This window comes from Salicola sp. AFF1, assembly GCF_056783195.1.
This window is the reverse complement of the sequence record NZ_JBXAYL010000002.1, coordinates 172,061-228,776: the sequence shown is the minus strand read 5'-3', so window position 1 is coordinate 228,776 and position 56,716 is coordinate 172,061. Positions and strand designations below refer to the sequence as shown.

The following is a 56,716-nucleotide window of genomic DNA, read 5'->3' as shown; positions in this document are numbered from 1 at the left end:
CGATGCCCTTCTTGCGGAAGATTTCCAGGTGCGGACTGGCCTTGGCCGCCTGATGGGAATCCGCGGTCAGGAAGTAGATCTTCTCCTGGCCTTCCTTCATGCGCGCCACATAGTCATCCAACGAGACATTCTGGGTGGCCTCGCCGGTATGCGTGGACGCAAAGCGCAGCAACGGCAGAATCTTCTCGCGATTCCCGAAGTCTTCCGCAGGACCTTCCTTCAGAACCTGACCGAACTGGTCCCAGAACTGCTGGTATTTCTCGGGATCGTTGTTGGCCAGCTTCTTGAGCATGTCCAGAACCCGCTTGGTCAACGCGGTACGGATGCTCTCAACGGTGCTGTCGTTCTGCAGGATCTCGCGCGAGACGTTGAGCGAGAGGTCATTGCTGTCGATCACGCCCCGCACGTACCGCAGGTACAGCGGCAGGAACTGCTCCGCGTCGTCCATGATGAATACACGCTGGACGTACAGCTTAAGCCCACGGGAAGCGTCCCGGTTGTACAGGTCAAAGGGCGCCCGGCCCGGGATGTAGAGCAGGCTGGTGTAATCCAGCGAACCTTCCACCCGGTTATGGGACCAGGTCAGCGGGTCCTCAAAGTCATGGGCGATGTGCTTGTAGAACGCCTTGTACTCGTCCTCGCTGATCTCATTGCGAGGCCGTGTCCACAGCGCTGTCGCCTCGTTGACGGTTTCCTCGGCTGGCTGATCCTCCTGATTTTCCTCTTCTTCGCCGGTCGGTTCCGGTGGCATACGAACCGGGAAGGAAATGTGGTCGGAGTACTTCTTGACCAGATGGCGCAGACGGTGGCCGTCCGCAAAATCCTTCGCATCCTCTCTAAGGTGCAGCGTCACCGTGGTCCCGCGCGGTGCATCCGGCACCTGTTCGATCGTGAACTGGCCATCGCCACTGGAGACCCAGTGAACGCCTTCCGACGGGTCCGCATCCGCCTTGCGGGTTACAACGTCCACCTGGTCCGCCACGATGAAGGAGGAGTAGAAGCCCACCCCGAACTGGCCGATCAGCTTGGCGTCCTTCTGCTGGTCACCGGTGAGCTGGTTGAGGAAGTCAGAGGTTCCGGACTTGGCGATGGTGCCCAGGTTCTCGATCACCTCGTCACGGCTCATGCCAATGCCGTTATCCCGGATGGTGATGGTTCCGGCTTCCTGGTCATAGCTGAGGTGGATGGCCAGGTCCGGATCCTCTTCCAGAAGCTCCGGCTTGGACAGCGACTCGAACCGCAGCTTGTCCTCGGCGTCCGAGGCGTTGGAGATCAGTTCGCGCAGAAAGACCTCCCGGTTCGAGTAGAGCGAATTGATAACGATGTTGAGAAGCTGCTTGACCTCGGTCTGGAAACCAAGCGTTTCTTTCTGTGCTTCGGCAGTCATGACGCGCCGCACTCCTTCATGGTTGATGCCTGCTTGAATCGGTTGGTAGCGCCCAATCTTGGGGCAGCGCGACAGATTTCAAGGGCCACCCTGTCGCATCAGTCCATGATGAAATGCGCCCGGGCCGTGGCGATGGGCTTACGCCGTGACTGCTGCCAGGCGGTGACAATCACGTTCGCCACCCGATTGCCCTGGCGGGTCAGGTGGCATTCACAGAACGTGTCCCTGTCCAGCCCGGCACGCAGATAATCCAGGGAGAAATCCACGATCCGGGGCAGTCGTGGCGTCTCCTGGGACATCATCAGCGAGATCATGGCGGCCATCTCCAGGAAGCCGCCAATCACGCCTCCGTGGATGGCGGGCAGTATGGGGTTACCCAGGTTGTCATCGCTACGCGGCAGCCGGAAGACCACTTCGTCGCCGAAGGTCTCGCATTCCATTCCCAAAGTGCACGCATAGGGGACGGCCTGGATCAGGGCCTGGTAATCCCCTTGCTGAAGCGCTTCCCGCATCTCATCGGACAGACTCATTCGTCCGACCCTCCCGTGATCAGGTCGCGATAGGCCTTGGGCGTCGCGTCCGGGCCAATCCGCATGAAGGTGCCCACACAGTGGGCAATGGTCTGTTCGGGATCGGCCTGGTAGGTCTCGCAGCGGGTGAACACGATGTTGTTGGTCACCCGATAGGCCCTCGCACGTGCGTAAACCGGGTGTCCGGGCTCGGCGGCCCGCATATAATCGACCCGCAGATCGAGCGTGGGGCACAGCTCAAACTCGGGCAGCGCGCAGATCACCACTGTTCCGGACGCGGTGTCCATCAGAGTGGTTATCGCTCCCCCATGAATCACGCCGGTTTCAGGGTTGCCCACAATGGCCTGGGAATAGGGCAGCTCCACAACAAGCTCGTTGTCCGTAGCCGACAGGGGCCGGATGCCCAGATGCTGGCAGTGACGCAGTGTCCCGATGAAGCGCGAGACCCTGCCAAAAAGGGTTTCATCATTCATGGCATTTTTGCAATCTGCACGGAATCCAGCGCACTATAACGAAAACACGACCCCATTCACAGACGAGGTACCCCGACCATGCGGCGTCTTACCCACGCCCCCATCCTTCTGGCCCTGATGCTTTCCGTGCTTGCCACCACCGGCTGTGGCGTCAACCCGGTCACAGGTGAGCGCGAACTGCGCCTGGTGTCGGAATCCGATGAACTCAAGATAGGCCGACAGCAGTACCAGCCCACGGTCCAGACCCAGGGCGGGCGCTACTACCGCGACAAGGAACTCAACAATTACGTCGCGCAAGTGGGCCAGTCACTGGCGGAAGTCAGTGACCGCCCCGACCTCCCCTATGAGTTCACCGTCATCAACAGCGGCGTCCCCAATGCCTGGGCCCTGCCCGGGGGCAAGATCGCAATCAACCGGGGACTGCTCACCGAGCTCGAGAACGAGGCGCAGCTGGCGGCGGTCATGGGGCATGAGATCGTGCACGCGGCCGCCCGCCACAGCGCCCAGCGCATGCAGCGTGGCACCCTGATCAATCTAGGCGTGGCCGGCATCGGGATCGGCCTGGGCCTGAGCGACAACGAATACGCCGGTCTGGTGATGGGGGGCGCCGCCCTGGGGTCCCAGCTGATCATGGCGCAATACAGTCGCAGCCACGAACTGGAGTCCGACCGCTACGGCATGCAGTACATGGCCGAGGCCGGCTACAACCCGGAAGCCGCCGTCCAGCTCCAGCAGGTCTTCGTAAAGCTCTCGGAGAAGGAACAGAGCAACTTTGTTACCGGGCTTTTCCGCTCCCATCCACCCTCCCAGAAGCGGGTGGAAGCCAACCGTCGGATCGCGGATAAACTGGGCCGCCAGGGCCGCTTTGGGGAAGAGCGCTACCAGCACATGACCGCCGGTTTGCGGGAAAGCGCTGATGCCTACGAAGCCTACAGGCGGGCGCGCAAGGCGGCCGGCGAGGGTGATTCGGAACAGGCCCTGGCGCTACTGGAGCAGGCGATCAAGCAGGTCCCCGATGAAGCCGCCTTCCATAATCTGCGCGCGGACATCCGCAGACAGCAGGACAAGCCCGAAGCCGCACTGACATCCTACAACCAGGCGGTAGAGCTGTACCCGGCAATGTTCAGCTACCGCATCGGCCGTGGGCTGACCCACCAGGAGCTTCAGGATTTCGAGGCTGCGGAGCGTGACCTTAAGGCCTCACTGGAAGTGGTTCCAACCAGTATCGCCTACCTGGGGCTGGGTGACGCCGTCGCCGCCCAGGGCCAGACCAGCGACGCCCGCCGGTACTACAAGAAGGCCGCGCAGGACGAAGGGAAAATCGGAGAACGTGCCCGCCAGCGCCTGGAGTCACTGAACGGGGGCTAACGCCGCCCGTACCCGTTCAACGGCGGTTTCCGGGGTCTGCTGCATAAAGCAATGCCCCCCCGGCAGTGACTCCGCACTTACATGCGGGTTGAAGCTCACCCACCGTGCCACGGACTCACGCACAAAATCGTAGGTGCTGTCACCGTGGATGACATGGGTGGGCGTACGCAGCTTCTTCATGGCCCGCCACAACCCAGCTGGATAACCGGCAAAGATGGCTGCTTCCAGTTCCGGCGGGCACCGCAGCGCCACCTCGCCACTGCGCTCCTCCAGAGCGTGATCCACATAGGCCCGAAGCGCCTCCGGTGTCCAGCCCTTGAACATACCCCGCCCCTCCAGGCTTTCAAGGGCGGCGGCGCGGTTCGGCCATACGCGTCGGCGCTGCCGCGTCCGCCTGGAAAAGCCATTGTTCTGCCAGAGTCCCAGCCAGGTGCCAATGCGCATCACCCACAGCATCCGCCGCGTAAAGATGATTGGATCCAGAAGCACTGCCTGGTCAAACAGGGCCGGGTCGCGATCCATCATCAACAGGCTCATGATGCCGCCAAAGCTGTGGCCCATGGCGTAATGGCGCTGGCCACTCCAGAGGTGAGCGAACGCCCGCCAGGTTTCTTCGCACAGCTCCGAGGTCCGGTTCCACCCCAGAAAATCCCCATTGGCCTCGCTGGCTCCATGGCCCTGGATATCGCTCAGGAAGAGGTCATAATCCCTGGCAAGGCGCTCCAGAAGCGGCAGATAGACCAGGCCGTTGTAACCATTGCCGTGGATGAAATGCACCACCGGCCGGTTACTGGGCTGCGAATGCCAGCCTGTCACCAGGTGCCCCGCGCTGGTGCGGCGCTCCCAATACTGCAACCCGGAAATCGGGGCTGATGCCGTTTCTGCCAATGGCTTCTCCTCCCGTTCTGGATACCCTGTCATCAACTCAGGCGCTGTGATACAACAGGCGTCGAACAATTCTTCAGGTGGGCCCGCGCACGGTGGCGTAGCCTACCACGTTCAAACCGCAACCGCTCTATGACTCAGGGAATCGATCACAATGGTTCGAGAACGTTTGAGACCCCTGGCTTCACAGGCCAAGCGCGCCTATGTCCAGCTGATGCTGGACGTCGTCGGTCGCGCCCTGGAAGCCATCAGTGAGGTAGACGACCGGGTGCGCAATGAAGTGGCCGCGCTCCCCAACGGTTTTCTTTTCTCCATGCAGGTGATGCCGAAAGGTCCCGCCCTCTACATGCGCAGACAGGGCGACGGCAGCCTCCAGTATCTCGGCGGGAACATCGCCCAGCGCCCGGACCTGAGCATCCAGTTCAAACACCTGCATCACGCCTTCCTGGTGCTGTCGTTCCAGGAAAAAACCGCCCAGTCCTTCGCCAACGATCGCATGGTCGTGGACGGTGACCTGGGGTACGCCGTGCGCATGACGCGCGTTCTCAACCGCCTTGAGACCTTTATCCTGCCGCGGCTGGTGGCGTCACGCGCGGTGAAGGAATACCCGGATGATCTGGGGCTGCCCGAGAAAGTCTTCAGCGCGGCCCGGATCTATCTGAAAGTGGCAATGAATTTTGTGGACACCGTGAGGTCATCATGAGCTATTACGAATTCTTCTGTCCGGTCAAGGTCATCGCCGGCCAGGCGGCACTGGAGCACCTGCCCTACGAGTTCAGTTCGCGCGCGGTGGAGCGGCCCATGGTCGTCACCGACAAGGGCGTGCGTAACGCGGGCCTTCTGGACAAGGTCCTGGCGGCGTGCGAGGAAGGTGGCATGGACATCACCGTCGTCTATGACGACGTCCCCTCCGATTCCTCCAAACAGACCGTCACCGCCATCGCCCAGGAATACCGCAAGCAGCAATGCGACGGCATCCTGGCCATCGGCGGGGGCTCGCCGATCGACACCGCCAAGGCCGTGAACATCCTGGTTTCCGAGGGTGGCGACGACATCGCCCAATACGCCGGTTCCGGCGTCCTCAAACGGCCCCTCAAGCCGTTCATCGTCATTCCGACCACGGCGGGCACCGGCTCCGAGGTTACCAACGTAGCCGTGATCGCGGACACCGAGAAGGAAGTCAAGCTGCCTTTTGCCTCTGGTTTCATGCTGCCGGATGCCGCAGTGATCGATCCGCGCATGACGCTCACCCTGCCGCCACAGGTAACCGCGGCCACCGCCATGGACGCCATGACCCATTCCGTGGAGGCCTTTACCTGTCTGGCCAAGAACCCACTCAGCGACGCCTATGCAGCGGCAGCGATCAAGAAGATCAGCAACAACCTGCTGAAGGTGATGGACAAACCAGACGATGCCGAGCGTCGCCTGGAGCTGGCCCAGGCCTCGACCATGGCCGGCATCGCCTTCTCCAACTCCATGGTGGGGCTGGTTCACGCATTGGGGCACTCACTGGGCGCCGCCTGCCACCTGCCTCACGGCCTGTGTATGAGCCTGTTCCTGCCCTATGTGCTGGAATACAACCTGGAAGCAATCCGTGAACCATTAAGCGAGCTGCTGCTGCACCTGGCGGGCCCCGAAATCTACGCCATGACGCCGAAGAGCCAGCGCGCCGAGGAATCCATCGCGACCATCCGGAAACTGCGCGACGACCTCCACCGTCACTGCCAGCTGCCGCGCACGCTTCAGGAAACCGGCAAGGTGGAAAAGGGCCAGCTGGACCGGATCGCACAGATGGCCATCGACGATGGCTCCATCATGTTCAACCCCAAGGAGGCATCACTCGAGGATGCCCGCGCGGTCCTGGAGAAGGCCTGGGCCTAGAGCGCCTCGGCCAGTTCTTCAAGCCCCTGGCCACGACTGATATCGGTCGTGGCCAGGGGCAGCTGAACCATCTTCAGGCGAGGAAAGGCATTGCGGGTTGCGGCAATGTGCTCCGCTTCCGAGGCACGCCGCTGGCGGGCAAAGTCACCGTCCGCGCTCTCGGGCAGAATGCGGTTGAGGATCAGGGTGTCCACCCGGACGTTCACCTCACCCAGGGTGGCCACCATGCGCCGGGTTTCTTCCCGCGACAGGCGATCCGGGTTCAGGACCGGGATGAACCGGGTCCGGTTGGGATCCCGGAGCCGGTCCCGCATGGCCGTATAGCGGTCCCGCCGCGCAGCCAGTATCCGCGCGGCCCGGTCCTCCGGACGCCCTTCCTCCCCCTGGAGGGCACTGCTGGTGTCCACGGCCTCACGGCGTTTTGCCAACAGGGCGTCCGTCCAGCTCCGCATCACTTCCGGAAGCTGGAGTAACTGGAGCGTGTGACCAGTGGGCGCCGTATCGAACACGATCCGGTCATACTCGTGTTCATTGTCCAGGGTCACGCGCACCAGTTCATCCAGCAACGCGGCCTCTTCGGCCCCTGGGGCCCCGGCAGCCAGCGAGGCCTGGTGTTCCGCCGCCTCGCGCACTTCCGGGCTGGCCAGATCCCTCAGGTTCTCACGGACCTGGTTGATGTAACGCTCCAGGGCCTGGGCCGGATCCAGTTCCAGTGCCTGCACGCCCCTGGCCACCGGTCGGGGTCCATCCCCCAGCGAGACGAGCCACAGGTCGCCCAGGGAATGGGCCGGGTCGGTGGAAATGACCAGCACCTGTTCCCCTTCGCGGGCCCTGGCGAGCGCGTAGGCCGAGGCACAGGTGGTCTTACCGACCCCGCCCTTGCCGCCCAGGAACACCAGGGAGGCGCCCTCCCCGGTAGCCACCGGCTCGGATCGTTTCCGGAACAAACGCCCTAGCAGCAACGGATGCCCTCCAGCGGGGAGTGTTCCATTCCCATGCGCTGGTGCCAGTCATGGAAGTCCTCCAGCATGAAAGGCACCAGCTCAAGCGTGTAGAACGCGGCGGGATTGGGGACCCCGAGCGACTCGGACAGGACCATGAGACGGAACAGATCGTCCTTGCGGCGCTGGGCACGGCGCTCAATCCGGCGATAGGGCGCCTGGTACATCTCGTCATAGAACGCGAGCAGGCGCCGGATCCCTTCCCTAATCATCATTGGAATCCACCAGCTGGGCCGGCTCACGCTTCTGGCGTACCGCGTTGACCCCCTCCAGAACCAACCAGATGTTGAGTACAAAGATGAGGCCGCCGATCACCACCAGCAGCATGTTGCCATCCCGCAGGAAATTGCCGATATTGATGATCATGCTCCAGGCGGTCATGACGCCCACAAACAGGAAAGGCACCAGGCTGTAGATGATGGGTCGCCCCAGGTGCCACAGAATCAGCGTCAATACCAGCAGCGAGAGCCCGGCCGTCAGCTGGTTGGTGGTCCCGAAAAGCGGCCACAGTACCATGCCGCCAGCCCCCGGATTGGAGGGGTCCGCAAAGAACGCCAGGGCGGCACAGCTCAGAAATACCAGCACAGTCGCAAAGTTGATGTTGCCCAGCGCCGGCAAACGGTACTGGCGGCCGATCTCACCCAGGATGAAGCGCTGCAGCCGCATGCTGGTGTCCAGGGTAGTGGCGGCAAAGGCCACCACCATCATCGACATGAAGGTGGTGGCCACCTCTACCGGAATGCCGAGGTTGTTCACGTGGTTACCAGCGCCCTCAACGAAAGCCGCAATGCCCTGACTGCTGGCCTCGGCCCAGGAACCGTAATGGCTGTTCCATTCCGCAACGCTGCCAAAGCCCGCCGCTGTGGCGAGTATGGCCGCAACTGCCAGCAGCCCCTCGCCGGTAGAGCCCAGGTATCCCACGAAACGGGCATCCGTCTCATGGCGCAGCTGCTTGGCGGAGGTCCCGGAACTGACCAGCCCATGGAATCCGGAAATCGCACCGCAGGCAATGGTGACGAACAACAGCGGCAGAATGGGCGGTGCATCCTCGGGTACGGCAGTGTTGTACATGGGCGCCACAATCTCAGGCCGCCCCACAAAAACGCCCAGATAAACCAGGGCAAGGCAGATGAACAGAAGATGGGAATTGATGAAATCCCTTGGCTGAAGGAGCAGCCAGACCGGCAGGCGTGATGCGATGGCGCCATAGCCCAGCATGATCAGGACCCACCAGGCCGTGCTGGAATAGCCGCCCATTTCTTTCGGCAGCTCAAGGGGGGCCAGTGTGCCCGCATAGACCAGGAACAACAGCACAACCAGCCCCACCAGCGACGGCACCACTATATGCCAGTGACGACGATAGACCAGGAACCCAATGGTGATGGCGATCGGAATCTGAAGCCAGTATGGCAGCACGCTCTCCGGAAAGGAGGAAAAGAGGGTTCCGATGGCCACGGCAAAGACCGCGTTCACCATCAGCAGAAGGAAGAAGATGATCAGCAGGAACAGCATCAGCGCACGCGGGCTGATGACATTGCGGGCAATCACACCCACCGACTGGCCGCGGTTGCGGACCGAAGCCCAGAGCGTTCCGAAGTCATGGATCCCGGCCATGAAGACAGTGCCGATCAACACCCATGCCAGGGCCGGTCCCCAGCCCCAGATCATGGCAATAGCCGGCCCAATGATCGGGGCAGCCCCCGCCACGGAAGTGAAGTGATGGCCCCAGAGGATGAACTTATTGGTGGGCACGAAGTCCACTCCATCCTCATAACGCCGCGCCGGTGTCCGGTAATCCGGACTCAGCTGGAACAGACGTTCAGCAAGGAAACGGGAATAATAACGGTAACCCAGAAAAAAGACGGCAAATGCCATCAGTGCCATCAGCCAGCTTGTCACGCGATCCTCCTGTGATGCCCTGTGAATGGGTATACAAGACGGCCTGGAACCTTAACCGGTGGAGCCGCCGGGTGTACAGGCCGCCCCTTGAAACAGCGGTCTACGCTCTGCACATCTAAGGATAGAAGATGATGACGAATTACGTAGAGGAGGTGATGCTGATGGACCTGAAAAAAATGTCCCCCTGGAACTGGTTCAGAAAGGAACAGGAGCAGGCCCGCGAACAGCAGCAGATGAATACCATGCCGGCCAACCGGGAGGGAAATACCCAACCCGTTTCAAGTGGCGACCCGGTCATGAGCCTGCATAACCGGATGGACCGGCTCTTTGACGATTTCTATCGCCAATTCGGACTTTCTCCCTGGCCACTGAGCGGCGGGAACCTTGATGAAGGATTCTTCCGGCCATCGGTGGACATTAAGGAGAACCAGGACCACTACACCCTTCACATTGACATGCCTGGTGTCGAAAAGGACGACGTGAAGGTGGAAGTGGATGGCGATGCGCTGGTCATCCGGGGCGAGAAACAACAGGAACGGGACGACAGCGACGACAACTACCACTTCGTGGAACGCCGTTATGGCGCTTTCCAACGGATCCTTGATCTACCGGCGGACGCCAAGCCGGACGATCTCAAGGCCAAGTTCCGCAACGGCGTTCTGACCGTTACCATTGGCCGCGATCCGGAACACACCGGAGGCGCCCGGCAGATCGAAGTGGAGTAACGCCGGAGGCAGGATCCACAACGACCAAGGGGCTCCCGCAGGAGCCCCTTTTTTTCAGGTATCGACCGGAAAGCGCGTCAGCCGTGAACTTCGGCCAGCGCCTCCTCGATCATGCCAAGGCCCTCCTCAAGTACGTCGTTCTCAATGGTCACCGGCATCAGGAAGCGCAGCGTGTTGCCGTACATGCCGCAACTGAGCAGGATCAGACCCTTTTCCTTGACCTTGCCCACGATGGCCGCCGCCATATCAGCGTCCGGCTCATGGGTATCCCGGCTCTTAACCAGCTCAAAGGCCGCCATCGCGCCCAGGCGACGCACGTTGTCCACGTGCGGGAAGCGCCGGTGCCAGTCGTTGAAGCGCTCCTCAAGCCGCGCGCCCAGGGCACGGCTCTTGCCAAGAATGTCCTCTTCCTCGAACACATCAATGGCCGCCATGGCCGCGGCACAGGCCAGCGGGTTACCGGTGTAGGTTCCGCCCAGGGAGTTACCTCCCGAGCTGTCCATGACGGAATCAGTGCCAACCACGGCCGAAATGGGCATACCATCGGCCATACTCTTGGCCATGGTCATCATGTCCGGCTCAACATCACTGTGCTCAATGGCGAACATCTTGCCGGTACGGCCGAAACCGGACTGGACTTCATCCACGATCATACAGATACCGTGCTCATCACAGATGGAGCGGATCTTCTGAAGGAATTCCGGTGACGCCGCGTAGAAGCCGCCCTCGCCCAGGACCGGCTCAATCACGATAGCCGCGGTATGCTTGGGGGCTGAATCCGCTTTGAACGTGGCTTCAAGGCCACGCAGCGCTTCTTCCTCGCTCACGCCGTGATAGGGCACCGGGTAGGGGGCCCGGAAAACACCGCCCGGCATGGGACCGAAATCGGTCTGATAGGGGTGAACCTTGCCGTTCATCGCCATGGTCATGAAAGTCCGACCGTGGTAGCCGCCGGTAAAGCAGATGACATTGCTCCGCCCGGTGCTGGCCCGCGCGATCTTGACGGCGTTTTCCAGAGCCTCGGCGCCGGAATTGGCCAGGAAAACCTTGCCATGACCACGTACCGGCGTAATGTGGCTCAGCTTTTCAGACAGCTGTACATAGGGGGCGTAGGGCATCACGGTCTGGCAGGTGTGCATCAGGTTATCGAGCTGGCCCTTGACCGCTTCCACTACCCGGGGATGACGATGGCCCAGGTTGAGAACGCCGATACCGCCTGCAAAGTCGATCATGCGCTTGCCATCCGCGTCCCAGACCTGCGCGTTCTCCGCGTGGTGCGCGAACTGCTTGTTGGGGCTCGCGCCACCGGCGGCAACGTATTGTTCCTTCAGAGCCTGAAGCTGCTCATTGTTCATCGAATCTCTCCCTCCAGGAATTTGGGGAATAACGCCTTACAGTATGACGACTTGGTCGCACTTTTTCCACGGGGCTACCCCTCAAGCCGGCGCAACAGCAGCATGGGCGAGACGTTCAGCACCGGTGACAGCTGCCATCGCCCCAACAGGGACAGGACAAGGGCACTGATGCCAGGCAGGACCAGCCAGAGTTCCAGGTGCAGGCGGAAGCTGCCTTCAAAAAGCCGGTACTGCAGGGCCCAGACAACCAACTCCGCCGCCAGAACCCCGAGAAAACCGGCGATCAGCCCCATGAGTGCGAATTCCAGCATACCGCTGCCCACCAGCAGCCCCCTGCGCGCCCCGAGGGTGCGCAACAGGGCGCCCTCGCGCTGTCGGGCGCCCAGGGTGGCACTGACCACAGCGGCCATCACCAGCAGCGCTGATACCAGAATCATGCCGAGCAGAGCCTCCATGGCATGCGTCACCTGGGCGATGATCCCCCGTATACGATCGATGAAATGATCCACCTCAAGAATGGACACCGCCGGGAACCGCCGCCCCAGGTCATTAAGCAGATCCTTGCGCCCCTCTTCCAGGTGGAAGCTGGTCAGCCAGGTAGCGGAGAAACCATCCAGCTTGCCGGGCGCGAACACCATGAAGAAGTTCGGCCGCATACTCTCCCACTGAACACGGCGCACACTGCGCACTGCGGCCGTCACCTCCCGGGCACCGATCCGAAAGGTCAGCTCATCCCCGATCGACAGCCCCATTTCCGCAAACAGCTCGGCCTCAACCGACACGCCCTCACCGCCGGTACCATCCCACCATTGCCCCTTTTCGAGCCGGTTGTCAGAAGGCAGTTCCGCCATCCAGGTGAGGTTGAGGTCGCGGTTCAGGGCGCCGATCTCTTCGTGCTTCGATACCGCCTGCTTCACCGGCTCGTCATTGATCCGCACCAGGCGACCCCGGACCATGGGATACAGGGCCTCAAATCGCATGCCGTGCTCTTTCAGGAAGGACCCAACGCTGTCCACTTTCTCCGGGGCGATATTGATCAGGAAATGGTTGGGGGCGTCCTCGGGCAGCTGGCGATGCCAATCCTCGAGCAGCGCGGAGCGGGTCAGGAAGAGCGTCGCCGCCAGCGTCAGGACCATGGCAAAGACCGACATCTGCGCCAATCCAGAACGCCGGTGACGGTACAGCGCCACCAGTGCCAGCCGCCAGGCGCTACTGCCACCACGAATGCGCCCCAGCACACTCACCAGGGCGGCGGAAAGCAACGCCAGTACCGCCAACAGCGCCGCCAGCCCACCCAGAAGCGCCAGCACCAGCCAGACCTCGCCACTGTAGAACCATAACAGCCCGAAGATGGCCACCACCGCGACCACAAGATCCAACAGGACCCAACGGCCCTGCTCACCCGGGGCGCTGCGCAGAACCTGCATGGCGGTAACACGCCGCAGGCGCTGGATCGGGGGCCAGGCGAACGCAAACAGGGCGACGAAGGCCGTGACCAGCGCCGGCAGCAACGCCGCCGGGTTGAACTGCCAGGCCACCGGGGTCTCCAGAAAACGGTTCGCGACCTGGGCCAGTACCACGAAAAGGGGCAGTGCCAGCAGCAGGCCAAGGCCGGTACCGACCACGCCCCAGAGGCCCAGGCGCAACAGGTAGAGCCGGCTTATGGTGCGGCCGTCCAGCCCCAGGGTCTTGAGCAGTGCAACTGTGTCGCGCTGGCCCAGCGCGTACTGGCGGCTTGCAACAGCGACCGCGACCGCCGCCAGTAACACCGCCAGGCTGCCGCCCAGCATCAGGAAGCGTTCCGCCCGCTCCAGCGCCTGCGACACCCCGGCCTGGCCGTCCTCCACACTGCGCCAGCGCTGCCCCTCACTGAGCTTCGGCGCAAGCCACTCGTGAAAATCATTGAGAGCCGGCTCCGCACCCGCATACAGATGCCGGTAGGTCACGCGACTGCCCGGCTGAACCACACCGGCTGCCTCCACATCCCCCTGATGCATCATGACCCTTGGCGCCAGCGCCGCCAGATCAAAACCCGCATCCGGTGACCGCACCAACACGCCGGCAATACGCAGCCGCACGTCGCCTATTCCAACCCGGTCCCCCGGCTCGACATCGAGCAATCTCAGCAGCCGCGCGTTCACCCACACCTCCCCTTCTCCCGGGCCATGGGCAACCGTTCGTCTTGGCGCGCCAGGGGTCGCCTGGATTTCCACCTCGCCGCGCAACGGATAATCCCCGTCCACAGCCCGGACGCGCACCAGCTCCATGGATTCTTCGCCCTGGAGCATGGTCGCAAACGAGATTTGGCGCGCTGTGGCAAGATCACGATTGGCCGCTTCCCGCAGAAACCGCTCCGGCAGGGGATGTGAGGCCTCGAGCTGACGATCCGCCGCCAGGAACTCGGTTGCCGAGTTGGTAAGGGTGCGTTGCAGGTGCTCTGCGAACAGGCCGATGGTCGCCACAATAGCGACCGCGACCATAAGCGATGCCAGCACCACGCGCACGTCGCGCTGGCGCCAATCCCGCCGCGAAAGCCAGCTGAGCCGGTGAAAACCGCTCATGAAACCGCCCCTGCTGATGTCTCCAGCAACTGGCCAGCATCCATGCGCAACCGCCGGCTACAGCGCCCTGCCAGTTCCTCGTCATGCGTCACCAGTACCAGCGTGGTCCCTTGCTCGGCATTGAGCGCCATCAACAGGTCCGCAATCTGCTGCCCCGTGGTCGTATCCAGGTTGCCCGTGGGTTCATCCGCGAACAATACAGCCGGATCAGCAGCGAAAGCCCGGGCGATGGCCACCCGCTGCTGCTCGCCACCGGACAGCTGTCGGGGGGTATGCCCCAGGCGATCCCCCAGCCCGACACGCTCCAGCAGCTCCTTCGCCCTCCCTGAAGCGCCCTGGACATCCCCGAGTTCCAGCGGCAGCAGCACATTCTCGAGAGCGCTCAGGCTCGGCAGCAACTGGAATGACTGGAACACAAACCCCACCCGGTTGGCCCGAAGCCGGGCGCGACTGTCTTCATCCATGGCACTGATGCGCTCACCAGCCAGGTCCACAATCCCACCGGTGGGGAGGTCAAGACCCGCCAGGAGCCCAAGCAGTGTGGTCTTGCCCGATCCGGAACGGCCCAGGAGTGCTACCGACTCACCTTCGCGCACTGTAAGGTCAATATCACTCAACAGCGTGAGCCGCCCACTCCCGAGCCCAACCTGGTGACTCAGTCCCTTTGCCCTTATGATTACGTCAGTCGCGTCACTCACCCATGATCTCCGGTTGTTCAATGACAGTGATGGATCCTAGTGACCACGCCCAGCGTGGTACACCATTCAACAATACGCTCCGCAACGGTTGCGGTTCATTCCCCGCCGCCGTGGTTCTGGCCCTGATGGTGGCCCTCATGCCCGGGCTGGCGCTGGCGAAGACGCTGGTGGTCTATGGCGACAGCCTGAGCGCCGCCCACGGCATTGCCGAAGAAGATGGCTGGGTCAGCCTGCTGGAGCAACGCATGGCCAAGCAGACGCCGGAATGGGAAGTCGTCAATGCCAGTATCAGCGGTGAGACCACTGACGGCGGCCTGCGCCGGATCGACCGGATGCTGGAGAGCCAGTCTCCGGAGCTGGTTATTCTGGAACTCGGAGGTAACGATGGCCTTCGCGGCAAGGATCCGGCCACCATTCACGCCAACCTCGCAACCATGGTAGAACGCATCCGCGCTGACGGCGCCCGGGTGCTGCTGGTGGGCATCGAGATTCCCCCCAATTACGGACGCCCCTATACCAAGGCCTTCCGCCAACAATACCAAAAGCTGGCACAAGAGAAGGCACTGACGTTTATCCCCTTTCTCCTTGAGGGTATCCATAACCGCAAGGGCATGATGCAGAAGGATGGCATCCACCCCACTGCCAGGGCTCAGCCGCTGATCCGGGACCGTGTCTGGAAGGCCCTGCGCCCGCTACTGCAACAAGCGGACTAATCCAGTGACTCGAGGAACCGCATCGCCCGCCATTCAGACCAGTAGTGGCCGTTGCGCTCGTCACCGACAAACCCCACATGGCCGCCATGACGCGGCACTTCCAGCCTCAGCCAGCGATTGGCCCGCACGGCGTCGTGGGGGTAACTGTCAGCGCTCAGGAACGGATCATCCGCGGCATTGACGATCAGGGCCGGCACCCGGATCCCATCGAGGAAACGGGTGCTGGAACAGCGGTACCAGTAATCCTCGGCACTTTGGAACCCATGCAGCGGCGCGGTGTACTGTTCGTCGTATTCCGCAAAGGTCCTGATCCGGTCCAGGCCATCCAGCGGCACCCGATCCGGGAAGAGCTCATGCTTGGCGCGGATCTTGACCCTTAGATCCTCCATGAACCGGTTCATATAGAACCGGTTGGCGGGTTTCGCCAGCTCACGGGCACTGCCCGCCAGGTCACAGGGGACCGACAGAACCGCCGCGCCCCGGATACGGGCATCCAGTGATGCCCCCCGCTCCCCCAGATACACGAGCGAGACGTTCCCGCCCATACTGAAACCACCCAGCACAACGCTGTCGTAGGCCGGCAGGACAGACAGCGCATGATCAACCACCAGCGACAGGTCATCGCTCGAACCACTGTGGTAGAAGCAGGGCTGACGATTGATCTCACCACTGCAGGAACGGAAGTTCCAGGCCAGCACATCCCAGCCACTGGCCAGTGCCGCCTGTGCCATACCCAACATGTAAGGACGACGGCTGTAGCCCTCCAGCCCGTGGCTGAGCACCAGAAGGCGCCCATTACCGCGCTGGTACCAGTCCAGATCGAGAAAGTCATCATCCGGCGTCGCCAACCTCTCGGTGGCGTCCGGGACCAGGCTGACCCGGCGGAATAGTGAGGGCCACACCGTCTGCAGGTGGGGATTACGGAGCCACAGGGGTGGCCGGAAAGCAAAGTCACTACGGTTTTTCTGCGTCATGGGAAGCGAGTGTATCGGCTGCCCCCTCCCTCCCGGAAGGGCTTTTGGTCCGCCTCTACTCTGTGAACTCTGTCACCAGATTACATAACATCCAGCTTGCTGGCCCCTCAGCCCGCCTCAATCGCGCTGCAGCCAATACCGCTCATCGCCTTCCTCTGCTTGTATGAATTTTGGACAAAGCGTGCAAAAACCAATGCCCCTTTCGTCCCCAAAACGGTTATTCGACCAACAACAAAAGGAAACCGATATGACCTTCTGGAAGCAGACCGCAACCGTGTTCACTGGCACCGCCTTCGCCCTCACCCTGGGCGCTCAGGATGCAAACGCCAGCTGGCTGCACGACCTCTTCAACTGGGACAACGGGGAACCGGGTTACACCGAGACCCAGCATCCGATCGTCCTGGTCCACGGGCTCTCCGGCTTTGATAACCTCTTCGGCATTGTCGACTACTTCAACGGTATTCCGGGCGCGCTGGCCGAGGATGGCGCCGAGGTCTATGTCCCCCAGGTCTCCGCCGCCAATTCCACCACAGTGCGAGGCGAACAGCTTCTGGACCAGGTCCAGACCATCGTTGCCACCACGGACGCCGATAAGGTGAACCTCATCGGCCACAGCCACGGTGGTCCGACCGTGCGTTATGTCGCCGGTGTAGCCCCGGATCTGGTTGCCTCCGCCACCAGCGTGAGTGGCGTCAACTGGGGCACGCCGGTCGCGGATGCCGCGGCCAGCGGTGAGCTGGACGCGCTGGGCGATATCGTCTTCAGCATCGTGGACAGCGCCTCCGGCGGCGATCTGCCCCAGGACACCGGAGCCGCCATTGAATCGTTGAGCACTGCCGGCAGTGTCGCCTTCAACCAGGATTTCCCTGCTGGGGTTCCCTCGGAGTACTGCGGCAACGACGGCGCCTCACAGGTGAACGGCGTCCACTACTACTCCTGGGGTGGGGACGTCATCAAGACCAACCTGCTGGATGCCAGTGATTCCCTGCTTGCCGCCACCGGCACCTTGATCGACGAGCCCAACGACGGCCTGGTTCCGGCGTGCAGTATGAAGCTGGGTGAGGTTATCGGTCTTGGTTATGACCTCAACCATCTCGACACGGTGAATCACCTGTTCGGCATCACTTCCGTCCACGCGGCGGACCCTGTCCAGCTCTACCGCCAACAGGCTAACCGGCTCCAGCAAGCCGGGCTCTGATCGGCCATTCCGGACCACATTCCGGCCCTTCACGGGCCGGAATCACAGGAGGTCTCTGTCATGAGCATCAAGCGAGGCATCTGGGCCGCAACCATTGCCGGCATCGCCGCACTGGGACTCACCCTTTTCGGCCTGCCCTCACCGGAAACGCCCGAGGCTCCCCATCGGGAAGGCTCGGTAACGACCCTCAAGCGCGGGGCCGACAAGGAGCAGCCCACCCCCAACACGACACCCGCCCCAAGCGGCGCCCCACAACTCCCACTGGATGACACGGTCAAAGGCATTGCCATTGACGGCGCCATCCGGGTGGACATGAACGGCAACCTGATCCACAACCGGGATCTGCGCCGTTTCATGGACTTTTTCATTGGACTGACCCGTTCTCCTGACGATGAGGCCGCCATGCGTCAGCGCATGCGGAATGCCATGAGCGACAAAGGCGTGCCTCCGGCGATACAGGACGAGGTGATGACGGCCCTGGACGACTACCTGGATTATCGCGAGGCTGCCGCTCACCTTGAAACACGGATGGGCAAGGTCAAGGCGGACGAGGCACGCCAGGTGCTCAAACGACTGGCGCAACTGCGGCGCAATCACCTGGGGGAAGCCATGGCCGAAGGCTTTTTTGGCAAGGAAGAACGGCGGATCAAGAACCAGCTGGCCCGACAGCGGATCCGGGAGGACCCCAATCTCAGTACCACCGAGAAGCAACAACGCCTGCAGGCGCTTGAAGCCAACCTGCCGGACCATGTCCAGAAAGTGCGGGACCGCTCGCGCACCTACGCCAACCTACGCGAGACAACCCGCCGCATGCGCCGGGAGGGTGCCAGCAAGGCGGAAATTCAGGCCCTGCGCCAGAAGGCACTGGGTGCCGAAGCGGCGGAGCGTCTGGCCCAGCTGGATCACCAGCGCGCACAATGGCAACGCAAGCTGGCGCGTTACCAGCAACGTAAGCAGCGCATTGAAGCGAATGATAACCTGACCAAGGCGGACCGGCAGAAGGCACTGGAGCAGCTGCGCTCGGAGCATTTTGACTCCCAGGCCCAACGCCGGCGCGCCCAAGCGCTGTCGCGGATTGACGCCCCGGAGCAGGATGGGTAGCATACGCTTTCTCCTGCAGCTCCCCGATAGCTCAGTTGGTAGAGCACCTGACTGTTAATCAGGTTGTCGCTGGTTCGAGCCCAGCTCGGGGAGCCATTTCCCTTCTTTTCTCTTCAGTCCCACAGACTGTCCAGATCAAAATAACGACGCAGCACGCGGTAAAGCGCATGAGCGTCACGGGTACCGGCCATCTCCCGGATCGAGTGCATCGCAAGCTGGGGAACACCCACATCCAGGGTGCTCACACCAATCCCGGCGGCGGTCAGCGGCCCAATGGTGCTGCCACAGCCCATATCAGAACGCACCACAAAGGTCTGGCAGGGAACCCCGATTTCACCACTCAGGTGCCGATAAAGGCCACTGGTACGCGTACTGCTGGCATAACGCTGATTACGGTTGATCTTGATGACCGGGCCCTCATTCATCACTGGTCCATGGGCCTCATCGTAGTAATCCGGGTAACTGGGGTGGATGGCGTGGGCGTTATCCACGGACATCATCATGGAGCGCGCGAGCGCGCGGTGACGATCCTCGCCCTCGACCCAGCGCTGCAGAACGGACTCTAGCAAGGGGCCCTGCGCGCCCTCGGCGGTCATGCTGCCCACCTCCTCATGGTCGTTGAACACCGCCAATGCCGGCTGTGAGCCATCCGACGATACCAGCGCCTGAACCCCGAGCCAGCAGCTCAGCAGGTTGTCCAGTCGCGCGGAGGTAATGAACTCGCCAACCATGCCCACCTGTGCCGGCATCTGGGTATCGTAGAGACAGATCTCGTGCTCCAGGATCCGGCGCAGACGGATCTCCGGTTGATCCGCCCGCAGCTGTTGCGCCAGAAGCTGCTCGAAATCCGTATCCGGGTGCTCCGCCGTCAGCAGGGTCACCGGAGGCAGATGCTGCTGGCTGTTGATGCTGCGGTTGCTGTTGGCTTCCCGGTCCAGGTGGATCGCGAGCGACGGAATCACGGCCACGGGCCGGCGGAAGTCCACCAGGGTGTCCTGTCTCCGACCCTGATCGTCCTCATAGGTAACACGACCGGCCATGGAAAGATCCCGGTCAAACCAGGGGTTAAGCAGGGCCCCGCCGTAAACTTCAACGCCCAGCTGGAGGCAACCATTACGCCGGATTTCCGGGTTGGGTTTGATGCGCAGGCAGGGGCTGTCGGTATGCGCCCCCATCATACGCCAGCCAGCCTCCGCCGGCGGGCGCTGGCCGGTGTGGAAGGCCACCAGCGCCGAGCCATTGCGCACCACGTAATAGCCCTGGCCTGGTTCCAGCGACCACGGCTCGCCCTCGTTCAGCTGCTGGAAACCGGCGGCATCCAGAACGCCCGTCAGATTGCTCACGGCATGCCAGGGTGTTGGGGACCGCCCGAGGAATTCGAGCAGGCCCTGGTTGAAAGTGTTCAGTTCCATTCGGACTCCCGTCTGCGTCTCGCCTCAGAAAGTGTGCGGGTTTACCATTGGGCCTCAACAGCATAGCGCAGGATGAGGCCAACCATGCGGATTCCCCAGTTTCTCAAATTCGAATACGACGACAACGGCCCCCAGCTGTTTCCGACGGCCGTTGCGTGGTCACTCAGCGACGGCCGAATCAAGTACGTCATCATCCGCCCCGAGGACGACTGGCTCTCGGACGACCTGGATGAACGCATGCTGGACGATGAGTTCTTCCGGGACCAGGGCGTGGCACCCGTGGATGTGCTGCGTGAAATGCACGAGGATCTGGGCGAGACCACGGTCTTTTCGGACGGCCTGGACCCGGACGACCAGCTGCTGGATTTCCTGTGCGAGGCCATGGGCATCCAGGCGGCCTTCGAGCTGGCCCCCATGACCGCCCTGCTGCACCACGAGAGTTTTGAAGGGCTCAATGACCGCTACCAGGACATCATACTGCGCGAAACCCTGGACGCCACCGTGGCGGAAAACGCGGTCTATGCCCAGCTGCTGCTGGCCCGGGAAGAAGGACTGACCGATCCGGATTCCTCCGGCTGAACACGGACTTTGTGACCCGTTTCGACGACAGCGCGTTCCAGGTGGGCGACAATCCGTGGCAATTCAGAACCACGGATAAGCCAGCCTATGCGCCGCGTTCCCGCTCTTGTGACCTGTACTGCGCTCCTGGTTGCCACCAGCCTGCCGACCATGGCCCAGCAGAAACCCAGGCGGCCCCAGCAGCAGGAAGCCGAAAGCATGGCCGGTGAGTACTACCTCGGGGTAACCGGCTCCCATTTCCGGCACAAGAACCTTGGTGATGGCAATGGCAAGGCCACCGTCACCACCGGCGGCGCTGTCTTTGGCAAGTACCTGAACGACTACATCAAGGTCGAGGTACGGGGCGGCGCAGCGCCCTCCCCCGAGACAGAAGCCGACGACCTGGAGCTGGACATTGACTATTACGCCAGCGCCTACATGGGCGCCTACTACCACTGGACCCTATTCTCCCGTGCCTACGCCCAGTTCGGCGTAAGCCACGTGGAAACCACGGCCACGCGCACCAGCGAAGATGACGACGGCAACGTGACCGTCACCAGGGAACCCTACCTTGACCACAGCTTCAGCCGGAGCTGGTTGGTGGGAACCGACGTGGATTTCATCGGCAATTCCAGCCTGTTCGTGGAATACGGCCAGCTGCATCAGGACAACACCACCCACATCCGGATCCGGCAGTGGAACCTGGGTCTGCGGATGGATTTCTGAACGGGGTCAGGGTCTCAGCGCCCACCCCGCTTGCACGTTACCGCACCAGCATCGATGCCCAGCACCTCGGGCGCCACCGCCAGCACTTCCGCAAGCCGCTGGCGGGCAGCTTTCTCCGGCACTGACACCGGTGGTGCGTACTCATAAATGGCCAGATGCTCCCCGGTCTGGGTAATGCGGACCGCGTATTCCGGCATATCCGCATCGTAGAGACAATGGGCCTGCTCCGGCTCACGATTGAGCCGGCGCCGGAGATGGCGCCGGTTCTTGCGCAGGCGATTGGCAAGCATCGATGCCCGCTCCTCGTTATGGATAGCAGGCTCCGGGATGCCGGTACGCAGCTCCTCCAATGATTGCTGAGGTTGGCGGAACTCGCTCTGCTGGACGTCGAAAAGCAGCAGCGTGGTTTCCAGCGACCCATTGAAGAACCGGTACTGACGCCGTGACCGCATGCCCAGCTGATGGCCCAGCTCCGGCTCCGCCAGCAACAGCCCCAGGCGCCATCCAGGCGCCTCACTGCGCAGCCGCTCCCCAAAGATCCGGAACAGCTCCGCAGCCCGCTCCCGGGTCTCCAACCGGTTGCCGTAAGGGGGATTGGTTACGATCACACCCGTAGCCGCCTTCTCCGGGATTCGCCACTCGGCCACATCACACTTCTCCACATGGATGCGGTCACTGAAGCCCGCGCGCTCGATATTGCGCCAGGCAAGGGCAACCACCTGTCTATCCGCATCCGTCCCCCGGAAGCGGACGCGACTGGCTTCCAGACCTTCCCTGCGGCGCTCATGAGCGGCTTCTCTCTGCGCCTGCCACCCTGTGGTGGCGGCTTCCGGCCAGCGCTCAAAAGCAAAGCTGCGGAAAAGGCCAGGAGCTGTATTCGTCGCCATCATGGCGGCCTCGATGAGAATCGTCCCGGAACCACAGAACGGATCAGCAAGGTCGCCGCCCGCCTTCGCCACCTCCGGCCAACCAGCCCGGTACAGCAGCGCAGCGGCCAGGGTTTCGCGCAACGGTGCCTGACCAGCCTCGGTCCGATAGCCACGCTGATGCAGGCCTTCACCGGCCATATCCAACCCCAGCTCCAGCTGCCCATGGCGGAGTCGCGCCTGTATCGGCAGATCCGGATCGGCAGGCGTCATCACCGGCTCTGCCACGCCCTTATCACGAACCCGCTCCATCAGGCCATCCTTGACGCACTGGGCCCCAAAACGCGGACTGAGGATCTCCCCATGCGTGCCCTGGAAACGTACGCGGAATGTCATTCCAGGAGCCAGCCACTGCTCCCAGGGCACGGCCGCGGCCGCCTCGCGCAGGGTGGCCGCATTATCCGCCTCCGCGCGCACGAGGTGCAGGACGACCCGGCTTGCCAGCCTTGACCACAGACAGATGCTGCGGGCCCCCGCCATATCGGTGCGGACCCAGAGCCCGGCAGAGGCCCGCCCGGTCACCTCAAGACCAAGGTCAGCCAGCTCGTCCGCCAGCAGCTCAATCAGGCCCCAGGAGGCGGTTACATAAAAATCATTCGTCTTCAATCCAATGTTTCCTCGGGTTGATGCCCGCCACAGAGGGGTTATTGGCCGAGCCAATCATAACCCCGGGCATGATTGGTTTTTCGTGGGTATACACTACCCGGATTTTGCGCTTTACTGAATATGACGCGTCAATGACACCGCCTGTGGAAAGCAGGCGGGAAGGGCCCTGACTGGATCGATCCATCCGCCAACGCCCCTGAGCGGATCACCGTCGGATTCACGCTGCCGACGGACTGTGAAGGGTGGTGGAGCCGTGCGCACGCTCATGACCGACGGATCAACATGAGGTACAGAGCATGAAAAAACACAAGCGAGACATGTCAGTTCGCGCCTACAAACGCGGTTACATGGCAGGGTTATCCGGCAAGTCCAAAGAAATCTGTCCGCTGGATAAACCCGAAACCCGACAGGAATGGATGAACGGGTGGCGAGAAGGTCGGGAAGACCACTGGAGTGGACTGACACAGGGTGTCTCCTCAATACACAGGATGCCGTATCTAACAGCGTGAAGTGACCGCCGCGAGGCGGCCAGCCCTGAAAAAAACCGGAAAGCACTGAATGCCATCACCTGGTGGCTACAGCTCAAGGGGGCCACCCGCCCCCTGCCCCACATAGCAGCGTTCCATCTCTGGAAAGACCAGAAGGGGACCACCCGTCCCCACGGGCCCGCACGACGGGCCCTTTCCCCTTACTCCCTGGATAGCCCCGCAATGGACTCAAGGCACTCCGCCACAAGCTGAGGCCCCTGATAAATGAGCCCGGAATAAAGCTGCACCGCCGAGGCTCCGGCCCGGATCTTTGCCTGTGCCGCCGCGCCACTGACAATACCGCCGACCCCAATGATGGGAAAATCCGCTCCCAACTCAGCCCGCAGCTGGCGAATCACTTGCGTGGAGGGTTCCGCCAGGGGGCGACCACTCAGGCCGCCGGTTTCCTCACCAAGGGGGTCGCGCAGTACGGCGGAGTGATCCACGGTCGTGTTGGTGGCGATGACACCGTCCATTCCAACCTCCCGCAATGCCGCCGCCATGAAACCGATGGCAGCCTCGTCCATGTCCGGCGCCACCTTGACCGCGATGGGCACGTAATGACCCCTGGACTCGGTCAACGCAAGCTGCTTTTCCCGGACCCTGGCCAGCAGCGAGCGCAACGCGTCGCCATGCTGAAGATCTCTGAGACCCGGCGTATTGGGCGAGGAGACGTTGATGGTCAGGTAGTCCGCCAGAGACCACATCCGCTCAATCCCCTCCAGGTAGTCATCCACCGCCGAGGCCGCCGGGGTATCCTTGTTCCGGCCCACATTCACGCCCAGAATACCACTGTAGCGGCTGGCCCGGATGTTGGTGGCCATTACCTCCAGCCCTGGATTGTTGAACCCCATACGGTTGATGATGGCCTCATGATCCGGAAGCCGGAAAAGGCGTGGCCGGGGATTACCAGGCTGAGACCTTGGCGTCACGGTGCCGATTTCCAGAAAACCAAAACCGAGTGCGCCCAGGGCGTCCATGTAACACCCCTCTTTGTCCAGGCCCGCTGCAAGCCCTACCGGGTTGGGCAGCGTCAGCCCCATCACATTAACCGGTTCTGTAGCCGGGACCGGCCACAGACGCTCAAGCAACCCGGTTCCAGCCACCAGCCGCGCCGTTTCCAGCGCAAGCGAATGGGCCGTTTCGGGAGGAAGCTGGAAGAAGAGGGGGCGCAGCGCCTGGTACATGAAATGATCACCGGGAAAGTCTATTGCCGTGGAGCCAACAGTGTACAGGAAGGGAGGCCCTGGCCGCGAAACCCGTTCTATGGCACTGCGGTGACGTTTTCATGACCTTTTCCACGAAATCTGTGGAAAACTCTGTGAACTTTTTTGTGGCAAACCGCCAGACCGCCTGCCAATGGCGGAGATCTGCAAATTGTACATTTTTTAACCAATTATTTTTCTTTTATTTTTCAGGTGCTTACAAAGATCAATACGCTAAGTCCGGCATTTGACGGCATTTTACCGAAAAAGCAGCTCATCATCGCTTCTGTGCATAAAATCAGCTCACTCCTTACCATTGAAGGATGAAAAGGTTGGCTGTAGCGTTTACACTGCGCCCTGTCCGGGTTACCCTTTGCGCGCCCGATAGAAGCAGTGCGGTTTATGAATGCATCCGAAGACACAACGCTTAACCGTCCACCGGAAAGCGAACTCCAATCCGCGCGCCGGGTAACCCTGGCAGGGCTGGTACTGGATGCCCTGCTGGGAATACTGAAAGTCATTGTTGGCTTTCTCTACAATTCCTATGCACTGATCGCCGATGGCATTCACTCCTTCTCGGACGTCGCCTCGGACATCATGGTGCTGGTGCTGTTCCGCATCTCCCGGGAAGAACCGGACGAAGACCACCCTTACGGCCATGAACGCTTTGAGACCCTGGGCGCGGTCATCCTCGGCTGCGCGCTCATCGCCCTAGCCGGTGCACTGGCGTGGGAGGCGGCCCAGCGGGTGATGAGCCCCGGGCTGGGCGTCCCCGGCTGGCCAGTACTGGTGGTGGCAGGCGCCGCGGTATTGGGCAAGGAGTGGATCTATCACTACACACTGCGGGTTGGGCGGGCCATCCGATCAGACCTGCTGGTTGCCAATGCCTGGCACAGCCGCACCGACGCTTTCTCATCCATTGTCGTCATGATCGGCGCCTCGGGGGCCATGCTTGGCTACCCCTGGCTTGACGCCCTCGCCGCCTGTGGTATTGCCGTCATCGTTGCCCGCGTTGGGTGGCATCTGGCCTGGGACAACGTCAAGGAACTGGTGGACACGGCCATGCCGGTGGAGAAACAGCGCCACCTGCGTGAGATCGCTGAGGCCACCGAAGGCGTGCGGGCCGTCAATGCCATCAAGAGCCGCCGCATGGGCTCCGATTTCCTGCTCGACATCCACCTCCAGGTGGACCCGGAAGTGAGCGTCTCAGAAGGCCACGAGATCGGCGTGCGCGCCGAACACCGCCTGCTCGAGGCGGTCCCTGAGGTGCGGGAAGTCACTTTCCACATTGACGCCGAGGACGAAGCGGTCCAGCAGAACGTCCATGCCGCCATCCTGCCCTCACGGAGCGCGGTGGCCAACGACCTGGAGCAGCGCTGGGGCGACCTGATCAACTTCCGCAACACCTGCCCACCCCGGCTCCATTACCTGTCGGATGAAGTCTCGGTGGAACTCTACCTGGAAAGCCGCACGGCCGTGAACGAAGACGCCCGCGACCAGCAGTGCCTCACCTGCCAGTTGAAGTCCCGCACCAAGGACCTCCCCTGGATCGGCGACATCCGCATCTGGTACGCCGACGAATTCCGGACCGGGCCGAACCAGAACTGAACCTCCACTCGCTCCAGAGAGCGGCGTCCCGAGACACGCAATGAAAACAAACTCGGTGTTCAGGGGAGCAGGGGATGCTCGGAGGGAAGCTCTGGAGCCATGGATGGCGGAAGAGCAGCGTACAGGGATGTATTTACAGCGTTTCCCGGAGAGCATCCCCTGCTCCCCTGAACGCCAGGCAACCCGTTAACCGTCTTGAGACGACTCAACCGTATCGGAAAGCCGCCTCCTTCAACTTGTTCGCCTCATCCCTGAGCCGAGCCGCCTTCTCAAACTCCAGATTGGAGGCCGCCTTATACATCTCGTCTTCAAGTCGGTCGATTTCCTTCATCATCTGATCCGCATCCTTGCCGTGCACATCCACGGAGTAATCCGCCGAAGACTCCGCCACCTCCGGGCTGCCCTCGCCGCGCTTACGCTGCACGTGGACCCCTTCCATGATGTCCGCCACCTTCTTGTCCAGCCCCTTGGGCGTGATGCCGTGCGCCTCATTGTAGGCCATCTGTTTCTCGCGCCGGCGCTCCGTCTCATCAATGGCCCGGCGCATTGAACCCGTCTCACGATCCGCGTACAGGATCGCCTTGCCATGGACGTTCCGGGCCGCGCGCCCCATGGTCTGGATCAGGGACCGGTCCGAGCGCAGGAAACCCTCCTTGTCCGCATCGAGGATGGCCACCAGCGATACCTCCGGCATATCAAGCCCCTCACGCAGCAGGTTGATGCCCACAAGCACATCAAATTCGCCCCGGCGCAGGTCCCGCACAATCTCCACGCGTTCCACCGTATCCACGTCCGAGTGCAGATACCGCACCCGCACATCATGCTCCACGAGGAAATCAGTGAGATCCTCCGCCATGCGCTTGGTGAGGGTGGTGACCAGTACCCGCTCGTCGGCCGCCACGCAACGCCGCACTTCCGACAGCAGATCATCCACCTGGGTCGAAGCCGGGCGCACCTCGATCTCCGGATCCACCAGCCCGGTTGGCCGCACCACCTGCTCAACAACCTGGCCAGCATGCTCCTCCTCGTACTTGGCGGGCGTCGCGGAGACAAACACCATCTGCGGCGCCATACGTTCCCACTCATCAAAGCGCATGGGCCGGTTATCCAGTGCCGATGGCAGCCGGAAACCATACTCCACCAGGGTCTCCTTGCGCGACCGGTCACCCTTGTACATCCCCCCGATCTGGGGAATCGTCACGTGGGACTCATCAATCATCAGCAGCGCATTGGGCGGCAGGTAATCGAAGAGTGTGGGCGGCGCCTCGCCGGGCTGGCGCCCCGACAGATAGCGGGAATAGTTCTCGATGCCGTTGCAGTAGCCCAGCTCCAGCATCATCTCCATGTCGTACCGCGTGCGCTCCTCCAAGCGCTGGGCTTCCAGCAGCTTGTTGTTGTCGCGCAGCTGTTTCAGGCGCTCCTCCAGCTCCTCCTTGATCGAATCCACGGCATTCAGGATTTTCTCGCGCGGCGTCACATAGTGAGTCTTCGGATAAACAGTCACACGCGGCACACGCTGGATGATCTCCCCCGTCAGGGGGTCAAACCAGGCAATGTTCTCCACCTCGTCATCAAACAGTTCAATCCGGACCGCCTGGTCCTCGGACTCGGCCGGGAAGACGTCAATCACCTCACCACGCACCCGGTAGTTGCCCCGCTGCAGCTCGGTGTCATTACGGGTGTACTGGAGCTCCGCCAGCCGACGCACAATGTCGCGCTGGTCCACCTGCTCACCACGGGTCACGTGCAGGATCATGCGCAGGTAGGACTCCGGATCGCCCAGACCATAGATGGACGACACCGTCGAAACGATGATGGCATCCGGTCGCTCCAGCAACGCCTTGGTCGCCGACAACCGCATCTGCTCAATGTGTTCGTTGACCGAGGCATCCTTCTCGATGAAGGTGTCCGAGGCCGGCACATAGGCTTCAGGCTGGTAATAATCGTAATAGGAGACGAAGTACTCCACCGCGTTGTCCGGGAAGAAGTCGCGGAACTCCCCGTAGAGCTGGGCCGCCAGGGTCTTGTTGTGGGCCATGATGATGGTCGGGCGCTGTACCTGCTCAATCACCTTCGCCATGGTGAAGGTCTTGCCCGAGCCGGTAACCCCCAGCAGCGTCTGGTGCATCAGGCCGTCATGGATACCCTCAACAAGGGCATCAATCGCCTGGGGCTGGTCCCCCGAAGGCTCAAAATCCGAGGCCACACGGAACGTCAGGTCGTCTTTCGACATAGGATTGCCGTCTCTCTGGGATCCCGGGGATCGCACATGGAAGGAATCGTCATGCTATCATGCCCATACCATTGTTCCGGCACACCGACTTTTCAACAGGAGCACCAGTTTGAGCGCGCAACTGTCCAACCGCGTCCAGCAGATCAAGCCCTCGCCCACTCTCGCCATCACCAGCAAGGCAGCCGAGCTGCGTGCGGCTGGCGAAGACGTTATTGGCCTGGGCGCCGGCGAGCCCGACTTTGATACCCCTGAGCACATCAAACAGGCCGCAGTGGATGCACTCAACGCCGGCAAGACCAAATACACTCCGGTGGACGGCACGCCAGAACTCAAGGACGCCATCATTGAGAAGTTCCGCCGGGACAACGACCTGACTTACGAGCGCAACCAGGTCCTGGTTTCCTGCGGCGGCAAGCAGAGCTTTTTCAACCTGGCGCTGGCACTGCTCAACCCCGGTGACGAAGTGATCATCCCGGCGCCCTACTGGGTCTCCTACCCGGACATGGTCAAGATCGCCGAAGGCACGCCCGTTATCCTGGAAAGCAGTGCCGAGACCGCTTTCAAGATCACGGCCGAGCAGGTCCGCAACGCGCTGACCGAACGCACGAAGCTGATCGTTCTCAACAGCCCGTCCAACCCCAGCGGCAAGGCCTACAATCAGGAAGAACTCGCCGCCATCGGCCAGGTCCTGGAGGCGCGCCCGGATGTCATGATCGCCACTGACGACATGTACGAGCACATCCTGTGGAGCGGTGACTTCGTCAATATCGTCAATGCCACACCCTCGCTGAAGGACCGTACCTTCGTCCTCAACGGCGTCTCCAAGGCCTACTCCATGACCGGCTGGCGTATCGGTTACGCTGCGGGGCCGGCTGACGTCATCGGCGCCATGAAAAAAATCCAGTCCCAGAGCACGTCCAACCCGGCCTCCATCTCCCAGGCAGCCGCCACGGCCGCCCTGAACGGGCCACAGGAGTGCGTGACGGAGATGCTGCAAGCGTTCCGGGAACGCCACGATTATGTGGTCAGCGCCCTGAATGAACTGCCGGGGGTGGAGTGCCTCCAGAGTGACGGCACCTTCTATGCCTTCCCCGGCTTCCACGGCGCCATCGACGCAATACCCGGCATCAGCAACGACCAGGCGCTCGCCGAGCACTTACTACAGGAGGCCAACGTGGCCCTGGTCCCGGGTTCCGCCTTCGGCACCCCAGGGCATATGCGCTTGAGCTTCGCTACCAGCATGGACAACCTGAAAAACGCCATTGAAAGGCTCAAAAACGTGCTCAGGGCTTGACGAAGGGGCCAAGTGCCCCTAATATACGCCTCGCTTATCCCCGATAGCTCAGTTGGTAGAGCACCTGACTGTTAATCAGGTTGTCGCTGGTTCGAGCCCAGCTCGGGGAGCCAGACATTGCAAAAAGCCGCTCCACGGAGCGGCTTTTTCTGTTTCAGGGGCACCTATGGCGCGTATCTACCTGGCTGGGCCGGATGTTTTCTTCCCGGAAGCCATCCGCAACCGCATTGAGACCACCAAAAAAGCCATCCTTGCCGAAAACGGCCTGCAAGCGCTCTCCCCCTGTGACAACGACCTGGACCTCGACAACACGGAGACCCCGGCCAAGAATATCTACAATGCCAACCAGGCCCTGATGGACCAGGCTGACGGCCTTATCGCCAACCTTACCCCCTTCCGCGGCCCCAGCGCCGACGCTGGCACCATCTTCGAACTCGGCACCATGACCGCTCAGGGCAAACCCGTTGCCGCCTACACCACCTGCGCCAGCGCCTACAACCAACGCGTCTCAGGCGGCTCAGAAACCGACACCAACGGCATGCTGGTTGAAGCATTCGGCCTGTGCGATAACCTGATGCTGGATTGTGCTATTGAATCCAGTGGTGGGGCATTTGTTTCAGGGCCACTCGAGTGGCGGAGTGATGGATTCACACCGGGGGAATCCTTCGATGAAAGGATTTTCAGGGAAGTGACAAAAGCAATCGCGCGCATGCTTGGTACTCTGAGCGAATAGCAGCGCAGTATAAGTATCAGGGTGTGGGCGTACTAAGCGGGAAGATCTGGAGCCATGGATGGCGGAAGAGCAGCCTACAGGGACGTACTCGTGGCGATTCCCGATTAGTACGCCCACATCCTGATACCCGCAGCCAATAACCAGTCTGGAGATGACCCTAATGGGCAGGAACAAAGAAGGCGGCCTCGTCTACTCCACCGAAGCAGGCGGCAAAACCTGCCCCGACTGCCGCCACCCCCTGGAGCAGTGCCAGTGCAACAACGACCCCCGCTCAACCACGAGTGACGGCACCGTCCGCATCCAGCGCGAAACCAAGGGCCGGAAGGGCAAGGGCGTCACCCTGATAACGGGGCTGAATCTCCCCGAGAAAGAACTCAAAGCCCTCGCCAAGACCCTCAAGGCCAAATGCGGTACCGGCGGCACCATCCGTGAGGGCGTTATCGAGATTCAGGGCGACCACCGGGATACCCTGCTCGCCGAACTCGAAAAACAGGGCTGGAAAGCCAAAAAGGCTGGCGGCTAGACGCCCCCCGCTCCCGCCAGTTCCCGCTCAATGGCAGTCAGCGCCGCCATCGGATCCTCGGCGCGGGTAATGGGCCGCCCGATCACAAGATCATCGCTGCCCGCGGCCACCGCCTTCGCTGGTGTCATTACCCGCTGTTGATCCCCCTGGGCCGCGGACACCGGCCGGATCCCGGGGGTTACCAGCCGGAAGTCCGCCCCCATCGAATGGCGTAATGACGGCGCCTCGCTTGCGGAACACACCACGCCGTCCAGACCGCATTCACGCGTCATGGCCGAGAGCCGCTGGGCAACCGTACCGGCATCCCCCGACCAGCCAATCTCGTGCAGCTCAGCGTCCGACAGGCTCGTCAGTACCGTCACCCCAATCAACAGCGGCCGATCCGCGCCAAATGCCTCCAGTTCCCGCACACAGGCTTCCATCATCCGGCGCCCCCCGGAGGCATGGACATTCACCATCCAAACGCCCAGCTCTGCGGCCGAGGCGACGGCCGCCGCCGCCGTATTGGGAATATCGTGAAACTTCAGGTCCAGAAAAACCTCAAAGCCCCGCCCCTGCAACGCCTGAACAAAGCCCGGGCCGAAACGGGTGAACATCTCCTTGCCCACCTTCAGCCGGCAACGCGCCGGATCAAGCTGATCCACAAGCTGGAGAGCTTCCAGCCGATCCGCAAAATCCAGCGCAACAACGATTGATGGCATCAATGACTCCGTAACTATTCACCCTCAACGCCCTGGTAGGGCTCGACGGTCTCCCAGTTTTTGCAGCTTGGGCACAACCAGTGCAGTTGCTGGCCCCCAAAACCACAGCGTGTGCATTGGTACGCCGGCCGTTTCTCGAGCAGCCGCTGCCCCACTTGGCGGACCAGATCCGGCGTTGTTCCCTGCTTGGGGTCCTCACCTTCCTCCATTTCCAGAAGGTACAGCAGCCCCCGAAGACTCGGTCGCTGTTGCAATTCGCCATGCAACAGTTCCAGTGCCTGATCCCGTGACTTGAATCGTTGCTCCTCTTCCACCAGGCACAACAACAGCGTGGTGGAAGGGTGATCCCGATAGATCCGGTACAGGCGCCGACGGAGCTTACGCCCAATCCCGACCTCTCGGGCCAGGCGCACAAGACGGCGCACCGCTTCCGGCCCGAATGCCGGATTCTGGTCAAACACCTTCAAAAGCAGTTGCTGGGCTTCACGCCAGTTGCCCCGTTCCTGCGCCAGATCCGCCAACAACAGACTGGCGCGAACGCAGCCCCCGTCATAGGACAAAGCCTGTTCCAAAAGGGGGCGGGGGTCCAGGTTGACCCCGCCCACCCCCTGACCCGAGGCCTGCTCACACAACAGATGCGCGAGCTGCTTACGGATCTCGGAAGTGTCATTGATCCCCACCAGGGTACGAGCTACTTCAACCGCTTTCTCCCAGTCCCGCTCCCGTTGATAGAGCAGCACCAACCGTTCCGCTGCCCGGGCCCCATAGGAGCGCGTCCCAAGAAGCTCATGCAGCAATGCCTCCGCACGGTCCAGAAGACCCGCCGCCAGGTAATCCAGGGCCAACTCATAGGTGACCTGAGAGGAATAACGGCCAGGTAATTCCGGCCGCGCCAGCAGGTTCTGATGAATGAGGGTTGCCCGCTCCACTTCACCCTTGTCCCGGAAATGGGCGCCGATGGACAGATGGAGGTTCACGGTTTCCCGATTGACTTCCAGCGAATCCAGAAAGGACTCAATGGCCTCGTCGGAATAGTTGGTAAACAGAAACTGAAGGCGTTCCCGAAGCTGGTCCTCATCGTCAATGGAAGCGGTTGAAGCCTCTCGGCTAAGCCGCCAGCGCCCCAGCGCCCAACCCGTACCGACCGCGACCGCCAGCAACAGCCACTGCAGGATGGTGTTCATTCAATACTCTTGACCGGATTCCGTTGCCGTCCACCTGATTGCTGCTCAGACCTGCGGAGCTGACGCTCCGCGCGACGGCGTCCTGACCGGGCCCGGAGTAAGGGTACGAGCATTGCCAGAGCCCCCAGAATGGCGCCCACCATCAGGGTCAGAACCAGCACCAGTGCAACACTGATCGGCGGTGTCCGAACCAGCAACAGATCCAGAACGACTTCCTGCCGATTGCTGAAACTGAACAGCATGGCCGCCAGCCCCAGAAGGACGGCTAACAGAATCAGAACAATACGACGTATCCTGGCCATCCGGCCCTCCCTGCCGGATCAATAGCCGGCCTTCATGCTGTCATTGACCTTTTCCCGCAGCTCCTTACCCGGCTTGAAGTGGGGCACGTACTTTTCGGGCAGATTCACGGACTCACCGGTCTTGGGGTTACGACCGACACGAGGTGCCCGATAGTGGAGGGAAAAACTCCCAAAACCACGGATCTCGATCCGCTCCCCTTCCGCAAGGGCCTGGGACATGTGATCAATGATCGTCTTGACCGCCAGCTCCACGTCCTTGCCGGAAAGCTGGGACTGTTTCGAGGCGATTACTTCTACCAATTCGGATTTTGTCATGGTCCTGTCCTTCCTCACAGGTTCTGCAACGCCATAAGTTTAGCGAACCTGATGAAAAAGACAAAAAAAACGGGCTGTTACAGCCCGTTTTTTTTAATGCTAAGCGCCAGATCCCAGCCTCAGCTGTTCTCGTTCTGCTGCATCTGCTCCTTGATCAGGTCGCCGATGGTGGTGGCGCTGCTGCTGTTGTCAGCTTTCTCGCGCACATCACGCATTGCTTCCTTATCGTCCTCAACATCCTTGGACTTGATCGACAGATTGATCACACGGTTCTTGCGATCAACGCTGATGATCTTGGCTTCCACCTCATCGCCTTCCTGAAGCACATTGCGTGCATCCTCAACCTTGTCCCGGCTGATCTCGGAGGCCTTGAGCGTGGCTTCCACTTCTTCACTCAGCGTCACGGTCGCGCCCTTGGCATCCACACTGCTTACGGTGCCAGTCACGATGCTGCCACGGTCATTAACCTGGGTGAACTCGGCAAAGGGATCACTCTCGAGCTGCTTGATGCCCAGCGAGATCCGTTCACGTTCCGGGTCCACTGACAGGATGACAGTCTCAACCTCATCACCCTTCTTGTACTTGCGGACCGCTTCCTCACCGGTTTCGTTCCAGCTGATGTCGGACAGGTGCACGAGACCGTCGATACCACCCTCAAGACCGATGAAGATACCGAAGTCGGTGATCGACTTGATCTTGCCGCTAATCCGGTCGCCCTTGTTGTAGTTCTGGGAGAACTCTTCCCAGGGGTTGGGCTGGCACTGCTTGATACCCAGTGAAATACGACGACGCTCTTCGTCGATATCGAGGATCATCACCTCGATCTCGTCGCCCACATCCACAACCTTGGACGGATGGATATTCTTGTTGGTCCAGTCCATTTCGGAGACGTGAACCAGACCTTCAACACCCTCTTCCAGCTCGGCGAAGCAGCCGTAGTCGGTGAGGTTGGTAACCTTGGCCGGCACACGGGTGCCTTCCGGATAACGCCCCTTGATGTTGATCCAGGGATCCTCGCCCAGCTGCTTCAGGCCGAGGGAGACACGGTTACGCTCACGATCGAACTTAAGAACCTTGACGTTGATCTCATCGCCAACGTTCACGATTTCGCTCGGATGCTTGATGCGCTTCCATGCCATGTCGGTGATGTGGAGCAGACCGTCAACACCACCCAGATCCACAAAGGCACCGTAGTCGGTCAGGTTCTTGACGATGCCCTTGATTTCCATGCCCTCGGTCAGCGTCTCGAGCAGCTGCTCACGCTCGGCGCTGTTCTCGGCTTCCAGAACGGCGCGACGGGAGACCACCACGTTATTGCGCTTGGCATCGAGCTTGATGACCTTGAAGTCCAGCTCTTTGTTCTCAAGGTGCGTGGTGTCGCGCACCGGGCGGACGTCGACCAGCGAACCCGGCAGGAAGGCACGGATTCCCTTGAGGTCGACGGTGAAACCGCCCTTGACCTTGCCATTGATCACACCCTTGACCGCTTCTTCCGCCTCAAAGGCTTTCTCCAGCTCTTTCCAGGCTTCAGCGCGCTTCGCTTTCTCGCGCGACAGGCGGGTTGCCCCGAAGCCGTCTTCCACGGCATCCAGCGCCACGTCAACCTCATCGCCCGGCGCGATTTCCAGTTCCCCGTTCTCATTATAGAACTGGGATACCGGGATGATGCCCTCAGACTTCAGACCGGCGTTGACGGTGACCCAGTCATTGTCAACGTCCACAACCGTGGCCTTGACAATCGACCCCGGCTGCATATCAATGTCTTTCAGGCTCTCTTCAAAAAGTTCCGCAAAGCTTTCGCTCATTGTGTGTCCTATGTGATCAATACCAAGCTCCCCGCGAGCCAGCCCTCCCGGGTCCATTCATCATAAACCGGCACACCGCCATGCTGGTTCCCACACGGTCTGCCGGCACTGTCCCAATAACAAAAAGGCGCTGTCAGGCACGCCCCATCAGGGCCAGGACCTGGTCCAGCACCTCGTCAATGGATAACCCCGTTGTATCCACAACCCGCGCGTCATGCGCCGGTTTCAGCGGCGCGGCGGAACGGTTCATATCCCGGTCATCACGCGCCTGAATCTCTTTTACAAGGTCCGTGAGTTTAACATCCTCCCCCTGGGCCAGCAACTGCTCATGGCGACGCCGGGCACGCTCCTCGACGGAGGCGGTCAGGAAGATCTTGTGGCTCGCATCCGGGAACACCACCGTCCCCATGTCCCGACCATCCGCCACCAATCCCGGCGGCTGACAGAAATCCCGCTGGCGCTGGAGCAGCGCTTCACGCACCGCCGGGGTGGCCGCTACCCGCGAGGCACGGTCGCCACATTCCTCGGTACGGATGGCACCGGTTACATCTTCACCGTCAAGAATGACTCGGGCCGACTCATCACCGGGCATGGGCTCAAAGCGCACATCCAGCCCCTCGGCGATCGCCGCCAGGGCGGCCTCATCGCCGAAATCCGCAGTCTGCTTCATGGCGGCCAGCGCTGTCAGGCGGTACAGAGCACCGCTATCCAACAGGTGCCACCCCAGATGCCGTGCCAAGCGCTGGGTAATGGTGCCTTTGCCCGCACCGCCCGGACCGTCCACGGTCACCACCGGGGCCTGTTCGCAAGCCGTCATTGCCTCTCCTCGGACGATTCAACATTGAGACCAACCTGATTGGCCAGGGCCACAAACCCCGGAAAGGAAGTGGCGACGTTCGCGCAATCATCAATGGTGATGGGACCGGACGCCCGCAGAGCCGCCACCGTGAAGGCCATGGCGATACGGTGGTCGCCGTGGCTGTTGATCCGGCCACCGTCATAGGCACCGCCCTGGATCAGGATCCCGTCCTCCCGGACCTCGCTGACAACGCCCAGGGCATCCAGCCCGTCCGCCATGACCTGGATCCGGTCGCTTTCCTTAACCCGAAGCTCAGCGGCACCGGTCAACTCGGTACTGCCCTCGGCGTTGGCCGCAGCAATGAAGATCGCGGGAAATTCATCAATGGCCAGAGGCACCTGGTCCTCCGGAATACGGATGCCCTGGAGCGGCGCATGCCGCACCCGCAGGTCCGCTACCGGCTCACCACCGGCCTCGCGCTCATTGTGCAGTTCAATGGACGCGCCCATGGCCCGCAGGATATTGAGCACGCCGATACGGGTCGGATTCACGCCCACGTGGCGCAACCACAGATCGGCCCCCGGCGTAATCGCGGCCGCCACAATAAAAAAGGCCGCCGAGGAAACATCCGCCGGCACATCAATGGCGCAGGCGCTCAAGTGGCCACCGCCGGCGAGCCGCGCGACAGCTCCTTGCTGGGTGACGGAATAGCCGAATCCCTGGAGCATGCGCTCGGTATGGTCGCGGGTCGGTGCGGGCTCCGTTACCGCCGTTTCACCCTCCGCATAGAGACCGGCCAGGAGCAGACATGACTTGACCTGCGCACTGGCCACAGGCAGCTGATACTGGATGCCCGTCAGTCGCTGGCCGCCAGCAATATGAAGCGGCGGGCGACCACCCTCGGCGGTCTCAATCCGGGCGCCCATCAGCCGCAACGGATCCGCCACCCTTGCCATGGGCCGGCGGGTCAGGCTGGCATCACCTGTCAGCTCTGTATCAAAACGCTGCCCTGCCAGAAGCCCCGCGAAAAGCCGCATGGCGGTACCGGAATTGCCCACGTAGAGCGCACCATGCGGCGGCTGGAGCCCGTCCAGGCCCACGCCGTGGATGCGCACAAAGCCACTATCCGGCCCCTCTATGGTCACGCCCATATCACGGAAGGCCTGGAGCGTGGCGAGGCTGTCCTCGCCCTCAAGAAACCCGGAGACATCCGTTACGCCCTCGGCAAGCGCCCCCAGCATGATGGCTCGATGGGACATGGATTTATCCCCGGGCACCCGGATGTCGCCCTGGACAGTGCCTCCGGGCCGGGCGGTATAGGTCACGGTCTGGTCGGTCATGGTGTTGAGATAGGCCTCGCCGGAAAGAATTCGGGAAAAATGCTCGCGTGCCGCCTTGGCACGCGTGAATACCTGTTGCAGCCGCTGGCCGTCACCGGCTTCGATGGCGGCACCGAGCTGATCAAGATCGCCGCGGAAATGCTGCAACGCGGCCAGCACCGCCTCGCGGTTCGCCAGAAAGATATCCCGCCACATTACGGGATCACTGGCCGCAATGCGCGTGAAATCCCGAAACCCGCCAGCGGCATAACGGAAGATGTCCTGGCTGTCCTGCTCCCCGGCCAGCGTATCCACCAGCGAAAAGGCGATCAGGTGCGGCAGGTGGCTGGTGGCGGCAAGCACTTCGTCATGCCGGGCCACCGGCATGGTCAGAACCTCAGCGCCACACTGAGACCACAGTCGGCCCATTTGTTCCAGCGCCCCGGCATCGGTTTCGGGCTCTGGGGTCAGAATGACCTTGTGGTCCCGGAACAGGTCCGGGTCGGCGGCCCCCACGCCACTTTTCTCGGAACCGGCAATGGGATGACCCGGTACCAGCATTGGGGGCAACTCGCCAAAAACGCCCCGAACATCTGACACAAACCCACCCTTGACGCTCCCCACATCGGTCAGCACCGCATCCTTTGGCAGCGCATCCCGGATCTGTCCCAGGACGGCGCGGTTGGCGCGCACCGGCACGGCCAGCACAACCAGATCCGCGCCCGCTACGGCGCATGCTGCATCTGCCTCGCAGTGATCAATCAGGCCCAGCCGGTAACCTTCTTCCAGGGCCCCTGGCCGCTCATCACAACCCACTACGGTACTAACCAGATCCCGGGCTTTTGCAGCCCGCGCCAGGGATCCGCCAATCAGCCCTAGACCAATCACGACCATCCGCTGGAACAGTGGGGCGCCACCGGCCATCAACCAAGCACCTTTGCCAGCGCCTCCAGACAGCGCTGATTCTCATGCTCAAGCCCAACGGAAACACGCAGGTGCCGGGGCATCCCATAGGCGCCAACAGGACGCACAATGACGCCTTCACGCAGCAGCGCCTCGTTCACCTCACTGGCATCCCGGCCGGTATCAAGAGCAATAAAGTTGGCCGCCGACGGAATGTAATCCAGCCCCAATCGGTTGAAGCCGTTCGCCAGCTGCTCCAAACCGGCTCGATTCACCTCTATGGCCCGGTCAACGTAGGCCCGGTCATCCAGCACCGCCGTCGCGGCGGCCTGAGCCAGCGCATTGGCGTTGAACGGCTGGCGTACCCGGTTGATCACATCGGCGATCTCCGGGCTGGAAATGCCGTAGCCCATGCGCAGCCCGGCCAGCCCCCAGGCCTTGGAGAAGGTGCGCGACACCACCAGGTTCGGGAACTCGCCGAGCCACTGTACGCCGTCCGCATACTGCGGGCCCTGCAGGTACTCGCAGTAGGCCTCGTCCAGCACCACGATCACGTTCTCCGGCACCCGCTGCAGAAAGCGGTACACCGAATCCTTTTCAGCCACGGTACCGGTGGGATTGTTGGGGTTGGCCACGAACACGACCCGTGTCCGCTCGGTGATCGCGGCGGCCATGGCGTCCAGGTCGTGCCCCCAGTTCACCGCGGGAACCTTGACGTGATCGGCCCCGATAGCCTGGGTCACGATGGGGTAGACGGCAAAGGCGTGCTCGGAGTAGACAATCTCGGTGCCAGGTTCGGCAAACGCGCGCGCCACCAGCTCCAGTACGTCGTTGGAGCCATTACCAAAGGTCAGCATCTCCGGCGTCACGTTCAGGCGTTCCGCCAGTGTCTGGCGCAGCCTGTAGGCAGCACCATCCGGATAGCGTGTGACCTCGGGCAGTGCTGTTTCAACAGCCGCCGTGACGCGCTCGCTGGGGCCGAGCGGATTCTCGTTGCTGGCCAGCTTCACGATCCGTTCCGGATCCAACCCCAGCTCCCGGGCCAGTTCATCCACCGGCTTGCCCGGCTGGTAGGGCTGCAGACCCTGCACGCCACGCGCTGCAAGTGCCTCGTAATCACAGCTCATCACAACACTCCCATGGGGTACGACCCCAGATGCTTCAACTCCTGGCTCTGGCCCTCGACTTCGCTCAGAACCGCCTGAACAGCCGGTGCGTCCCGGTGCCCGACAAAGTCGATGTAGAACACATAGGCCCAGGTGGCGCTGGGCGAGGGGCGGGTTTCCAGACGGGTCAGATCGATGCCTTCGCGCTTGAACGGCTCCAGCAACTCATAGAGCGCCCCCGGACGATTACGCGTGGATACCAGGATGGACGTCTTGTCCTTGCCGCTGGGCGGCACCCGATCGGTGCCAATAATCAGGAAGCGGGTGGTATTGTCCGGCCGGTCCTCGATATTGCTTTGCGCCGTCTCAAGGCCGTACAGCGACGCTGCCATATCACCCGCGATGGCCGCCGCCCCTTCTTCCCGGCTGGCAAGCCGGGCCGCTTCGGCATTACTGGAGACAGTAATACGCTCGACCGCGGGCCAGTGGCTGTCCAGCCACTTGCGGCACTGGGCGAAGGACTGCTGATGCGAGTAGAGGCGCGTTATGCCGGCCTCGGTCTGGCCCGGGCGAACCAGCAGATGGTGATGGATCCGCAGCTGGACCTCACCACAGATCTTCAGCGGTGACCCCATGAACATATCCAGGGTATGGTTGATCATGCCCTCGGTGGAGTTCTCCACTGGCACCACCCCGTACTGGGCGTTACCGGATTCCACCTCGCGGAACACATCATCGATCGCCGCCAGGGGCGTGCTCAGCACCGAATGACCGAAATGCTTGAGCGCCGCGGCCTGGGTAAAGGTTCCTTCAGGCCCCAGGAAGGCGATGGTCATGGGTTTTTCCAGCGCCAGGCAGGCGGACATCACCTCCCTGAACAGGCGTGCCATCTCCTCGTCAGCGAGTGGCCCAGGATTACGCTCCTTGATCCGATCAAGTATCCGTGCTTCGCGCTCCGGACGGTAAAAGGCCACATCCTCGCCCGGATGAGCCTGCTGCTTGACCTCGGCCACATCCCGGGCGCACTCAGCCCGCTCGCTGATCAGCTTGAGCAGGTCGTCATCGATCTGGTCAATGCGCTTGCGCAACCGGGCCAGGCGCGCCTCTTCGTCGCTCATGGTCAGCCTTTTTCTTTTTCAAATTCCGCCATGTAGTCAATCAACGCCTCAATGCCGGCTTCCGGCATGGCGTTGTAGATGCTCGCGCGCATCCCTCCCACGGAGCGGTGCCCCTTGAGGTTGAGCAGGCCACGGGCCTCGGCGCCCTCAAAGAAAGCACTGTTCAGGCTGTCGTCCGCCAGCGTGAAGGGCACGTTCATCAGTGACCGGTATTCCGGCTGCACCGGATTCGCGTAGAAGTCGCTCTGGTCGATAAAGCCATAGAGCCGGTTCGCCTTGCGACGATTAATCTCTGCCATGGCCTCAAGGCCGCCCTGGCGCTTGAGCCACTGGAACACCAGCCCGGCAAGGTACCAGGCATAAGTGGGCGGCGTGTTGTACATGGATTCCGCCTTATCGTGAACGGCGAAGTCCAGCATCGCCGGCGTGCCTTCACGGGCATTGCCGATGAGGTCCCGGCGAACGATCACGATGGTCAGCCCGGCAGGGCCAATGTTTTTCTGGGCCCCGGCGTAGATCATGCCAAAACGGCTCACGTCCACCGGTTCGGAGAGGATGGCCGAGGACCAGTCCGCCACCACGGGCACGTTGCCGGCTTCCGGAAAACGGTTATAGGCCAGCCCGCCAATGGTTTCGTTGGGCGTGATGTGCAGATAGCGCGCCTCAGGGCGCGTCTGCCACTGGGCCGGATCCGGCACATGGGTATAGCCGTCGGCTTCGGAGGAGGCCACTTCCCTGGCGTCCGCCAGCCGGCCCGCCTCGGCAATGGCCTTGCGCGACCAGACGCCGGTATTGACGTAATCCACGGGCTCATTGGGCCCCGCCAGGTTCAAAGGCACCCCCGCAAATTGGCTGCTCGCACCTCCCTGGAGGAATAGCACGGCATAGTCATCCGGGATCCCCATCAGATCGCGCAGGTCCTGTTCGGCCTGTTTGGCGATGCTGACAAAGGCATCCCCGCGGTGGCTCATCTCCATGACCGACAGGCCCTTGCCCTGCCAGTCCAGCATTTCGTCGCGCGCCTGTTCCAGTACAGCCTCCGGCAGAGCCGCCGGGCCGGCGCAGAAGTTATAGGCTCGTGTCATGGATCAGTCCTGTTCCCCGTTTTCGTCGTCATCGTCACTGCTGTCCTCGATCCGCTGGATGCCCACAAGGCGCTCGTCGTCACCGGTCATCCGGATCAGACGTACCCCCTGGGTATTGCGTCCACTGATCGAGACATCCTCGATACCGGTACGCACGAGCGTACCCTGGTTGGTAATCAGCATGATCTCGTTGCCTTCGAACACCTGCAGTGCACAGACCAGCTCACCGTTGCGCTCGGAGCGCTGCATGGCAATCACGCCCTGGCTGCCACGGCTGTAGGCCGGGAATTCGTCGACCCGGGTGCGCTTGCCATAACCGTGTTCACTGGCCGTGAGAATGTAGCCTTCGGGATCCGGCTGGATCAGGGAAACCACGTGCTCGCCCTCTTTCAGCCGGATACCGCGGACACCGCGCGCCGCACGGCCCATCGAGCGCACCTGATCCTCGGTGAAGCGTACCGCCTTACCGGAAGTGGCCATCAGCATGATCTCGGTATTGCCCTCGGTGATGACAGCGCCGATCAGGTGGTCGCCCTCGTCCAGGTTGGTGGCGATCAGACCGGAGCTGCGCGGGCGCGAGAAGTTCTCAAGCGGCGTCTTCTTGACCGTACCGTTGGCGGTGGCCATGAACACGTAATGGCCCTCGGTGTACTCGCGCACCGGCAGGAAGGTGGAGATCCGTTCATCCTCATCCAGCGGCAGGATATTGACCATAGGCCGGCCGCGGGAGTTGCGGCTGCCCTGCGGGATCTCGAACACGCGCAGCCAATAGACCTTGCCCTTGTCCGTAAAGCACAGGATGGTGTCGTGGGAGTTGGCCACCAGCAGCGTCTCGATGAAGTCCTCATCCTTCATGCTGGTGGCGGACTTGCCACGGCCACCCCGGCGCTGAGCCCGGTAGTCCTCCAGCGGCTGCGTCTTGGCGTAGCCGTTGTGGGAGATGGTGACCACCAGATCCTCTTCGTCAATCAGGTCCGCGGTGGTCAGGTCCTGGCGCGAGCTCACGATCTCGGTACGGCGTTTGTCCCCGTACTCGTCGCGGATCTTTTCCAGCTCCTCGCGGATGACCTGCATCAGGCGATCCGGGTTGCTCAGGATCTCGATCAGCTCCTCGATCCGGGCGAGGATCTCCTTGTATTCACTGAACAGCTTTTCCGTTTCAAGTCCGGTCAGGCGGTGCAGGCGGAGGTCCAGTATGGCCTGCGCCTGTTCCGGTGACAGATGATACCGACCATCCCGCAAGCCATAACCCTCAGGCAGGTCATCCGGACGACAGGCATCAGCGCCAGCGCGCTCAAGCATATCGTTGACCTGCCCCGGCTGCCAGCCCTGAGCCAACAGCTTCTCCTTCGCCTCGGCGGAGCCCGGCGAGGCTTTGATCAGCTCGATCACCTCGTCGATGTTGGCCAACGCCACCGAGAGCCCTTCCAGCACGTGGCCACGCTCGCGCGCCTTGCGCAGCTCATAGATGGTGCGGCGTGTAACCACCTCGCGGCGGTGCAGCAGGAAGCGCTCCAGCATCTGCTTGAGGTTCAGGGTCTGGGGTTCACCGTCGACCAGCGCCACGCAGTTGATGCCGAAGACGTTCTCGAGCTGGGTGTTCTTGAAAAGATTGTTGACGATCACCTCGGGGTTCTCGCCCTTGCGCACCTCAATGACGATGCGGATGCCTTCCTTGCTGGACTCATCCCGCAGCTCACTGATGCCTTCAAGACGCTTTTCCTTGACCAGCTCGGCAATCTTTTCAATGAGCCGCGCCTTGTTCACCTGATAGGGCAGCTCATTGAAGACGATGGCATCCTTGCCCGTTTTCTTATCGTGCTCGATTTCGTGCCGGGCACGCACATAGATCCGGCCCCTGCCGGTCCGGTAGGCCTGAACGATGCCGGCGCGACCGCTGATCAACCCCTCGGTGGGGAAGTCCGGCCCCGGCACGTATTCCATCAGGTCATCCACGGTCAACGAGTCATCATCGACCAGTGCCAGGCAGGCGTCGACCACCTCCCGCAGGTTATGCGGGGGGATGTTCGTGGCCATGCCCACCGCAATACCTGAAGAGCCGTTGACCAGGAGGTTGGGAACCCGCGTTGGCAGTACTTCAGGAATCTGTTCGGTACCGTCATAGTTGGGCACGTAATCGACGGTTTCTTTATCCAGGTCCGCCAGCAGCTCATGGGCGAGCTTGCGCATGCGCACCTCGGTGTAACGCATGGCCGCCGCGTTATCACCATCAATGGAACCGAAGTTACCCTGGCCATCCACCAGCGTGTAGCGAAGGGAGAAGGGCTGGGCCATGCGCACGATGGTGTCGTACACGGCGGCGTCACCGTGCGGGTGGTATTTACCAATGACATCACCGACCACGCGGGCGGACTTCTTGTAGGCCTTGTTCCAGTCATTGCCGAGTTCGTCCATGGCATAGAGCACCCGGCGATGCACCGGCTTGAGCCCGTCCCGAACGTCCGGAAGCGCACGCCCCACGATCACGCTCATGGCGTAATCCAGGTAGGACTGCTTGAGTTCTTCTTCGATATTAACCGGCAGGATTTCTCTGGCTAGCTCTCCCATCGGGACGTCATCCTTCCTGTATTCTGGCGGTGGTCTGCGGCGTGCTGCCCGGGCACGCCAAAGCCGCCTATACTACCACAGAAAGCATGACACCGTGGAATCAGGGCGCCTTGCGCGCCCTGCCAGGGATGTCCGGCACCGGGGCCGGAACGGATGGAGGTCAGCCGCCGTACAACTCGTCCGTGCGCGCCGCCATAATGAAGTCATTGCGGTGCAACCCGCCAATCTTGTGGGTCCACCAGGTCACGGTCACCTTGCCGTATTCGGTGGTGATCATGGGGTGATGATCCACCTCGTCAGCCATCTCGCCCACCTTGTTGGTGAACGCCAGGGCCTCGGCAAAGTTTTTCAGCTTGAAGGTCCGCTCCAGCTGTTCTTCGCCATTGCGAGTCACATAGGACCACTCAGGCACCTCCGCACCCAGCTCCTGTTTCTCCACTTCGCTCGCCAGGGGCGAATCCTTACTGCAAGCCTCACAGGCCTGTTTCGTAAGCTCACTCATGCTGCTCCCTCCTTACTTACTTTCGGGTGTGTTCAACATCCCATCATCACGCGCCACCCACGCCCCGTAAACCCGCTATTAAAAGCGGGAACCAGCGCTCCGACAACCGTGACCTGTCCGCCCAATTAACATCCTGTCAACCTCGACAAACCCCTTGTGCCGGGCTACCTTTCCCCTCAGGCAGCGTAAACTCCGCCATCACACCGGCTTAGCGCCGGGTGAACGGGCGCAGCACCGAATTGCGACAAGACAATAAAAGGAAGGAAGGTCCTACCTATGTACAAAAAAACATTACTGAGCCTTGCCGTCGCCTCCACGATCGGCCTCTCGGGGTGTTTCTCCGATGGCGGCAACCCCAATGCGGGAGCGAGCACGTCGCCAAAACCGTCGGAGCAGGGCACGTTCCCGGTCTTCAATCCGGTAACCCAGCAGCTCCCCGTTCCCAATGACATCAACTTCGCGGGGACCGAAGACGGCACGGCTACCACGGAGGCATTCACCTGGCTTGACGGCGCGTCCACGCTTGCCCAGATCGACATCAAGCTCTCAGGCACAATCGATCCGGCCTCCCTCAACGCCACCCCCTTTGTGCCGAACCCGCAAAACACCTCGCAGCCGATCCCGAACCCCCAGCAGAACGTATTCCTGCTGGAGCTGGACTTCCCGGGCAATGACCCGCTAGCGAATGATGGCAGCCATTACCGGGACCTGATTGATGGGCTGGTGGAATCAGGCGCCATTCAGGATCCCGGCCTGGACACGGTCCCCGGGGAGGTGCCCACCTTTGACTATGGCTTGAAGTACGCCAACTTCGCCGGTGGCGGCGGAACAACCGCGGATGACATCTTTTCCCTGAACCAGGAGTTCAGGGCGGAAGTGATCGAACTGGACGGGGGCGATGACAATGTGCTCCGCATCACCCCCCTGAAACCCCTGGATCCCAAGAAGAAGTACCTGGTTGTGGTTACGGATGAAGTTCAAACCACTGACGGAACCATTAATGCTTCTCCCGCCTATCAGCGCCTTGAAAAAGCGGCACGCAACGGGGAATCACTGGATAACCCCAGCCTTGATGCCGTCGCGGAAACCATTGTGGGCTGGGAGCAGCTGGCCACGGGTTATTTCAGCAACCTGACGAATACCGCACGCCAGGAGCCCCTTACCGAAGACAATATCGCACTGGCCTATACCTTCAGTACGGGTGGTACGACGGATGTGCTTGAGGCGGCTGCATCGCCCGCCCAGTTCTTCCACGAAAATGCCATTGTGCAAACCAGGCAGAAGGCCATTGCCAAGTATCTGGCACAGAATGCAGCCGACTTCGCCCAGATGGGGCCAAGCCAGCAATATGGAACCCTGGAAACGGTTGCTGATAACGCCGTCGAGGCCGAAAACAATGACGGTGTAACGCTGAAACAGACCGCTGCGGGAACTGCTTCCCAGCTGGCGAACAACGGCGCGGATTTCAGCAATCCCCAGCCAAGATCGATCAACCTGTTCCAGAACACCCGGCTTCCCGCCTCCCAGCTCGGCCTGCCCAATACGGACGAGACGCTGGTACAGGCCTCCATCGAACTCCCTTACTACCTGCAAACGCCCACGGACGCTGACCCATCGAACCTCAATGTGCCCTGGCAGGCCTCTGAAACCGTGGGCGGACTGATTGATGCCGCTCAGGGCAACGAGGATGGCACCACACCGCCCTCCGGTCAGGTGACGTACCGCTTCCCATTCGCAGGAAAGACGGAAACCGTCAGCGTGCCCCTGCTGATCTCGGCGCCGGATCCCGCCAACTGCAGCGCCCCCTATGACGTGGTGGTGTATCAACACGGTATCTTTGGCAACCGGGCGCACAGTGCACCACTTGGCAACCAGCTGGCCGAAAACTGCCTGGTAACCGTGGCGATGGACCTGCCTCTCCATGGCATTGGCGCCAAGACCGCCCAGGGTGACCTCAACCCATTCCTGCCTCTCAACGTCGACGTAACGCTGCAGGACGGCGAGTATGTGGACAGCCCTCTTTCGGACCAGGTCAGTGAGCGCCACTTTGGATGGGCGCAAAAGAATGGCTCCCCCACGCCAATGCAGTACAGCACCGATTCCGAGCAGGCGGTTGGTTACGGCGGCCAGTTCTTCCTTAACCTCAAGAACCCGGCGGTTGCCAGGGACAACAACCGTCAGGCCATCATTGACCTGCTGAACCTGAACGCCAGCCTGAGCAACCTGGACAGCAAAGACCTCGACGGCAATGGCGGTGGCACGGACTTTGGTAACGGCAACTCCGATGTCTACTTTGTCGGCCATTCTCTTGGCGGCATTCTTGGCGGCTCATACCTCGCTTTGACCAACTCCCGGGACGCCGCACAGGACCCCGTCATCGGGAACAGCAACATCACGCCGTTCACCTCGGCTGCGCTGGTTACCCCGGGCGGCGGCATCGCCAAACTCCTTGAGAACTCGCGCTCCATCAGCCCAACGGTACTCCAGGGACTGGCCCCGACCGGCCGTACCCAGGGATCGCTGGCACTGGAGCGTTTCATGCGGATTGCCCAGGCTTCCATGGACAGCGTGGACCCGCTGAATTTTGCCCCCATGCTGTCGGATGCCATCGGAAGCAACGCTGGCGATCTGCAGGCCCTTTATATCAATGAAGTCTATGGCGATGGCAGTACCCGCACCACACAGGACGGCACCATACCGGTAGCCGCGGATACCTGTTATGGCGGCGACTACACAGCACCACTGGGTCAGGCTTTGCCAGCGCCTCTGGCTGGAACTGAACCATTGATCCAGGCCATTGGTGCGGACGCGATCACCAGCACCGGCTCCATTGAGGGCAGCGCTGGCGTGGTCCGTTTCAATACCGGGAGCCACTCAACCATCGTGACAGGCGAGCCAACGTCCGTACTGACGGAGATCAGCACCAACATTGTCTCCCTGTTCACAACTCCCAATGAAACCGTCAGCCTTGCCGGGACCGCAACTGTCCGTGGCAGCGGCCTGTCTGCCACCTGCCAGTCGTCCCAGTAACCAGAAAGGGACCCGAAAGCCCCGGTAACGCCGGGGCTTTCCGGTTTAGACACACGCCATGCCAACGCCACCCAACCATCCCCCTTGCTCTCCCCCAGAACAGCCCCCACAGTGAATGAATAACAGCGTTCATCCACTCATCCATCCGCAGAAAGGAGACGCTCCATGAACAACCCCCACTTCACCATGCCCAAGGTTCGCATCGTCGTCGCCGACGCCAGCCGTGCACGCCTTTTCAGCACGGATTCGCCCATGGGGGAACTCAGCGAAGTGGATACCCTCGTCAACCCCGAAGCCCGACTGCATGACGGCGACCTGACCACGGATCGCCCCGGCCGCCAGGCGGATTCAATGAACGGGGCCCGAAGTGCCATGGAAGAAGGCAGCGAACCCAAAGAAGTGGAGGCTCAGAAGTTCGCCAAACAGCTGGCGGAAACGTTGGAAACCAGCCGCAACCAAGGGGAGATTGAGAAACTCTACGTAGCCGCCCCACCGAAATTCCTGGGAGAGCTGCGCAAGCATATGAAGCCGGAACTCAAGGCGATTGTCGCGGAAGAGGTCAGCAAGGACCTGTCACAGATGGACGTCCAGGAGATGCGCAGGCACCTCCCGGAACGCATCAAGTAGGAAGGGATTACAGAGAACGCCCCTTGGAGGCGGCAATACGCAGGCGGAGGGCATTCAGCTTGATGAAGCCTTCCGCATCTTTCTGGTCATAAGCGCCCTCGTCCTCCTCAAAGGTGGCGACCTTTTCATCAAAGAGTGACTCGTCTGAGCGGCGGCCCAGCACTTCCACATTGCCCTTGTAGAGCTTGAGGCGCACGTCGCCGTTGACGTGGCCCTGGGTCTCGTCGATGAGGGCCTGCATGGCGCGGCGCTCAGGGGCCCACCAGTAGCCGTTATAGACCACTTCCGCGTAACGCGGCATGATACTGTCCTTCAGGTGAGCCACTTCCCGGTCCAGCGTGATCGACTCGATGGCACGGTGCGCCTTGAGCATCACCGTGCCCCCCGGTGTCTCGTAGCAGCCGCGGGACTTCATCCCCACATAGCGGTTTTCAACAATGTCGAGTCGCCCGATACCGTTCTCACCGGCCACCCTGTTGAGATGGGAAAGCACCTCGTGGGGTTTCATGGACTCACCATTGATCGCCACGATATCGCCCTTGTGGTAGGTCAGGTCCAGGATGGTCGGCTCGTCCGGGGCCTGCTCCGGCGACACGCTCCAGCGCCACATAGCCTCCTCGGCCTGAGCCCATGGATCCTCAAGCACCTCGCCCTCATAGGAAATGTGCAGTAGATTGGCGTCCATCGAGTAAGGCGATTTGCCCTGCTGTTTCTCCACCGGGATTCCGTGGTCCTCGCAGTAGCTGAGCAGCTTCTGGCGGGAATTGAGATCCCACTCACGCCAGGGCGCGATAACCTTGATCCCCGGCTTGAGCGCATAGGCGCCAAGCTCGAAGCGCACCTGGTCATTACCCTTGCCGGTGGCGCCGTGGGCAATGGCGTCAGCGCCCGTCTCATTGGCGATTTCCACCAGCCGCCGGGCGATCAACGGCCGTGCAATGGACGTGCCCAGCAGGTATTCCCCCTCATACACCGTATTGGCGCGGAACATCGGGAACACATAATCCCGCGCGAATTCCTCGCGCAGATCCTCTATGTAGATTTCCTTCACGCCCAGGCCCTTGGCCTTGTCACGCGCGGGCTCCACTTCCTCGCCCTGGCCGATATCGGCGGTGAAGGTCACCACCTCACAGTCGTAGGTTTCCTGGAGCCATTTGACGATGACGGAGGTATCGAGCCCCCCGGAGTAGGCCAGAACGACCTTGTTGATGTCTGACATCGCTGTTTCGCCTTATCCGGAATTCATGAACGCCGGGTACCCACAGTACCCGGGCCTGCTGATCAGTGGCGGGTATTTTACGGCAAGGGCGGGGTCCGGAGCCAATCCGGGTTCAGTCGACGATCACCGGGTCACGACGTTGAGCCTGGGTCACCACCGGCTCAGCATCGCCGTCATCGTTCTCCCGCTCCAGCCGGACCGTGGCCCGCCGGTGCCTTGGGCCGGGGGTTGGTACGCCTGCAACAGGGTAGCGAGCACCGTGGAAGCGCGTGACCAACTGCTCTTCCGGGATCCCCTGCTCCTGAAGATAACCGGCCACCGTGTTAGCGCGCGCCTTGGACAGCTCACGGTTGCGCAGCGGCGTGCCTATGCTGTCCGTGTGGCCGTCCACATAGATCTTCGTTACGCGATCATCCGCCTTGGCGTACAGCGCCACGTCATCGAGACGGTCCCTGGCATCCTCACTGAGCTCGGACCGGTCCAGATCAAACAGAACCACAGTACGCTGGACCTGATCGTAGTTCACCGGAAGCAGCTGACTCTGGCAGCGACGGAAGGATTCATGGGGACTGCCATAGTTGATGTAGTTGAGCCGCACCCGTACCGGCCGGTCACTCTGGCGCGCCCGGCGGGTAAAAGTGGGCATACGGCCTTCCTGCAGACTGGCAAGCATCCGTTCACTGGTTCCGGAGGACAGCTCCACTGGCCGGTCACGGTCATTGCTGACCCGAACGTATCCCAGGTCATCCACAGGTTTACCCGCCTTCCAGGCGGGCTGCTCGATCACCAACGCGGCCTCCCCGGCGCGCATGGAACTGCGGACCGGCTGCAGAAAGAACCGGAGCGACTCCCCGGCCCGATGGTAAAAGACAGCCTCACCATAGCCGGGCACCGGATGCGTCAACGTGCACTCAAAGATGGAATCCGAAAGGATCCAGCGGCTGTTTTCTATACCCGCGGAAAAGGTGGTACCGATGGCGCTCAACGGCAACCAGGCGATAACCACTACCGCAGCGATCCAATAACGTGGGTTCATGACGAACGGAACCATTGTTGTGACGCCTCAATCCCGGGTATCGGCAGACGCCGCCGGAACTTGAGGCCCGGATCATCTGGTACAATCCCGATCATGACTGATACCTTGACCCTGACCCAACCCGATGACTGGCACCTGCACGTTCGCGATGGCGAGTTGCTACAGCAGGTGGTTCCCGACTCGGCTCGGCGCTTTGGCCGTGCCATCATCATGCCCAACCTGACCCCGCCGGTGACCACCGCGGCTCAGGCAATGGATTACCGTGAGCGGATCCGGGCCGCCCTCCCCGAAGGCAGCGGATTCGAGCCTCTCATGACCCTCTATCTCACGGACAATACCACGCCCGAGATCATTCGTGAGGCCGCGCGTTCGGGCATAGTGGCGTGCAAGCTTTACCCGGCGGGAGCCACCACCAACTCGGACTCCGGCGTCACCGATATCCGCCATATTGAGCCCGCGCTGGAAACCATGGCCGAAGAAGGCCTACTGCTGCTCACCCACGGTGAGGTGACACGGGCCGACGTGGACATCTTTGACCGGGAAAAGGTATTCATCGACGAGGTGCTGGCACCGCTGGTTGAGCGCCTGCCCCAGCTGCGGGTTGTCATGGAACACATCACCACCGCGGACGCGGCGCAATTCGTAACCTCACGGGAGCGCAACCTGGGGGCCACCATCACCCCCCAGCACTTGCTGTTCAACCGCAACAACCTCCTTGTGGGCGGCATAAGACCCCATTTCTACTGCCTCCCCATCCTCAAGCGCCAGCGTCATCAGCAGGCCCTGAGGGAAGCCGCCATAAGCGGTGACCGCCGCTTCTTCCTGGGCACGGACTCCGCCCCTCACGACCGCAGCCGCAAGGAAAACAGCTGTGGTTGTGCGGGCTGTTATTCCGCTTTCGCCGCCATCGAGCTGTACGCTCAGTTCTTTGAAGAGGCTGGCGCCCTGGACCGGCTGGAAGGGTTCGCCTCCTTCCACGGCGCGGACTTCTACGGCCTGCCCCGCAACACCGGGTGCATCACCCTGCGCCGGGAGCCTCATACCATCGCGGAGGCGCTGTATGAAGACGGCCACCCCATAGTGCCGCTGAATGCCGGGAACACCCTGAACTGGCGGATTGACAGCGGGGAGAACCGGGCGTGAACAACGTGACGGCAGCCCCAACAATGATGCAGCAGCGCTTCCGGGGTTTCCTGCCGGTTGTCGTGGACGTGGAAACCGGCGGCTTCAATGCCGCGACGGATGCCCTGCTCGAAATCGCAACGGTTCTTCTGGAAATGGACAGCGAAGGCTGGCTCTATCCGGGCGAACGCATTCAGTACAACGTCCAACCCTTTGAAGGCGCCAATATCGAGAAAGATGCCCTCGCCTTCACCGGTATTGACCCTGGCAACCCACTGCGGGATGAGCGTCCGGAACTTGAGGCCATGCGCGGCACCTTACAGCCCATCCGTCAGGCCGTGCGCCGCAACCAGTGCAAACGCGCGGTCCTGGTGGGCCATAACGCCACCTTTGATCTTGGCTTCGTGAAGGCAGCCTCGGAGCGCCAGAACATCAAGCGCAATCCGTTCCACCCCTTCTCGACCTTCGATACCGCCGCCCTTTCCGGGCTGGCCCTGGGTCACACTGTATTGGCGGAATCCTGCCGTATTGCCGGCATTGACTTCGACAATAAAGAGGCCCACTCGGCACTGTATGACGCGGATAAAACAGCAGAACTGTTCTGCCTGATCGTTAATCGCTGGAAAGCTCTGGGAGGGTGGCCACCCCCGTCGCCCGGGGAGGCCTGACAAGCGTTGAGGTAACAGCGCACCCTCAGGCGGGGTGCGCCACATCACAGCAGGTTCAACCGCCGACGAACTTGATCATCACGCCCGCCGCCACGGCAGAGCCGATCACACCGGCAACGTTCGGCCCCATGGCGTGCATCAGGAGGAAGTTCTGGTGATTCTCCTCCAGGCCCACCTTGTTGGACACCCGCGCTGCCATGGGCACGGCGGAAACACCGGCCGAACCAATCAGAGGGTTGATCTTCTCCTTGGCAAACGCGTTCATGATCTTGGCCATGACCACGCCGCATACAGTACCCACGGCAAATGCCGCCATGCCCAGCGCCAGGATGCCAAGCACCTGGGCGTTCAGGAATTGCTCAGCCGCCATCTTGGAGCCAACTGACAGCCCCAGAACAATGGTCACCGCATTGATGAGGGCGTTCTGGGTCGTGTCACTCAGTCGCTCAACAACGCCACATTCCTTCATCAGGTTACCGAAGCAGAACATGCCCAGAAGGGGCGTTGCATCGGGCAGGAACATACCGGTCAGTACCAGGATGGCAACCGGGAAGATGATCTTCTCAAGCTTGCCAACTTCCCGGAGCTGACTCATCTGCAGCTGACGCTCTTCCTTATTGGTGAACGCCCTCATGATCGGTGGCTGGATCAGCGGTACCAGCGCCATGTAGGAATAGGCCGCCACGGCGATCGCCCCCAGAAGATGGGGTGCCAGGATGCTGGAGACGTAGATGGATGTGGGGCCGTCCGCGCCACCAATGATGCCCACGGCCGCCGCTTCGGTAACAGAGAAATCCATGAGCCCGGTACTGTTGAGCGCCGCCGCACCCAAAACAGTGCTGAAGATGCCGAATTGAGCGGCCGCGCCAAGCAGCATCGTCTTCGGGTTAGCCAGCAAGGGCCCGAAATCCGTCATGGCGCCTACGCCCATGAAGATGATCAGCGGCGCGACACCACTGCCAATGGCCACCTTATAGAAGGACTGGATTATCCCCGGCGAATACCCCATATCCGTCGCGACCTGCTGAGCACTGAGCATCGCCTCGGCATCAAGTCCCTTATAGGCTTCCATGAAGCTCTTGATGACATCCGGCGTCACCTTCTGCCCCATCTCGTAGCTCACATCCATCACGGACGCGAGCGCTGCCAGCACCCGAGGCACCTCGCTGTGGATCGCGTTCTCGACCGCGCTCATGGCGAGACCTGCCTCGGGCAGGTTCGACAGAATGGTGCCGAAACCGATCGGCACCAGGAGCAGGGGTTCAAACTTCTTGTTGATCGCCAGATAAAGCAGCACCAGGCCCACCACGATCATCGTGAGCGCGCCTGGCGTCAGGTTGTACAGACCACTACCGGTCCATAAAGTAATCAGATTATCCATGCCGTAAAGCCCTTTTTATCCCAGAGTCAGGAGTTCGTCGCCAACGGCCACACTGTCACCGACCTTGACGGTAACGGAGCCCACTGTACCGGAACGATCCGCTTTCACCTCGGTTTCCATCTTCATGGCCTCAAGGATGATCAGCACGTCGCCCTCGTTGACTTGTTCACCAGGACTGACATGCACCTTGAAGATGTTACCGGCCAAGGGAGCTGAAACCGGCTCGCCACCGCCGGCGGGCGCGGCAGCCGGACCGCCACCAGCCGGTGCCGGGGACTGACCACCCCCAGGGGCCTGCTGGATATTGGTGATGTCGCCGCCCTCGGCGACCTCTACGACATAGGACTGACCGTCTACCGTGACCGTATAGGTCTCGGGCTCACCCGGCGCTGCCGGACTCGCCACTTCCTCGCCCGTGGGCGCAGGCTCGAACGCCTCCGGGTTACCCCGGTTCTCCAGGAACTTCAGCCCGATCTGCGGGAAAAGGGCGTAGGTCAGTACATCATCCACTTCGTTCTCTGCGAGCGTGAAGCCCTTATCGGTCGCTTCCTGGCGGAGTGCTTCCGTCAACCGGTCCATTTCGGGCTCAATCAGGTCAGCGGGCCGGCATGTGATGGGCTCGCCCCCCTGCAGAACCTGCTCCTGAAGCTCCTTGTTGCACTCGGCAGGGGCTGCGCCGTACTCACCCTTGAGGAGCGCGGACGTTTCCTTGGAGACGGACTTGTAACGCTCCCCAGTAAGTACGTTCAGCACGGCCTGGGTCCCGACAATCTGGGATGTGGGCGTTACCAGCGGGATGTAGCCCAGATCTTCGCGAACGCGCGGGATTTCCGCCAGAAGCTCGTCCATCTTGTCGCTGGCGTTCTGCTCCCTGAGCTGGCCTTCCATGTTGGTGAGCATGCCGCCCGGTACCTGGGCCACCAGGATGCGCGAATCCACGCCACGCAACGACCCTTCAAATTTCGCGTACTTCTTGCGGACCTCACGGAAGTACTTCGCGATGTCCTCGAGCAACTCAATGTCGAGGCCGGTATCCCGGTCCGTCCCCTGCATGATGGCCGCCACCGACTCGGTCGGCGAATGGCCATAGGTCATGCTCATGGAGGAGATCGCCGTGTCCACCCGATCAACCCCGGCCTCGGCAGCCTTGACGATACTGGCGGTCGACATGCCCGTAGTGGCATGGGAATGGAACTGGATGGGAATAGACAGCTCTTTCTTGAGCCGGCTCACCAGCTCGTAACAGTCATAGGGCTTCATGAGCCCGGCCATGTCCTTGATGGCGAGCGAATCGGCGCCCATGGATTCAATCTGACTCGCCAGCTGCACCCACATATCAATGGTATGCACTGGACTGACCGTGTACGAGATCGTGCCCTGGGCATGCTTGCCGGTTGCCTTCGTCGCCTGGATGGCCGTTTCCAGGTTGCGCGGATCGTTCATCGCATCAAAGATCCGGAACACGTCCACACCGTTTTCAGCGGCACGCTCCACGAAACGGTTAACCACGTCGTCCGCGTAATGGCGGTACCCCAGCAGATTCTGGCCGCGGAGCAGCATCTGCTGGTTGGTGTTGGGCATCGCCTTCTTGAGCTCACGGATCCGCTCCCAGGGATCCTCGCCCAGATAGCGTATGCAGGAATCGAACGTGGCTCCGCCCCAGGACTCAACCGACCAGAAGCCTACCTGATCCAGCTTCTCGGCAATCGGCAACATGTCGTCCAGTCGCATGCGGGTCGCGAACAGGGACTGGTGCGCGTCACGCAGCACCAGATCCGTGATCCCCAGGGGTTGCTTGGTATCTGTCATCTTTCGGACCTTCTTTATCTCGTTTTGGTTTCCCGGCCGCGCATTAAGCGCGGCGCCTCATTGCCGACGACGAGCCCGGTGTTTGGCAATGGCTTCGGAAATGACCGCTTTGAGTTGTGGGTCTTTCATAGGATCGGCGCTGCCCTGGCCGCCGCCGTTATTGGGGCGTACTGGCTCCGGTGGCGCGATGCGACCCGCGATGCGGGACATCAATATGGTGACGAACACCAGAATGATCAGAAAGGAAAACACGAACCCCATGCCAACCAGCATCAGGTCCAATGCCCCCTGCATCACTTCATCCATGGGAAATCACCTTATCAGTTAAGGAGAATTAATGACCGCGACAGCCGCTCACAGGCCTTGCAAGTCTGTCATAATTTACAGTTTCTCGCCTTGCCGGACAACAAAAAAGGATCGCGCCGGAAAGGCGCGCGAATTTATACGCACAAACACCGACGATTGCAAGTTGATCACATCGACTCAATTGTGCCTTCACACAACCAGAAACAAGCAGAGGGCGCTTCTCGCACCCAACAAGCCCGGCTCGCCTCAATGAGCCAGGCTTTTGGGGGGGCAAACCGCGGGTCAGTAGCCGTCGGTCGTCTTGCGGACCAGGAAGGGTAAGGCTTCATATTTCCGGAAACGAGCGATCGCTTCCCGGGCAGGAAGCTGGTCCGGCGTGTCCTTGCTGACCGCGTAGGCCACCCACTCGCAATAGCTGTCACGGAACTCCACCGTCGAATACCCGTGCAACCGGGAATTGAAGAACCGGATATGGGGATTGGTCACCCTTACGGCACTCGAACTCAAAGCACCCACGAGGGCGTTGTTCACCTTGTTGTCCGGAGTCTGTTCCGGTAGCTGGTCCGCCAGCCCCGCGGAGGTAAGAGAGGGTGTCATGAATTCGGCACCACGGTGGTTATCAAAGTTCCAGAACGCCAGATCCGAGTAGTCCTTCTTGACCTGGGCAGCGATGTAGGAATGCAGATCGCCGGTCAGCACCACCAGATTATC

The 56,716-nt window shown here is 61.5% G+C and carries 51 protein-coding genes and 2 tRNA genes (2 of these 53 cut by a window edge); 20 read left to right on the top strand and 33 right to left on the bottom strand.

Going from position 1 to position 56,716, the window contains the following annotated elements; genetic code table 11:
- The 3 genes from htpG to AC1RQI_RS02395 all read right to left on the bottom strand — a co-directional run.
- Window positions 1-1,387: the 5' portion of a molecular chaperone HtpG gene (gene htpG, locus AC1RQI_RS02405; RefSeq protein WP_416634984.1), read on the bottom strand. 521 nt of this gene lie to the left of the window's left edge; the window shows 1,387 of its 1,908 coding nt (coding positions 1-1,387); the start codon lies at window positions 1,385-1,387; its stop codon lies off the left edge, out of view.
- 98 nt (window positions 1,388-1,485) lie between these two features.
- Window positions 1,486-1,917 (bottom strand): PaaI family thioesterase, encoded by a 432-nt coding sequence (locus AC1RQI_RS02400; protein WP_416634985.1) that lies wholly within the window; start codon window positions 1,915-1,917, stop codon window positions 1,486-1,488.
- Window positions 1,914-2,390 carry a PaaI family thioesterase gene (locus AC1RQI_RS02395; RefSeq protein WP_481903517.1) on the bottom strand — a complete coding sequence of 159 codons (477 nt, stop codon included), beginning with the start codon at window positions 2,388-2,390 and terminating at the stop codon, window positions 1,914-1,916. Before AC1RQI_RS02395 ends, AC1RQI_RS02400 begins: the two co-directional genes overlap by 4 nt.
- A 78-nt stretch (window positions 2,391-2,468) precedes the next feature.
- On the opposite strand from AC1RQI_RS02395, the gene AC1RQI_RS02390 reads away from it, so the two are divergent.
- Window positions 2,469-3,758, top strand: coding sequence for a M48 family metalloprotease (locus AC1RQI_RS02390; RefSeq protein ID WP_481903516.1), 1,290 nt, complete (start codon window positions 2,469-2,471; stop codon window positions 3,756-3,758).
- On the opposite strand, the gene AC1RQI_RS02385 is transcribed toward AC1RQI_RS02390, so the two are convergent.
- Entirely contained in the window at window positions 3,741-4,646 is a 906-nt protein-coding gene (locus tag AC1RQI_RS02385; RefSeq protein ID WP_481903515.1) for an alpha/beta fold hydrolase, read from the bottom strand. The two genes, AC1RQI_RS02390 and AC1RQI_RS02385, sit on opposite strands and share 18 nt — an antisense overlap.
- A 151-nt stretch (window positions 4,647-4,797) precedes the next feature.
- On the opposite strand from AC1RQI_RS02385, the gene AC1RQI_RS02380 reads away from it, so the two are divergent.
- Both AC1RQI_RS02380 and AC1RQI_RS02375 read left to right on the top strand, forming a co-directional pair.
- A complete protein-coding gene (locus tag AC1RQI_RS02380) occupies window positions 4,798-5,346 on the top strand; it encodes a hypothetical protein (RefSeq protein ID WP_416634989.1) in 549 nt (182 codons plus the stop codon).
- The gene (locus AC1RQI_RS02375) at window positions 5,343-6,524 is read left to right on the top strand and encodes an iron-containing alcohol dehydrogenase (protein ID WP_416634990.1); all 1,182 of its coding nucleotides are present in this window, start codon (window positions 5,343-5,345) and stop codon (window positions 6,522-6,524) included. The genes AC1RQI_RS02380 and AC1RQI_RS02375 overlap by 4 nt, the downstream gene beginning before the upstream one ends.
- Here the strand turns inward: AC1RQI_RS02375 and AC1RQI_RS02370 are convergent.
- Genes AC1RQI_RS02370 through AC1RQI_RS02360 form a run of 3 tightly spaced genes read right to left on the bottom strand, consistent with a single transcriptional unit; the run spans window position 6,521 to window position 9,424 of the window.
- Entirely contained in the window at window positions 6,521-7,486 is a 966-nt protein-coding gene (locus tag AC1RQI_RS02370) for an ArsA family ATPase (RefSeq protein ID WP_481903514.1), read from the bottom strand. The genes AC1RQI_RS02375 and AC1RQI_RS02370 overlap by 4 nt on opposite strands.
- Complete coding sequence (locus AC1RQI_RS02365; RefSeq protein ID WP_416634992.1) at window positions 7,477-7,740, bottom strand: cory-CC-star protein; 264 nt, start codon at window positions 7,738-7,740, stop codon at window positions 7,477-7,479. Before AC1RQI_RS02365 ends, AC1RQI_RS02370 begins: the two co-directional genes overlap by 10 nt.
- Entirely contained in the window at window positions 7,730-9,424 is a 1,695-nt protein-coding gene (locus AC1RQI_RS02360) for a carbon starvation CstA family protein (RefSeq protein WP_416634993.1), read from the bottom strand. Before AC1RQI_RS02360 ends, AC1RQI_RS02365 begins: the two co-directional genes overlap by 11 nt.
- 128 nt (window positions 9,425-9,552) lie before the next feature.
- On the opposite strand from AC1RQI_RS02360, the gene AC1RQI_RS02355 reads away from it, so the two are divergent.
- Window positions 9,553-10,149, top strand: a complete 597-nt coding sequence (locus AC1RQI_RS02355) for an Hsp20/alpha crystallin family protein (RefSeq protein ID WP_416634994.1) — start codon at window positions 9,553-9,555, stop codon at window positions 10,147-10,149.
- A gap of 77 nt (window positions 10,150-10,226) precedes the next feature.
- Here the strand turns inward: AC1RQI_RS02355 and gabT are convergent, their stop codons facing one another.
- The 3 genes from gabT to AC1RQI_RS02340 form a co-directional block, all read right to left on the bottom strand.
- On the bottom strand, window positions 10,227-11,504 hold the full coding sequence (gene gabT, locus AC1RQI_RS02350; protein WP_416634995.1) for a 4-aminobutyrate--2-oxoglutarate transaminase: 1,278 nt from the start codon (window positions 11,502-11,504) through the stop codon (window positions 10,227-10,229).
- A 74-nt stretch (window positions 11,505-11,578) separates the two neighbouring features.
- The gene (locus AC1RQI_RS02345; RefSeq protein WP_481903513.1) at window positions 11,579-14,065 is read right to left on the bottom strand and encodes an ABC transporter permease; all 2,487 of its coding nucleotides are present in this window, start codon (window positions 14,063-14,065) and stop codon (window positions 11,579-11,581) included.
- Window positions 14,062-14,763: an ABC transporter ATP-binding protein gene (locus tag AC1RQI_RS02340; protein WP_481903512.1), complete on the bottom strand. Its 702-nt coding sequence runs from the start codon at window positions 14,761-14,763 to the stop codon at window positions 14,062-14,064. Before AC1RQI_RS02340 ends, AC1RQI_RS02345 begins: the two co-directional genes overlap by 4 nt.
- Before the next feature lie 29 nt (window positions 14,764-14,792).
- Between AC1RQI_RS02340 and AC1RQI_RS02335 the strand changes: the two genes are divergently transcribed.
- Complete coding sequence (locus AC1RQI_RS02335; RefSeq protein WP_481903511.1) at window positions 14,793-15,476, top strand: arylesterase; 684 nt, start codon at window positions 14,793-14,795, stop codon at window positions 15,474-15,476.
- Here the strand turns inward: AC1RQI_RS02335 and AC1RQI_RS02330 are convergent.
- On the bottom strand, window positions 15,473-16,450 hold the full coding sequence (locus AC1RQI_RS02330) for a YheT family hydrolase (protein WP_481903510.1): 978 nt from the start codon (window positions 16,448-16,450) through the stop codon (window positions 15,473-15,475). The two genes, AC1RQI_RS02335 and AC1RQI_RS02330, sit on opposite strands and share 4 nt — an antisense overlap.
- A gap of 247 nt (window positions 16,451-16,697) precedes the next feature.
- Between AC1RQI_RS02330 and AC1RQI_RS02325 the strand changes: the two genes are divergently transcribed.
- From AC1RQI_RS02325 to AC1RQI_RS02315, 3 genes are all read left to right on the top strand, one after another.
- A complete protein-coding gene (locus tag AC1RQI_RS02325; protein WP_481903509.1) occupies window positions 16,698-17,648 on the top strand; it encodes an esterase/lipase family protein in 951 nt (316 codons plus the stop codon).
- Between the two features lie 60 nt (window positions 17,649-17,708).
- Window positions 17,709-18,749, top strand: coding sequence for a lipase secretion chaperone (locus tag AC1RQI_RS02320; RefSeq protein ID WP_481903508.1), 1,041 nt, complete (start codon window positions 17,709-17,711; stop codon window positions 18,747-18,749).
- 20 nt (window positions 18,750-18,769) lie between these two features.
- A tRNA-Asn gene (locus AC1RQI_RS02315) sits at window positions 18,770-18,845 on the top strand.
- Window positions 18,846-18,862: 17 nt separating this feature from the next.
- Here AC1RQI_RS02315 and AC1RQI_RS02310 read toward each other — a convergent pair.
- On the bottom strand, window positions 18,863-20,161 hold the full coding sequence (locus AC1RQI_RS02310) for a M18 family aminopeptidase (RefSeq protein ID WP_481903507.1): 1,299 nt from the start codon (window positions 20,159-20,161) through the stop codon (window positions 18,863-18,865).
- An 84-nt stretch (window positions 20,162-20,245) separates the two neighbouring features.
- On the opposite strand from AC1RQI_RS02310, the gene AC1RQI_RS02305 reads away from it, so the two are divergent.
- Window positions 20,246-20,740: a hypothetical protein gene (locus AC1RQI_RS02305; protein WP_481903506.1), complete on the top strand. Its 495-nt coding sequence runs from the start codon at window positions 20,246-20,248 to the stop codon at window positions 20,738-20,740.
- Window positions 20,741-20,827: 87 nt separating this feature from the next.
- The gene (locus AC1RQI_RS02300; protein ID WP_481903505.1) at window positions 20,828-21,445 is read left to right on the top strand and encodes an outer membrane beta-barrel protein; all 618 of its coding nucleotides are present in this window, start codon (window positions 20,828-20,830) and stop codon (window positions 21,443-21,445) included.
- A 14-nt stretch (window positions 21,446-21,459) separates the two neighbouring features.
- Here the strand turns inward: AC1RQI_RS02300 and rlmKL are convergent, their stop codons facing one another.
- Window positions 21,460-22,977 carry a bifunctional 23S rRNA (guanine(2069)-N(7))-methyltransferase RlmK/23S rRNA (guanine(2445)-N(2))-methyltransferase RlmL gene (gene rlmKL, locus AC1RQI_RS02295; protein WP_481903504.1) on the bottom strand — a complete coding sequence of 506 codons (1,518 nt, stop codon included), beginning with the start codon at window positions 22,975-22,977 and terminating at the stop codon, window positions 21,460-21,462.
- 296 nt (window positions 22,978-23,273) lie between these two features.
- Here rlmKL and rmf point away from each other — a divergent pair, with 296 nt between their 5' ends.
- On the top strand, window positions 23,274-23,486 hold the full coding sequence (gene rmf, locus AC1RQI_RS02290; RefSeq protein ID WP_416635006.1) for a ribosome modulation factor: 213 nt from the start codon (window positions 23,274-23,276) through the stop codon (window positions 23,484-23,486).
- A gap of 179 nt (window positions 23,487-23,665) precedes the next feature.
- Here the strand turns inward: rmf and AC1RQI_RS02285 are convergent, their stop codons facing one another.
- Complete coding sequence (locus AC1RQI_RS02285) at window positions 23,666-24,691, bottom strand: quinone-dependent dihydroorotate dehydrogenase (protein ID WP_481903503.1); 1,026 nt, start codon at window positions 24,689-24,691, stop codon at window positions 23,666-23,668.
- A gap of 420 nt (window positions 24,692-25,111) precedes the next feature.
- Here AC1RQI_RS02285 and AC1RQI_RS02280 point away from each other — a divergent pair, with 420 nt between their 5' ends.
- Window positions 25,112-26,317: a cation diffusion facilitator family transporter gene (locus AC1RQI_RS02280; RefSeq protein ID WP_416635008.1), complete on the top strand. Its 1,206-nt coding sequence runs from the start codon at window positions 25,112-25,114 to the stop codon at window positions 26,315-26,317.
- Window positions 26,318-26,522: 205 nt separating this feature from the next.
- Here AC1RQI_RS02280 and uvrB read toward each other — a convergent pair whose 3' ends face one another.
- Window positions 26,523-28,550 (bottom strand): excinuclease ABC subunit UvrB, encoded by a 2,028-nt coding sequence (gene uvrB, locus AC1RQI_RS02275; RefSeq protein ID WP_481903502.1) that lies wholly within the window; start codon window positions 28,548-28,550, stop codon window positions 26,523-26,525.
- 109 nt (window positions 28,551-28,659) lie between these two features.
- On the opposite strand from uvrB, the gene AC1RQI_RS02270 reads away from it, so the two are divergent.
- The 4 genes from AC1RQI_RS02270 (at window position 28,660) to AC1RQI_RS02255 (ending at window position 31,100) form a co-directional block, all read left to right on the top strand.
- Complete coding sequence (locus AC1RQI_RS02270; protein WP_416635010.1) at window positions 28,660-29,844, top strand: pyridoxal phosphate-dependent aminotransferase; 1,185 nt, start codon at window positions 28,660-28,662, stop codon at window positions 29,842-29,844.
- Between the two features lie 37 nt (window positions 29,845-29,881).
- Window positions 29,882-29,957: transfer RNA gene (locus AC1RQI_RS02265), tRNA-Asn, on the top strand.
- Window positions 29,958-30,010: 53 nt separating this feature from the next.
- On the top strand, window positions 30,011-30,577 hold the full coding sequence (locus AC1RQI_RS02260; RefSeq protein ID WP_481903501.1) for a nucleoside 2-deoxyribosyltransferase: 567 nt from the start codon (window positions 30,011-30,013) through the stop codon (window positions 30,575-30,577).
- A 160-nt stretch (window positions 30,578-30,737) separates the two neighbouring features.
- A complete protein-coding gene (locus tag AC1RQI_RS02255; RefSeq protein WP_481903500.1) occupies window positions 30,738-31,100 on the top strand; it encodes a translation initiation factor Sui1 in 363 nt (120 codons plus the stop codon).
- Here AC1RQI_RS02255 and pyrF read toward each other — a convergent pair.
- The 12 genes from pyrF to AC1RQI_RS02195 all read right to left on the bottom strand — a co-directional run bounded on the left by pyrF (window position 31,097) and on the right by AC1RQI_RS02195 (window position 44,807).
- A complete protein-coding gene (gene pyrF, locus AC1RQI_RS02250; RefSeq protein WP_481903499.1) occupies window positions 31,097-31,801 on the bottom strand; it encodes an orotidine-5'-phosphate decarboxylase in 705 nt (234 codons plus the stop codon). The genes AC1RQI_RS02255 and pyrF overlap by 4 nt on opposite strands.
- 14 nt (window positions 31,802-31,815) lie before the next feature.
- Entirely contained in the window at window positions 31,816-32,985 is a 1,170-nt protein-coding gene (lapB, locus tag AC1RQI_RS02245; RefSeq protein ID WP_481903498.1) for a lipopolysaccharide assembly protein LapB, read from the bottom strand.
- Window positions 32,982-33,287 (bottom strand): LapA family protein, encoded by a 306-nt coding sequence (locus AC1RQI_RS02240; protein WP_416635015.1) that lies wholly within the window; start codon window positions 33,285-33,287, stop codon window positions 32,982-32,984. The genes lapB and AC1RQI_RS02240 overlap by 4 nt, the downstream gene beginning before the upstream one ends.
- Window positions 33,288-33,305: 18 nt before the next feature.
- Window positions 33,306-33,620: an integration host factor subunit beta gene (locus AC1RQI_RS02235; RefSeq protein ID WP_481903497.1), complete on the bottom strand. Its 315-nt coding sequence runs from the start codon at window positions 33,618-33,620 to the stop codon at window positions 33,306-33,308.
- 101 nt (window positions 33,621-33,721) lie between these two features.
- The gene (gene rpsA / locus AC1RQI_RS02230; RefSeq protein ID WP_481903496.1) at window positions 33,722-35,407 is read right to left on the bottom strand and encodes a 30S ribosomal protein S1; all 1,686 of its coding nucleotides are present in this window, start codon (window positions 35,405-35,407) and stop codon (window positions 33,722-33,724) included.
- A 133-nt stretch (window positions 35,408-35,540) separates the two neighbouring features.
- Entirely contained in the window at window positions 35,541-36,224 is a 684-nt protein-coding gene (gene cmk / locus AC1RQI_RS02225) for a (d)CMP kinase (RefSeq protein ID WP_481903495.1), read from the bottom strand.
- The gene (locus AC1RQI_RS02220) at window positions 36,221-38,449 is read right to left on the bottom strand and encodes a bifunctional prephenate dehydrogenase/3-phosphoshikimate 1-carboxyvinyltransferase (protein ID WP_481903494.1); all 2,229 of its coding nucleotides are present in this window, start codon (window positions 38,447-38,449) and stop codon (window positions 36,221-36,223) included. The genes cmk and AC1RQI_RS02220 overlap by 4 nt, the downstream gene beginning before the upstream one ends.
- Window positions 38,449-39,555 (bottom strand): histidinol-phosphate transaminase, encoded by a 1,107-nt coding sequence (gene hisC, locus AC1RQI_RS02215; protein ID WP_481903493.1) that lies wholly within the window; start codon window positions 39,553-39,555, stop codon window positions 38,449-38,451. Before hisC ends, AC1RQI_RS02220 begins: the two co-directional genes overlap by 1 nt.
- Window positions 39,555-40,652: a prephenate dehydratase gene (pheA, locus tag AC1RQI_RS02210; protein WP_481903492.1), complete on the bottom strand. Its 1,098-nt coding sequence runs from the start codon at window positions 40,650-40,652 to the stop codon at window positions 39,555-39,557. Before pheA ends, hisC begins: the two co-directional genes overlap by 1 nt.
- A 2-nt stretch (window positions 40,653-40,654) precedes the next feature.
- Window positions 40,655-41,737 (bottom strand): 3-phosphoserine/phosphohydroxythreonine transaminase, encoded by a 1,083-nt coding sequence (serC, locus tag AC1RQI_RS02205; protein WP_481903491.1) that lies wholly within the window; start codon window positions 41,735-41,737, stop codon window positions 40,655-40,657.
- 3 nt (window positions 41,738-41,740) lie between these two features.
- Window positions 41,741-44,305 (bottom strand): DNA gyrase subunit A, encoded by a 2,565-nt coding sequence (gene gyrA, locus AC1RQI_RS02200; RefSeq protein ID WP_481903490.1) that lies wholly within the window; start codon window positions 44,303-44,305, stop codon window positions 41,741-41,743.
- Window positions 44,306-44,465: 160 nt separating this feature from the next.
- The gene (locus tag AC1RQI_RS02195; RefSeq protein WP_481903489.1) at window positions 44,466-44,807 is read right to left on the bottom strand and encodes a 4a-hydroxytetrahydrobiopterin dehydratase; all 342 of its coding nucleotides are present in this window, start codon (window positions 44,805-44,807) and stop codon (window positions 44,466-44,468) included.
- 276 nt (window positions 44,808-45,083) lie between these two features.
- On the opposite strand from AC1RQI_RS02195, the gene AC1RQI_RS02190 reads away from it, so the two are divergent.
- Both AC1RQI_RS02190 and AC1RQI_RS02185 read left to right on the top strand, forming a co-directional pair.
- Window positions 45,084-47,837: a hypothetical protein gene (locus tag AC1RQI_RS02190; RefSeq protein ID WP_481903488.1), complete on the top strand. Its 2,754-nt coding sequence runs from the start codon at window positions 45,084-45,086 to the stop codon at window positions 47,835-47,837.
- A 165-nt stretch (window positions 47,838-48,002) separates the two neighbouring features.
- Window positions 48,003-48,464 (top strand): host attachment protein, encoded by a 462-nt coding sequence (locus AC1RQI_RS02185; RefSeq protein ID WP_481903487.1) that lies wholly within the window; start codon window positions 48,003-48,005, stop codon window positions 48,462-48,464.
- Between the two features lie 7 nt (window positions 48,465-48,471).
- On the opposite strand, the gene AC1RQI_RS02180 is transcribed toward AC1RQI_RS02185, so the two are convergent.
- Window positions 48,472-49,683 (bottom strand): argininosuccinate synthase, encoded by a 1,212-nt coding sequence (locus AC1RQI_RS02180; RefSeq protein ID WP_481903486.1) that lies wholly within the window; start codon window positions 49,681-49,683, stop codon window positions 48,472-48,474.
- A 112-nt stretch (window positions 49,684-49,795) separates the two neighbouring features.
- Entirely contained in the window at window positions 49,796-50,719 is a 924-nt protein-coding gene (locus tag AC1RQI_RS02175; protein ID WP_481903485.1) for a flagellar protein MotY, read from the bottom strand.
- Between the two features lie 93 nt (window positions 50,720-50,812).
- On the opposite strand from AC1RQI_RS02175, the gene pyrC reads away from it, so the two are divergent.
- The gene (pyrC, locus tag AC1RQI_RS02170; RefSeq protein WP_481903484.1) at window positions 50,813-51,862 is read left to right on the top strand and encodes a dihydroorotase; all 1,050 of its coding nucleotides are present in this window, start codon (window positions 50,813-50,815) and stop codon (window positions 51,860-51,862) included.
- A gap of 26 nt (window positions 51,863-51,888) precedes the next feature.
- Window positions 51,889-52,509, top strand: coding sequence for a ribonuclease T (gene rnt / locus AC1RQI_RS02165; protein ID WP_481903544.1), 621 nt, complete (start codon window positions 51,889-51,891; stop codon window positions 52,507-52,509).
- A gap of 55 nt (window positions 52,510-52,564) precedes the next feature.
- Here the strand turns inward: rnt and AC1RQI_RS02160 are convergent, their stop codons facing one another.
- From AC1RQI_RS02160 to AC1RQI_RS02145, 4 genes are all read right to left on the bottom strand, one after another.
- Window positions 52,565-53,890 carry a sodium ion-translocating decarboxylase subunit beta gene (locus AC1RQI_RS02160; RefSeq protein ID WP_416635030.1) on the bottom strand — a complete coding sequence of 442 codons (1,326 nt, stop codon included), beginning with the start codon at window positions 53,888-53,890 and terminating at the stop codon, window positions 52,565-52,567.
- A 15-nt stretch (window positions 53,891-53,905) separates the two neighbouring features.
- Window positions 53,906-55,699, bottom strand: a complete 1,794-nt coding sequence (gene oadA, locus AC1RQI_RS02155) for a sodium-extruding oxaloacetate decarboxylase subunit alpha (RefSeq protein WP_416635031.1) — start codon at window positions 55,697-55,699, stop codon at window positions 53,906-53,908.
- 57 nt (window positions 55,700-55,756) lie between these two features.
- Complete coding sequence (locus AC1RQI_RS02150; protein ID WP_481903483.1) at window positions 55,757-56,005, bottom strand: OadG family protein; 249 nt, start codon at window positions 56,003-56,005, stop codon at window positions 55,757-55,759.
- A gap of 282 nt (window positions 56,006-56,287) precedes the next feature.
- Window positions 56,288-56,716 carry the end of an alkaline phosphatase D family protein gene (locus tag AC1RQI_RS02145; protein WP_481903482.1) on the bottom strand. 1,356 nt of this gene lie beyond the right edge of the window, so the window shows 429 of its 1,785 coding nt (coding positions 1,357-1,785); its start codon lies beyond the right edge, outside the window; it ends in the stop codon at window positions 56,288-56,290.

Bases quoted from the DNA above. Each gene is read 5' to 3' on its own strand.
- AC1RQI_RS02400 (WP_416634985.1), bottom strand. From the start codon at position 1,917: ATGAGTCTGTCCGATGAGATGCGGGAAGCGCTTCAGCAAGGGGATTAC.
- AC1RQI_RS02395 (WP_481903517.1), bottom strand. From the start codon at position 2,390: ATGAATGATGAAACCCTTTTTGGCAGGGTCTCGCGCTTCATCGGGACA.
- AC1RQI_RS02390 (WP_481903516.1), top strand. From the start codon at position 2,469: ATGCGGCGTCTTACCCACGCCCCCATCCTTCTGGCCCTGATGCTTTCC.
- AC1RQI_RS02380 (WP_416634989.1), top strand. From the start codon at position 4,798: ATGGTTCGAGAACGTTTGAGACCCCTGGCTTCACAGGCCAAGCGCGCC.
- AC1RQI_RS02375 (WP_416634990.1), top strand. From the start codon at position 5,343: ATGAGCTATTACGAATTCTTCTGTCCGGTCAAGGTCATCGCCGGCCAG.
- AC1RQI_RS02365 (WP_416634992.1), bottom strand. From the start codon at position 7,740: ATGATGATTAGGGAAGGGATCCGGCGCCTGCTCGCGTTCTATGACGAG.
- AC1RQI_RS02355 (WP_416634994.1), top strand. From the start codon at position 9,553: ATGATGACGAATTACGTAGAGGAGGTGATGCTGATGGACCTGAAAAAA.
- gabT (WP_416634995.1), bottom strand. From the start codon at position 11,504: ATGAACAATGAGCAGCTTCAGGCTCTGAAGGAACAATACGTTGCCGCC.
- AC1RQI_RS02345 (WP_481903513.1), bottom strand. From the start codon at position 14,065: ATGAGCGGTTTTCACCGGCTCAGCTGGCTTTCGCGGCGGGATTGGCGC.
- AC1RQI_RS02335 (WP_481903511.1), top strand. From the start codon at position 14,793: ATGGATCCTAGTGACCACGCCCAGCGTGGTACACCATTCAACAATACG.
- AC1RQI_RS02330 (WP_481903510.1), bottom strand. From the start codon at position 16,450: ATGACGCAGAAAAACCGTAGTGACTTTGCTTTCCGGCCACCCCTGTGG.
- AC1RQI_RS02325 (WP_481903509.1), top strand. From the start codon at position 16,698: ATGACCTTCTGGAAGCAGACCGCAACCGTGTTCACTGGCACCGCCTTC.
- AC1RQI_RS02320 (WP_481903508.1), top strand. From the start codon at position 17,709: ATGAGCATCAAGCGAGGCATCTGGGCCGCAACCATTGCCGGCATCGCC.
- AC1RQI_RS02310 (WP_481903507.1), bottom strand. From the start codon at position 20,161: ATGGAACTGAACACTTTCAACCAGGGCCTGCTCGAATTCCTCGGGCGG.
- AC1RQI_RS02305 (WP_481903506.1), top strand. From the start codon at position 20,246: ATGCGGATTCCCCAGTTTCTCAAATTCGAATACGACGACAACGGCCCC.
- AC1RQI_RS02300 (WP_481903505.1), top strand. From the start codon at position 20,828: ATGCGCCGCGTTCCCGCTCTTGTGACCTGTACTGCGCTCCTGGTTGCC.
- rmf (WP_416635006.1), top strand. From the start codon at position 23,274: ATGAAAAAACACAAGCGAGACATGTCAGTTCGCGCCTACAAACGCGGT.
- AC1RQI_RS02285 (WP_481903503.1), bottom strand. From the start codon at position 24,691: ATGTACCAGGCGCTGCGCCCCCTCTTCTTCCAGCTTCCTCCCGAAACG.
- AC1RQI_RS02280 (WP_416635008.1), top strand. From the start codon at position 25,112: ATGAATGCATCCGAAGACACAACGCTTAACCGTCCACCGGAAAGCGAA.
- uvrB (WP_481903502.1), bottom strand. From the start codon at position 28,550: ATGTCGAAAGACGACCTGACGTTCCGTGTGGCCTCGGATTTTGAGCCT.
- AC1RQI_RS02260 (WP_481903501.1), top strand. From the start codon at position 30,011: ATGGCGCGTATCTACCTGGCTGGGCCGGATGTTTTCTTCCCGGAAGCC.
- AC1RQI_RS02255 (WP_481903500.1), top strand. From the start codon at position 30,738: ATGGGCAGGAACAAAGAAGGCGGCCTCGTCTACTCCACCGAAGCAGGC.
- pyrF (WP_481903499.1), bottom strand. From the start codon at position 31,801: ATGCCATCAATCGTTGTTGCGCTGGATTTTGCGGATCGGCTGGAAGCT.
- lapB (WP_481903498.1), bottom strand. From the start codon at position 32,985: ATGAACACCATCCTGCAGTGGCTGTTGCTGGCGGTCGCGGTCGGTACG.
- AC1RQI_RS02240 (WP_416635015.1), bottom strand. From the start codon at position 33,287: ATGGCCAGGATACGTCGTATTGTTCTGATTCTGTTAGCCGTCCTTCTG.
- rpsA (WP_481903496.1), bottom strand. From the start codon at position 35,407: ATGAGCGAAAGCTTTGCGGAACTTTTTGAAGAGAGCCTGAAAGACATT.
- cmk (WP_481903495.1), bottom strand. From the start codon at position 36,224: ATGACGGCTTGCGAACAGGCCCCGGTGGTGACCGTGGACGGTCCGGGC.
- AC1RQI_RS02220 (WP_481903494.1), bottom strand. From the start codon at position 38,449: ATGGCCGGTGGCGCCCCACTGTTCCAGCGGATGGTCGTGATTGGTCTA.
- hisC (WP_481903493.1), bottom strand. From the start codon at position 39,555: ATGAGCTGTGATTACGAGGCACTTGCAGCGCGTGGCGTGCAGGGTCTG.
- pheA (WP_481903492.1), bottom strand. From the start codon at position 40,652: ATGAGCGACGAAGAGGCGCGCCTGGCCCGGTTGCGCAAGCGCATTGAC.
- serC (WP_481903491.1), bottom strand. From the start codon at position 41,737: ATGACACGAGCCTATAACTTCTGCGCCGGCCCGGCGGCTCTGCCGGAG.
- gyrA (WP_481903490.1), bottom strand. From the start codon at position 44,305: ATGGGAGAGCTAGCCAGAGAAATCCTGCCGGTTAATATCGAAGAAGAA.
- AC1RQI_RS02195 (WP_481903489.1), bottom strand. From the start codon at position 44,807: ATGAGTGAGCTTACGAAACAGGCCTGTGAGGCTTGCAGTAAGGATTCG.
- AC1RQI_RS02190 (WP_481903488.1), top strand. From the start codon at position 45,084: ATGTACAAAAAAACATTACTGAGCCTTGCCGTCGCCTCCACGATCGGC.
- AC1RQI_RS02185 (WP_481903487.1), top strand. From the start codon at position 48,003: ATGAACAACCCCCACTTCACCATGCCCAAGGTTCGCATCGTCGTCGCC.
- AC1RQI_RS02180 (WP_481903486.1), bottom strand. From the start codon at position 49,683: ATGTCAGACATCAACAAGGTCGTTCTGGCCTACTCCGGGGGGCTCGAT.
- AC1RQI_RS02175 (WP_481903485.1), bottom strand. From the start codon at position 50,719: ATGAACCCACGTTATTGGATCGCTGCGGTAGTGGTTATCGCCTGGTTG.
- pyrC (WP_481903484.1), top strand. From the start codon at position 50,813: ATGACTGATACCTTGACCCTGACCCAACCCGATGACTGGCACCTGCAC.
- rnt (WP_481903544.1), top strand. From the start codon at position 51,889: ATGCAGCAGCGCTTCCGGGGTTTCCTGCCGGTTGTCGTGGACGTGGAA.
- AC1RQI_RS02160 (WP_416635030.1), bottom strand. From the start codon at position 53,890: ATGGATAATCTGATTACTTTATGGACCGGTAGTGGTCTGTACAACCTG.
- oadA (WP_416635031.1), bottom strand. From the start codon at position 55,699: ATGACAGATACCAAGCAACCCCTGGGGATCACGGATCTGGTGCTGCGT.
- AC1RQI_RS02150 (WP_481903483.1), bottom strand. From the start codon at position 56,005: ATGGATGAAGTGATGCAGGGGGCATTGGACCTGATGCTGGTTGGCATG.